General features: G+C 73.1%; 48 protein-coding genes and 3 pseudogenes (2 of these 51 cut by a window edge). 26 read left to right on the top strand and 25 right to left on the bottom strand.

Features of this window, described 5'->3' with window-relative positions:
• From narJ to ACFV5H_RS04225, 4 genes are all read right to left on the bottom strand, one after another.
• On the bottom strand, positions 1–731 hold the 5' portion of the coding sequence (gene narJ, locus ACFV5H_RS04240) for a nitrate reductase molybdenum cofactor assembly chaperone (RefSeq protein ID WP_385192722.1). It extends 76 nt beyond the left edge of the window; the window shows 731 of its 807 coding nt (coding positions 1–731); its start codon is at positions 729–731; the stop codon falls past the left edge of the window.
• Positions 728–2,296 carry a nitrate reductase subunit beta gene (narH, locus tag ACFV5H_RS04235; protein WP_385192720.1) on the bottom strand — a complete coding sequence of 523 codons (1,569 nt, stop codon included), beginning with the start codon at positions 2,294–2,296 and terminating at the stop codon, positions 728–730. Before narH ends, narJ begins: the two co-directional genes overlap by 4 nt.
• Position 2,297: 1 nt before the next feature.
• Complete coding sequence (locus ACFV5H_RS04230; protein ID WP_385192717.1) at positions 2,298–5,999, bottom strand: nitrate reductase subunit alpha; 3,702 nt, start codon at positions 5,997–5,999, stop codon at positions 2,298–2,300.
• A gap of 117 nt (positions 6,000–6,116) precedes the next feature.
• Entirely contained in the window at positions 6,117–6,443 is a 327-nt protein-coding gene (locus tag ACFV5H_RS04225; protein ID WP_385192715.1) for a pyridoxal-phosphate dependent enzyme, read from the bottom strand.
• Between the two features lie 252 nt (positions 6,444–6,695).
• On the opposite strand from ACFV5H_RS04225, the gene ACFV5H_RS04220 reads away from it, so the two are divergent.
• From ACFV5H_RS04220 to ACFV5H_RS04195, 6 genes are all read left to right on the top strand, one after another.
• A complete protein-coding gene (locus tag ACFV5H_RS04220) occupies positions 6,696–7,919 on the top strand; it encodes a TIGR04053 family radical SAM/SPASM domain-containing protein (protein ID WP_385192712.1) in 1,224 nt (407 codons plus the stop codon).
• Positions 7,909–9,249 carry a multicopper oxidase domain-containing protein gene (locus tag ACFV5H_RS04215; RefSeq protein WP_385192710.1) on the top strand — a complete coding sequence of 447 codons (1,341 nt, stop codon included), beginning with the start codon at positions 7,909–7,911 and terminating at the stop codon, positions 9,247–9,249. The genes ACFV5H_RS04220 and ACFV5H_RS04215 overlap by 11 nt, the downstream gene beginning before the upstream one ends.
• Positions 9,249–9,695 (top strand): hypothetical protein, encoded by a 447-nt coding sequence (locus tag ACFV5H_RS04210; RefSeq protein WP_385192707.1) that lies wholly within the window; start codon positions 9,249–9,251, stop codon positions 9,693–9,695. Before ACFV5H_RS04215 ends, ACFV5H_RS04210 begins: the two co-directional genes overlap by 1 nt.
• Before the next feature lie 279 nt (positions 9,696–9,974).
• The gene (locus tag ACFV5H_RS04205) at positions 9,975–11,000 is read left to right on the top strand and encodes an Acg family FMN-binding oxidoreductase (RefSeq protein ID WP_385192705.1); all 1,026 of its coding nucleotides are present in this window, start codon (positions 9,975–9,977) and stop codon (positions 10,998–11,000) included.
• A 128-nt stretch (positions 11,001–11,128) separates the two neighbouring features.
• Positions 11,129–12,376 (top strand): MFS transporter, encoded by a 1,248-nt coding sequence (locus ACFV5H_RS04200; protein ID WP_385049717.1) that lies wholly within the window; start codon positions 11,129–11,131, stop codon positions 12,374–12,376.
• Between the two features lie 29 nt (positions 12,377–12,405).
• Entirely contained in the window at positions 12,406–12,879 is a 474-nt protein-coding gene (locus tag ACFV5H_RS04195) for a hemerythrin domain-containing protein (RefSeq protein WP_385192703.1), read from the top strand.
• 66 nt (positions 12,880–12,945) lie between these two features.
• Here the strand turns inward: ACFV5H_RS04195 and ACFV5H_RS04190 are convergent, their stop codons facing one another.
• The 5 genes from ACFV5H_RS04190 to ACFV5H_RS04170 all read right to left on the bottom strand — a co-directional run bounded on the left by ACFV5H_RS04190 (position 12,946) and on the right by ACFV5H_RS04170 (position 17,770).
• Entirely contained in the window at positions 12,946–14,148 is a 1,203-nt protein-coding gene (locus ACFV5H_RS04190) for a serine hydrolase domain-containing protein (protein WP_385192701.1), read from the bottom strand.
• Positions 14,149–14,411: 263 nt separating this feature from the next.
• Positions 14,412–14,882 (bottom strand): hypothetical protein, encoded by a 471-nt coding sequence (locus ACFV5H_RS04185; RefSeq protein ID WP_385192698.1) that lies wholly within the window; start codon positions 14,880–14,882, stop codon positions 14,412–14,414.
• Positions 14,883–14,982: 100 nt separating this feature from the next.
• Positions 14,983–15,729, bottom strand: a complete 747-nt coding sequence (locus tag ACFV5H_RS04180) for an SDR family oxidoreductase (RefSeq protein WP_385192695.1) — start codon at positions 15,727–15,729, stop codon at positions 14,983–14,985.
• A gap of 147 nt (positions 15,730–15,876) precedes the next feature.
• The gene (locus ACFV5H_RS04175) at positions 15,877–17,079 is read right to left on the bottom strand and encodes a globin domain-containing protein (protein WP_385192692.1); all 1,203 of its coding nucleotides are present in this window, start codon (positions 17,077–17,079) and stop codon (positions 15,877–15,879) included.
• Between the two features lie 217 nt (positions 17,080–17,296).
• Positions 17,297–17,770 carry a carboxymuconolactone decarboxylase family protein gene (locus ACFV5H_RS04170; RefSeq protein WP_385049732.1) on the bottom strand — a complete coding sequence of 158 codons (474 nt, stop codon included), beginning with the start codon at positions 17,768–17,770 and terminating at the stop codon, positions 17,297–17,299.
• A 262-nt stretch (positions 17,771–18,032) separates the two neighbouring features.
• Between ACFV5H_RS04170 and ACFV5H_RS04165 the strand changes: the two genes are divergently transcribed.
• Entirely contained in the window at positions 18,033–19,541 is a 1,509-nt protein-coding gene (locus ACFV5H_RS04165) for a PTS transporter subunit EIIC (RefSeq protein ID WP_385192689.1), read from the top strand.
• A gap of 155 nt (positions 19,542–19,696) precedes the next feature.
• On the opposite strand, the gene ACFV5H_RS04160 is transcribed toward ACFV5H_RS04165, so the two are convergent.
• Entirely contained in the window at positions 19,697–20,593 is an 897-nt protein-coding gene (locus ACFV5H_RS04160; protein ID WP_385049737.1) for an RNA polymerase sigma-70 factor, read from the bottom strand.
• A gap of 408 nt (positions 20,594–21,001) precedes the next feature.
• Complete coding sequence (locus tag ACFV5H_RS04155) at positions 21,002–21,658, bottom strand: alpha-galactosidase (protein WP_385192687.1); 657 nt, start codon at positions 21,656–21,658, stop codon at positions 21,002–21,004.
• A 256-nt stretch (positions 21,659–21,914) separates the two neighbouring features.
• Here ACFV5H_RS04155 and ACFV5H_RS04150 point away from each other — a divergent pair, with 256 nt between their 5' ends.
• Positions 21,915–22,790, top strand: a complete 876-nt coding sequence (locus ACFV5H_RS04150) for an endonuclease/exonuclease/phosphatase family protein (RefSeq protein WP_385192684.1) — start codon at positions 21,915–21,917, stop codon at positions 22,788–22,790.
• Positions 22,791–22,811: 21 nt separating this feature from the next.
• Here the strand turns inward: ACFV5H_RS04150 and ACFV5H_RS04145 are convergent, their stop codons facing one another.
• Both ACFV5H_RS04145 and ACFV5H_RS04140 read right to left on the bottom strand, forming a co-directional pair.
• Entirely contained in the window at positions 22,812–24,350 is a 1,539-nt protein-coding gene (locus ACFV5H_RS04145) for an MFS transporter (RefSeq protein ID WP_385049745.1), read from the bottom strand.
• 273 nt (positions 24,351–24,623) lie between these two features.
• Positions 24,624–25,718: a family 43 glycosylhydrolase gene (locus tag ACFV5H_RS04140; protein ID WP_385192682.1), complete on the bottom strand. Its 1,095-nt coding sequence runs from the start codon at positions 25,716–25,718 to the stop codon at positions 24,624–24,626.
• 23 nt (positions 25,719–25,741) lie between these two features.
• Here ACFV5H_RS04140 and ACFV5H_RS04135 point away from each other — a divergent pair, with 23 nt between their 5' ends.
• Together ACFV5H_RS04135 and ACFV5H_RS04130 are read left to right on the top strand one after the other, a co-directional pair.
• Positions 25,742–25,888 carry a hypothetical protein gene (locus tag ACFV5H_RS04135; protein WP_385049751.1) on the top strand — a complete coding sequence of 49 codons (147 nt, stop codon included), beginning with the start codon at positions 25,742–25,744 and terminating at the stop codon, positions 25,886–25,888.
• Positions 25,889–25,945: 57 nt separating this feature from the next.
• Complete coding sequence (locus ACFV5H_RS04130; protein ID WP_385192679.1) at positions 25,946–27,184, top strand: FAD-dependent oxidoreductase; 1,239 nt, start codon at positions 25,946–25,948, stop codon at positions 27,182–27,184.
• Here the strand turns inward: ACFV5H_RS04130 and ACFV5H_RS04125 are convergent.
• The 6 genes from ACFV5H_RS04125 to ACFV5H_RS04100 all read right to left on the bottom strand — a co-directional run bounded on the left by ACFV5H_RS04125 (position 27,106) and on the right by ACFV5H_RS04100 (position 34,047).
• Entirely contained in the window at positions 27,106–27,723 is a 618-nt protein-coding gene (locus ACFV5H_RS04125; protein ID WP_385192676.1) for a TOPRIM nucleotidyl transferase/hydrolase domain-containing protein, read from the bottom strand. The genes ACFV5H_RS04130 and ACFV5H_RS04125 overlap by 79 nt on opposite strands.
• Before the next feature lie 105 nt (positions 27,724–27,828).
• Positions 27,829–28,914, bottom strand: a complete 1,086-nt coding sequence (locus ACFV5H_RS04120; RefSeq protein WP_385192674.1) for a lytic polysaccharide monooxygenase — start codon at positions 28,912–28,914, stop codon at positions 27,829–27,831.
• 191 nt (positions 28,915–29,105) lie between these two features.
• A complete protein-coding gene (locus tag ACFV5H_RS04115; RefSeq protein ID WP_385192671.1) occupies positions 29,106–30,233 on the bottom strand; it encodes a cellulose binding domain-containing protein in 1,128 nt (375 codons plus the stop codon).
• A gap of 259 nt (positions 30,234–30,492) precedes the next feature.
• Complete coding sequence (locus ACFV5H_RS04110) at positions 30,493–31,515, bottom strand: LacI family DNA-binding transcriptional regulator (RefSeq protein ID WP_385049765.1); 1,023 nt, start codon at positions 31,513–31,515, stop codon at positions 30,493–30,495.
• Positions 31,516–31,684: 169 nt separating this feature from the next.
• The gene (locus ACFV5H_RS04105) at positions 31,685–32,128 is read right to left on the bottom strand and encodes a glutaredoxin domain-containing protein (protein WP_385049768.1); all 444 of its coding nucleotides are present in this window, start codon (positions 32,126–32,128) and stop codon (positions 31,685–31,687) included.
• A gap of 182 nt (positions 32,129–32,310) precedes the next feature.
• On the bottom strand, positions 32,311–34,047 hold the full coding sequence (locus ACFV5H_RS04100) for an ABC-F family ATP-binding cassette domain-containing protein (RefSeq protein WP_385192668.1): 1,737 nt from the start codon (positions 34,045–34,047) through the stop codon (positions 32,311–32,313).
• 252 nt (positions 34,048–34,299) lie between these two features.
• Between ACFV5H_RS04100 and ACFV5H_RS04095 the strand changes: the two genes are divergently transcribed.
• From ACFV5H_RS04095 to ACFV5H_RS04070, 6 genes and pseudogenes are all read left to right on the top strand, one after another.
• Positions 34,300–34,716: a DUF2809 domain-containing protein gene (locus tag ACFV5H_RS04095; RefSeq protein ID WP_385049773.1), complete on the top strand. Its 417-nt coding sequence runs from the start codon at positions 34,300–34,302 to the stop codon at positions 34,714–34,716.
• Between the two features lie 76 nt (positions 34,717–34,792).
• On the top strand, positions 34,793–35,035 hold the full coding sequence (locus ACFV5H_RS04090; RefSeq protein WP_385049776.1) for an acyl carrier protein: 243 nt from the start codon (positions 34,793–34,795) through the stop codon (positions 35,033–35,035).
• Positions 35,036–35,131: 96 nt separating this feature from the next.
• Complete coding sequence (locus tag ACFV5H_RS04085) at positions 35,132–35,353, top strand: hypothetical protein (protein WP_385049779.1); 222 nt, start codon at positions 35,132–35,134, stop codon at positions 35,351–35,353.
• Positions 35,354–35,405: 52 nt separating this feature from the next.
• The gene (locus ACFV5H_RS04080; RefSeq protein ID WP_385049782.1) at positions 35,406–35,729 is read left to right on the top strand and encodes a trypco2 family protein; all 324 of its coding nucleotides are present in this window, start codon (positions 35,406–35,408) and stop codon (positions 35,727–35,729) included.
• A 21-nt stretch (positions 35,730–35,750) separates the two neighbouring features.
• Positions 35,751–39,422 carry a trypsin-like peptidase domain-containing protein gene (locus ACFV5H_RS04075; protein WP_385192665.1) on the top strand — a complete coding sequence of 1,224 codons (3,672 nt, stop codon included), beginning with the start codon at positions 35,751–35,753 and terminating at the stop codon, positions 39,420–39,422.
• A gap of 44 nt (positions 39,423–39,466) precedes the next feature.
• Positions 39,467–39,970, top strand: a pseudogene (locus ACFV5H_RS04070) (saccharopine dehydrogenase); the annotation flags it as partial.
• Positions 39,971–40,038: 68 nt separating this feature from the next.
• On the opposite strand, the gene ACFV5H_RS04065 reads toward ACFV5H_RS04070, so the two are convergent.
• Complete coding sequence (locus ACFV5H_RS04065; protein ID WP_385049786.1) at positions 40,039–40,488, bottom strand: spore-associated protein; 450 nt, start codon at positions 40,486–40,488, stop codon at positions 40,039–40,041.
• Positions 40,489–40,615: 127 nt separating this feature from the next.
• Positions 40,616–41,635 (bottom strand): aldo/keto reductase, encoded by a 1,020-nt coding sequence (locus ACFV5H_RS04060; RefSeq protein ID WP_385049788.1) that lies wholly within the window; start codon positions 41,633–41,635, stop codon positions 40,616–40,618.
• Between the two features lie 162 nt (positions 41,636–41,797).
• On the opposite strand from ACFV5H_RS04060, the gene ACFV5H_RS04055 reads away from it, so the two are divergent.
• From ACFV5H_RS04055 to ACFV5H_RS04015, 9 genes and pseudogenes are all read left to right on the top strand, one after another.
• Complete coding sequence (locus tag ACFV5H_RS04055) at positions 41,798–42,388, top strand: TetR/AcrR family transcriptional regulator (protein WP_385192663.1); 591 nt, start codon at positions 41,798–41,800, stop codon at positions 42,386–42,388.
• Positions 42,389–42,717: 329 nt separating this feature from the next.
• Positions 42,718–43,071, top strand: coding sequence for a sortase-dependent protein (locus ACFV5H_RS04050; protein ID WP_385049793.1), 354 nt, complete (start codon positions 42,718–42,720; stop codon positions 43,069–43,071).
• Positions 43,068–43,682: a class F sortase gene (locus tag ACFV5H_RS04045; RefSeq protein WP_385049795.1), complete on the top strand. Its 615-nt coding sequence runs from the start codon at positions 43,068–43,070 to the stop codon at positions 43,680–43,682. The genes ACFV5H_RS04050 and ACFV5H_RS04045 overlap by 4 nt, the downstream gene beginning before the upstream one ends.
• Before the next feature lie 101 nt (positions 43,683–43,783).
• A complete protein-coding gene (locus ACFV5H_RS04040) occupies positions 43,784–44,275 on the top strand; it encodes an RNA polymerase sigma factor (RefSeq protein ID WP_385049799.1) in 492 nt (163 codons plus the stop codon).
• Positions 44,259–44,660, top strand: coding sequence for a hypothetical protein (locus tag ACFV5H_RS04035; protein ID WP_385049802.1), 402 nt, complete (start codon positions 44,259–44,261; stop codon positions 44,658–44,660). The genes ACFV5H_RS04040 and ACFV5H_RS04035 overlap by 17 nt, the downstream gene beginning before the upstream one ends.
• Before the next feature lie 57 nt (positions 44,661–44,717).
• Positions 44,718–44,955 (top strand): annotated as a pseudogene (locus ACFV5H_RS04030) (Rid family hydrolase); the annotation flags it as partial.
• Positions 44,956–45,111: 156 nt separating this feature from the next.
• Positions 45,112–46,092 carry a hypothetical protein gene (locus ACFV5H_RS04025; protein ID WP_385192894.1) on the top strand — a complete coding sequence of 327 codons (981 nt, stop codon included), beginning with the start codon at positions 45,112–45,114 and terminating at the stop codon, positions 46,090–46,092.
• A 58-nt stretch (positions 46,093–46,150) separates the two neighbouring features.
• Positions 46,151–47,980, top strand: coding sequence for an HSP90 family protein (locus ACFV5H_RS04020; RefSeq protein WP_385192661.1), 1,830 nt, complete (start codon positions 46,151–46,153; stop codon positions 47,978–47,980).
• Between the two features lie 2 nt (positions 47,981–47,982).
• Positions 47,983–51,045 (top strand): hypothetical protein, encoded by a 3,063-nt coding sequence (locus ACFV5H_RS04015; RefSeq protein WP_385192659.1) that lies wholly within the window; start codon positions 47,983–47,985, stop codon positions 51,043–51,045.
• Positions 51,046–51,076: 31 nt separating this feature from the next.
• Here the strand turns inward: ACFV5H_RS04015 and ACFV5H_RS04010 are convergent, their stop codons facing one another.
• From ACFV5H_RS04010 to ACFV5H_RS03995, 4 genes and pseudogenes are all read right to left on the bottom strand, one after another.
• Positions 51,077–51,976, bottom strand: coding sequence for an NAD-dependent protein deacetylase (locus tag ACFV5H_RS04010; protein ID WP_385049809.1), 900 nt, complete (start codon positions 51,974–51,976; stop codon positions 51,077–51,079).
• A 37-nt stretch (positions 51,977–52,013) separates the two neighbouring features.
• A pseudogene (locus tag ACFV5H_RS04005) lies at positions 52,014–52,520 on the bottom strand (DinB family protein); the annotation flags it as partial.
• Positions 52,517–53,143 carry a class I SAM-dependent methyltransferase gene (locus ACFV5H_RS04000; RefSeq protein WP_385192657.1) on the bottom strand — a complete coding sequence of 209 codons (627 nt, stop codon included), beginning with the start codon at positions 53,141–53,143 and terminating at the stop codon, positions 52,517–52,519. The pseudogene ACFV5H_RS04005 and the gene ACFV5H_RS04000, both read right to left, overlap by 4 nt.
• A gap of 99 nt (positions 53,144–53,242) precedes the next feature.
• Entirely contained in the window at positions 53,243–53,518 is a 276-nt protein-coding gene (locus ACFV5H_RS03995) for a hypothetical protein (protein ID WP_385049813.1), read from the bottom strand.
• A gap of 557 nt (positions 53,519–54,075) precedes the next feature.
• On the opposite strand from ACFV5H_RS03995, the gene ACFV5H_RS03990 reads away from it, so the two are divergent.
• Positions 54,076–57,007, top strand: partial view of a glycosyl hydrolase gene (locus ACFV5H_RS03990; protein ID WP_385192655.1) — the 5' portion only. The gene runs 44 nt beyond the window's last position; the window shows 2,932 of its 2,976 coding nt (coding positions 1–2,932); its start codon is at positions 54,076–54,078; its stop codon lies beyond the right edge, outside the window.

The raw sequence follows: 57,007 nt of genomic DNA, 5'->3' as shown, positions 1-57,007 counted from the left end.
CCCGGCGGCGCGAACTCACCGGCTCCGTAAGCCCCGTACGGATCGATCCCGACGTCCTCGTTCGGCGGGCCCTCGGCGGCCAGTTCGGCCACCGCCCGCAGATCGGCCTCGGTGGGCGGCGGCAACAGCGCGGTCAGCGCCGCCAGGACGTGCCGGTAGGGGGAGTCCGCGTCGGTCAGGGCACGGTGGATCAGTTCGATGCCGCGCCGGTGCTGGCGCAGCGGGGCCTCGCCCCGGCCGGGGCCGGTCAGGGCGGCGAACTCGAGGACGACCGGGAGGTGGTCGGGGAGTTCGCCGCCGTCGGTGTCCCAGCCGGCCGCGCGGTACCGCTGGGCGAGGGTGAGCAGGGCCATGCCGCGGCGGCGGGTGTCGCCGTGCAGGTAGTAGGTGAGGTAGAGGCTGCTCCTGCGGCGCAGGTCGAACATCTCGACGTAGTGCCGCTCCAGGGCGTCGGTCTCCTGCCCGGTGAACCAGGCGGTGAACTCGGCCAGGTGCCCGGCCGCCGGTGAGGGCGGCAGCGCCCCGACGGTGGCGGCGAGCACCGGCCGGGCGGCGGCGAGACCGGCGTCGGGGTACTGCAGCAGCAGCGACGTCAGCCGCAGCAGCAGCGCCCGTCGCTCCGTCTCCTCGGGGGTGAGCGGCGCGGTGCGGGAGGTCCTGTCCGGGCGGCTCAGGGCGGCCCGGACGCGGGTGCGGACGATCCCGGGCACAGTGGCGGGCAGGGGGGTCACGGGTGGCCTCCGGCGGGGGTGTCGGTGGTGCGGCGGCGCAGGGTGGGGATGCCGAGCATCACGCGGCGGCCGTCGCCGGCCCCCGGCTCGTCGGCGGTCTCGACGGGGCAGCGGTTCTCCATCGCGGAGAGCGCCGCCGCGTCCTCCTTGTGCGCGGCGGGGACGACGTAGCGGTCCTCGTACTTGGCGACGGCGAGCAGCCGGTGCAGGTCCTCGGCCTCCTGTCCGGTGAGGCCGACGGCCCTGAGCACGGTCTCGTCGCCCTCCTCGCCGAGGGTGCGCTCACGCATGTACGAGCGGAGCGCGGTGAGCTTCATCAGGACCCCGCCGACCACATCGGTGTCCCCGGCGGTGAACAGCTCCGCCAGGTACTCCAGCGGGATGCGCAGCCGGGTGACGGCGGCGAACACGTGGTCGGGGTCGTCCTGGTCGCCGCCGGCCGCGTCGACGGCGTCGAGGACGGGGGAGAGCGGCGGCACGTACCAGACCATCGGCAGCGTGCGGTACTCCGGGTGCAGCGGCAGCGCCACCTTGTACTTCGACACCAGGGCGTACACCGGGGAGCGGCGGGCGGCGTCCAGCCAGTCCTCGGGAATGCCCGACTCCCTCGCGGCGGCGACGACTTCGGGGTCGAAGGGGTCCAGGAACACGTTCCGCTGGGCGTCCAGCAGGTCCTTCTCGTCGGGCGTGGCCGCCGCCTCGCCGACCCGGTCGGCGTCGTACAGCAACAGACCGAGGTAGCGCAGCCGGCCCACGCAGGTCTCGGAGCAGACGGTGGGCTGCCCGGCCTCGATGCGCGGGAAGCAGAACGTGCACTTCTCCGCCTTGCCGGTGGCGTGGTTGACGTACACCTTCTTGTACGGGCACGCCGTCACGCACATCCGCCAGCCGCGGCACTTGTCCTGGTCGACCAGGACGATGCCGTCCTCCACCCGCTTGTACATCGCGCCGGACGGACAGGCCGACACACAGGCCGGGTTGAGGCAGTGCTCGCACAGCCGGGGGAGGTGGAAGAGGAAGGTCTGCTCGAACTCGAACCTGACCTTCTCCGCCCACTCGCCCGACAGGTTGGGGTCGGCGCCGGCGTTCTCCGGGGCGCCACCGAGGCCGTCCTCCCAGTTGGCGCCCCAGGTGATGGCGGTGGGCTTGCCGGTGAGGACGGAACGGGGCCGGGCGACGGGCATGTCGGGCCCGGCGGGGGCGCTGATGAGGTTGTCGTAGTCGTAGGTGACCGGCTCGTAGTAGTCCTCCAGGGACGGCAGGTCGGGGTTGGAGAACAGCGACAGCAGCCGCCTTACCCGGCCGCCGGAGCGCAGGACCAGGCGTCCGCGCCGGTCGAGCGTCCAGCCGCCCTTCCACTGCTCCTGGTCCTCGTAGCGGCGGGGGTAGCCGACACCGGGCTTGGTCTCGACGTTGTTGAACCAGGCGTACTCGACACCGGTGCGGTTGGTCCACGTCTGCTTGCAGGTGACCGAGCAGGTGTGGCACCCGATGCACTTGTCGAGGTTCATCACCATCGCGATCTGGGCCATCACGCGTCCGACAGTGGCTTCGCCACGGGGCATCTCAGTACTCCACTTGCTGGCCGCGGCGACGGATGACGGTGACCTCGTCACGCTGGTTGCCGGTCGGGCCGTAGTAGTTGAAGGCGTAGGTGAACTGCGCGTAGCCGCCGGCGAGATGGGTCGGCTTGAGCAGCAGGCGGGTCAGCGAGTTGTGCATGCCGCCGCGCTTGCCGCTGATCTCCGTCTTCGGCACGTTCATGTTGCGGTCCTGGGCGTGGTACATGTACACGGTCCCCTCGGGCATCCGGTGGGTGACCACGGCCCGGCAGGCGACGACACCGTTGCGGTTGTACGCCTCGATCCACTCGTTGTCCTTGACGCCGATCTTCTCGGCGTCCTCCAGGGACATCCAGATGACCGGGCCGCCGCGGGACAGGTCGAGCATGTACTTGTTGTCCTGGTAGTTGGAGTGGATGGACCACTTCGAGTGCGGGGTCAGGTAGCGGACCGTGACCTCGGCCCGCCCGTCCTCGTGCAGCTGCTCGTCGCCGTACGCCCGCCGGGCGTTCAACGGCGGCCGGAACACGGGGAGTTGCTCGCCGAGCTCGGTCGTCCAGTCGTGCTGGACGAAGAAGTGCTGGCGGCCGGTGAGGGTGTGCCAGGGCTTCTTGTGCTCGGTGTTGATGACGAACGGGGAGTAGCGGCGCCCACCGGTCTCCGAGCCCGACCACTCGTAGGAGGTCATCACCGAGCGCGGCTGGGTGCGGGTGTCGGCGAAGGTGATCCGCTCGGCCTCGCGTTCGGCGGCGAGTTCCACCAGGCCCTCGCTGCCGGTCTGCCGCTCCAGCTCGCGGAAGCCCTCGGTGGCCAGCCGGCCGTTGGTGGTGCCGGACAGGGCCAGGATCGCCTCGCACATGTCGGAGGCGCCGGCCAGCGACGGCCGGCCGGCGGCCACACCGCCACGGACGGTCCCGCAACGCCTGCGCAGGTCCTCGATCTCCCGGTCGGGGTGGACGGTGACGCCCTTGGTGGTGGTGCCCAGGGTGTCGAGCAGCGGGCCGATGGCGCGCATCTTCTGCGCGACGGCCGCGTAGTCCCGCTCGACGACCACCAGCCTGGGCATGGTGCGCCCGGGGACCGGCTCGCACTCGCCGGCCCTCCAGTCCCGCACCACCCCGCCGGGCTGGGCGAGTTCGTCGGGGGTGTCGTGCGTCAGCGGCACCGCCAGGACGTCGGTGCGCGTCCCCAGGTGCTCGGCCGCCAGGTCGCTGAACCGGTCGGCGATGGTGAGGAAGGCGTCGTAGTCGGTACGGGCCTGCCAGGGCGGGGCGATGGCCGGGGTGAAGGCGTGCACGAAGGGGTGCATGTCCGTGCTGGACAGGTCGTCCTTCTCGTACCAGGTCGCGGCCGGCAGGACGACGTCGGAGAGCAGACCGGTGGAGGTCATCCGGAAGTCCATGGTGACCAGCAGGTCGAGCTTGCCCTCGGGCGCCTCGTCCCGCCAGACCACCTCCCGCGGGCGCCCTTGTGGTGGGGTCTCCCCGGAGCGGACGTCCGCGTCCGTGCCCAGCAGATGGCGCAGGAAGTACTCGTTGCCCTTGCCGGACGAACCCAGCAGGTTCGCCCGCCACACCGTCAGCACGCGCGGGAAGTTGGCCGGGTCGTCGGGGTCCTCGACGGCGAACCGCAGCCGCCCCGACTTCAGCTCGTCCACGATGTGCTCGGCGACCGGACGCCCTTGCTCCGCCGCCTCGTCCGCCAGGTCGAGGGGGTTGCGGCCGAAGCCGGGGTGGCCGGGCGTCCAGCCCAGCCGCACGGCCTGCGCCAGGCAGTCGGCGAACGTCCTGCCGGCGAGCTTCCCCTTCCCCACCGGGGAGGCCAGCTCGTCGGCCCCGAACGCCTCGTACCGCCACTGGTCGGAGTTCATGTACCAGTAGGAGGTGCCGGTCATGTGCCGGGTCGGCCGCTGCCAGTCGAAGGCGAACGCCAGGTGCTGGAAGCCGGTGAGCGGACGCACCTTCTCCTGGCCGACGTAGTGGGCCCAGCCGCCGCCGTTGACGCCCTGGCAGCCGGTCATGGTGGTCAGTGCCAGGAACGCCCGGTAGATGGTGTCGGAGTGGAACCAGTGGTTGGTGCCGGCCCCCAGAGCGATCATGGAACGGCCGTTCGTGCGCTCGGCGTTGCGGGCGAACTCCCGTGCGATCCGGGCCGCCTGCCGCGCCGGCACGGACGTGATCGTCTCCTGCCAGGCCGGGGTGTACGGCTCGGCGGCGTCGTCGTACGAGGACGGCCAGCGGCCCGGCAGACCCGGCCGCTCCACCCCGTACTGGGCCAGCATCAGGTCGAAGACGGTGGTGACCCGGCGCCCGCCGACGGTGCGGACCGGTACCCCGCGGACCATGGTCGTACCGCCCTCGGTGGCGCCCTCGTCGAAGCGGGGCAGCGTGACCTCGGCCGTCTCCCCGGTCCGCTCCAGCAGGGTCAGTTCGGGGGTCACCTCGCCGAGGTCGAGGTTCCAGCGGCCCTGCTCGCCCTTGGCCCAGCGGAAGCCGAGCGAGCCGTTCGGCACGACCGGCCCGCCCGTGGCCGCGTCGATCAGGACGGTCTTGGCGCCGGCGTTCTCCTCCTCGTGGCCGAGGTCGGCCGCGGTCAGGAACCCGTCCGGGACGAGACCGCCGTCCGCGTGCTCGCGCAGGGTGATCAGGAACGGCGCGTCGGTGAACGTGCGCAGGTAGTCCCGGAAGTAGGGCACCTCGCGGTCGACGAGGAACTCCTTCAGGACGACGTGGCCCATGGCCATCGCCAGCGCGCCGTCGGTGCCCGGGTGCGGGGACATCCACTCGTCGGCGTGCTTGACGTTGTCGGCGTAGTCGGGGCTGACCGCGACGACCTTGGTGCCGTTGTAGCGGGACTCGGTGAGGAAGTGCGCGTCGGGCGTGCGGGTGACCGGGATGTTGGAACCCCACATGATGAGGTAGCCGGCGTTCCACCAGTCCGCCGCCTCCGGCACGTCCGTCTGGTCGCCGAAGACCTGCGGGGAGGCGACCGGCAGATCGGCGTACCAGTCGTAGAACGACAGCAGGGTGCCGCCGATCAGCGACATGAACCGGGAACCGGCCGCGAAGGACGCCATCGACATCGCCGGGATCGGGGAGAAACCGGTGACGCGGTCCGGGCCGTACTCCTTGACGGTGTGCACATGGGCGGCGGCGACCAGCTCGGCCACCTCGTCCCAGTCGGCCCGCACCAGTCCGCCCTTGCCGCGCGCCCGCTTGTAGGCGCGGGCCTTCGCCGGGTCACCGGTGATCTCCGCCCACGCCGCCACCGGGTCACCGAGCCGTTTGCGGGCCTCGCGCCACAGCTTCAGCAGCGCACCGCGCACATACGGGTAGCGGACCCGGCCGGGCGAGTACGTGTACCAGGAGAACGACGCCCCGCGCGGGCAGCCGCGCGGCTCGTACTCGGGGCAGTCGGTGCCGATCGACGGATAGTCGGTGGCCTGGTGCTCCCAGGTGATGATGCCGTCCTTGACGTACACCATCCAGGAGCAGGAACCGGTGCAGTTGACGCCGTGGGTGGAGCGCACCACCTTGTCGTGGGACCAGCGGTCCCGGTAGAACCCCTCCCACTTCGGGTCGCCCGCACCGAACACCGCGCGCCCGTCGGACGAGACCTCACGGCGGTTCAGCAGTCTGCGCGCGGCCAGCGGCCAGGCCCCCGGTACGGGCTTCTGTCCCCGGCGTGCGCTCTGATCGTTCTCCATGGTCAGGAACCTAGGTTTCCGCCGGGGCGCCGGCCTTGGGCCGAACGGCCCCGGTCCCGCGTCCTACCGGCCCGGTCCCCGGCCCTCCGCCGGGACCCAGGGCCCCGGCGGACCGGGTCAGGCGTACAGGTCCGTGCTCGGATACCGCTCCCCGGTGTCGGGCAGCACGACCACGACCAGTGCGCCCCGGTGCCGCGGGTACCGGGCGACGGTGGTGGCGGCGTGCAGGGCGGCGCCGCCCGAGACACCGACGAGGACGCCCTCGTGGCGGGCCGGCCCGCGGGCCGCCTCCTGGGCCCGGGGCAGGGAGACGCGGCACACCTCGTCGTGGACTGCGGTGTCCAGGGCGTCGGGGACGAAGCCGGCGCCGAGCCCCTGGACGCGGTGCGGGCCGGACGGTCGCCGGGCCGTTCGGGCGGCGCGGTCGCCGCGGAGAGGGACCATCGGCCCACCCGGTCGGGACCGGTCGGCCGGGGTGCCGGCCCGGCCCGGTGCACGAGGCTGGTGCCGACCGATCCGGAGGTATCCCGTGCACCACCGCCACCAGCATCCGTGCGGATGTGTCCCCCGCAATTTCCCGTCGCGGGTGCTGCGTGCGGCACGGACCGGTCACAGTCCGGCCGCCCGGCCCGTCGTCTGCCACGACTCCCGGGCGGCCGGACGAACACGGACCACGACCTGGGCGCGGGGAACCCGATGAGCGGCGCCCGCGCGATCCGCCGGCAGCACCAGGACGTCACCGACCGGCCGTTCATCGTCATCTGGGAATCCACCCGCGCCTGCCCGCTGGCCTGTCTGCACTGCCGGGCCGAGGCCGTACCGGACCGCGATCCGCGCGAGCTGGACACGGCCGCGGCCAAGGACCTCCTGGCCCAGGTCGCCGCGTTCGGGCAGCCCGCCCCGCTGTTCGTGATCACCGGCGGCGACCCGTTCCAGCGCCCCGACCTCAACGAGCTGATCGCCCACGGCAAGGAGGCCGGCGTCCGCGTCGCCGTGTCGCCGTCCGGCACCCCGACGCTCACCCCCGAGCGGCTGCGGGAGGTGCACGAGGCCGGCGCCGTCGGACTCTCCCTCAGCCTGGACGGCTCCACCGCCGAACTGCACGACGGCTTCCGCGGGGTGCCCGGCGTGTACGGCTGGACGCTCGACGCGTGGGACGCCGCCCGCGCCATGGGCATGAAGGTGCAGATCAACACCACCGTCGCCCGGCACAACCTGTACGACCTGCCGGACGTCGTCCGTCTCGTCCGCGACCACGGGGCGATGCTGTGGAGCGCCTTCTTCCTGGTGCCCACCGGACGCGGCCGGCAGCTCGGCGAACTCACCCCCGCCGAGACCGAGGACGTACTCAACTTCGTGTACGACGTCGGCCTCACCGTGCCCGCCAAGACCACCGAGGCCCACCACTTCCGCCGGGTGGCGATCCAGCGCGAGATCCTCGCCCGGGCCGGCGACGACCATGCGGAGGTGCTGGGACTCGGCCCGCTCTACCGGGAGTTGCGGGAACGCTCCGCCCGGCTCGGCCTGGACGCCGGGGGACGGCGGGCCCGGCGCCCGCCGCTGGACGTCAACGCCGCCCGCGGCTTCGTCTTCGTGTCCCACACCGGCACCGTGCACCCCAGCGGATTCCTCCCCCTGGGCGCCGGCAGCGTGCGCACCCGCCCCCTGACCGAGATCTACCGCTCCTCGGAGCTGTTCACCGGCCTGCGGGACCCCGACCGGCTGGGCGGACGGTGCGGGAAGTGCGAGTTCCGCCGGGTCTGCGGAGGCTCGCGGTCCCGCGCGTACGGCGTCACCGGCGACCCGTACGCCGAGGAGCCCTGGTGCGGCTACCGGCCGGGGTCCTTCACCCGCCGGCCCGATCTGGCGGCGGCCCTTCTCGGCACACTCCCGGTCACCGAGGAGCGGCGTGAGCGGTGACCATGACGGCCCCTCCCGGCGGCCCGCCCTGCTGGGCACCGCGGCCGGAGCGGCCCTGACCGCGCTGGCCGTGCTCGCCGCCAACAGCGGCGGGGACACGGACGGGCCGGACACCGCGAGCGGCACCGCCGTCACCCGCACCGTCGAGGTCACCCTGGACGGCATGCGCGTGCGCCCCGCCCGCATCGACGTCACCGAAGGGACCGTCCTGCGCCTGAAGGTCACCAGCACCGACGAGCTGCGCCACGACCTCAAGGTCGAGAACGGCCCCGCCACCCCGCTGCTCGCCCAGGGGCAGAGCCGCACCCTCGACCTCGGGCCGGTCACCGAGGACCGCGAGGCCTGGTGCACCCTGCCGGGGCACCGCGCGGCCGGCATGACCCTGGACATCGTCGTCCGCGAGACGGCCGCCGCCGAGAGCCACGACGGCCACGGCGGACACTCCTCCGACGGCACGGGCCTCGACCTCGGCGCGGACTTCTCCCGGGACTGGCGGCCGCGCACGGCCGACCTCGCCCCCGCACCGGAGGGACGGATCCACAAGCTGGAACTGCGCGCCACCCGCACCACGGCCGAGGTCGCCCCCGGCGTCGAACAGCAGATGTGGACCTTCGGCGGCACCGCGCCCGGCCCCACCCTGCGCGGCAAGGTCGGCGACGTCTTCGAGATCACCCTGGTCAACGACGACGAAACCATGGGCCACGGCATCGACTTCCACGCCGGATCCCTCGCCCCCGACCGGCCCATGCGCACCCTTGGACCCGGCGAACGCCTCGTCCACCGCTTCCGCGCGGAGAAGGCCGGGGCCTGGCTGTACCACTGCGGCACCGCCCCCATGCTCCAGCACATCGGCAACGGCATGTACGGCGCCGTCGTCATCGACCCGCCCGGCCTGGAGGAGGTGGACCACGAGTACCTCCTGGTCTCCTCCGAGCTCTACCTCGGCACCCCCGGCAGCACCGCCCAGGTGACCAGGATGCGCGAGGGCACCCCCGACGCCTGGGTCTTCAACGGCGTCGCCGCCCAGTACGCGAAGCGGCCCCTGACCGTGAGGGCCGGGGAACGGGCCCGGTTCTGGGTGGTCGACGCCGGGCCGGCCGACCCGGTGGCCTTCCACATCGTCGGAACCGTCTTCGACACGGTGTACAAGGAAGGCGCCCACCTGCTGACACCGGACCGGCCCGGCGGGGCGCAGGTGCTGGACCTGGCCCCGGGTCAGGGCGGCTTCGTCGAGACCACGTTCCCCGGGGCCGGGCACTACTCCTTCGTCGACCACGACATGCGGCACGCCGAGGCCGGGGCGCACGGCACCGTGGAGGTGAGCCGGTAGTGGACACCGTAGGACCCTGGTCCCTGGTGCGCTTCGCGCACGTGGCGGGCGCCGCGCTGTGGGTCGGTGGACAGCTCGCCCTGTCCCTGGTCGTCCTGCCGCTCGCCAGGCGCCTGCTCGCCCCCGACGCCAAGGACCGCTTCACCGCCGAGGCGGGACGCCGGTTCGGGATGCTCACCGGTGCCCTGTTCCTGCCGGTGCAGCTCGGCACGGGCATCGCCATGGCCTGGCACAGGGGCGTCACCTGGGCCTCCCTCGCCGAACCCGGCTACGGTCGCACCCTGGCCGCCAAACTCGCCCTGTTCGTCCTGGTGACGGCCGCCGCGGCCGGCCACGGCATCGCGCACGCGAGACACCGCGCCGACCTGGCCCGCGCCCTCGCGGTCGTCTCCCTCGTCGGCTCCCTGGGCGTCGTCCTCCTCGCCACCGCCCTGCCGGCCACCTGAACGCTCCGCCGGCGGTACGGCGATGTGCCGTCGGTCGTCCGCGGCGCCGTCGTGGCCGGTCGTGCCCACGCGGCGGCAGCCGCACGCCGGTACGGTCCCGCGCCCCTTCAGGGCGCCGCCGGACCCGTCCGGGCGCCCCGCGCCGGGGACCCCGGGGCCCCTCGGCGCGGGGCGAGGGGCCGCCCGGCCCATCGCACCGCCCCCGGCAGCGGCGCAGGGTGGAGGAGTACGGGCCGTACTCCTCCACACCGGAGGTTCCCCGGACAGCGAGGAGCCACTGTGCAGACCAAGGAGATGGACGCCACCGCCCTGGAGACGCTGCTGGCCGCGGCGGTGGCGGCGCCTTCGATCCACAACACCCAGCCCTGGCGCTTCGGCTTCGACCTGGGCACCCGGGCGGTCACGGTCCACGCCGACCGCAGCCGGGCCCTGGCGCTGGCCGACCCGCACGGACGCGCCCTGCACCTGTCCGCCGGCTCGGCCGTCCTCAACCTGCGGGTCGCCGCCGCCCACCTGGGCTGGGAGCCCGTACCGCACCTACTGCCGGACCCCCGCGATCCGGAACTGCTGGCCGCCGTGCAGCTGACCGTCACCGCGGACCCCCCGCCGGCCCACCGCGCCCTGTACCCGGCCGTGGCACGGCGCCACTCCAGCCGGATGCCGTTCACCGGCCGCCCGGTACCCGAACCGGTCGTCGCCGACATGACCGCCGCCGCGCGGGCCGAGGGCGCCCACCTGTACGTCCCGGACATCCTCCAGACCCGCCGCCTGCTGCGGGTGACGTCGGCGGCCGAGCTGCGCAACGCCACGGACGAGGCCCGTACCGCCGAGAGCCGGGCCTGGGTCGCCCCGCCCGGGGCGGGCCCGTACGGCATACCGCTCACCGCCGCCCGCCCGCTGGACGCCGCGGGACGCATGCCGATGCGGGACTTCACCGGCTGGGTGCCCGTGCCGGGGCGGTCACGGATGCGTTTCGAGCGGCACGCCCAGGTCGCCCTGCTGTGGACCGTCGGCGACCGGCCGCGGGACTGGCTCGCGGCCGGTCAGGCCCTGGAACGCGCGCTGCTGGTGGCCACCGCGCACGGGGTACGGACCTCACTGCTCCACCAGGCCATGGAGTGGCCGGACCTGCGCGAGGCGATGCGGGTCCCCGGCACCCGGTGGTGCCGCCCGCAGGTGCTGATCCGCTTCGGCTACGGCCCCGAGGCGCAGGGCACCCCGCGCGCCGCGGCCCGTCCGGACGGCCGAACGGCCGGTGCCGCCCGCCTTTCGGACCCCGATCCGGGGACCGACGGGCCCCGGTGACGAGGACCGACGGCCCACCCGTTCACCGCCCTCCGCCGCCGATAGTGAGGGTGGGACACCGGGACACAGTCCGGGACCCGCGGCGCCGACTGATCCGGGCCGCACCGCGAACAGGGAGGACGGACGGCATGCTCCAGCCGTCGAGCAAGTCGAATCGGGCACCGGAACCCGGTGCCGCCGTGACCGGCCGGGCCTGGCTGATGCTGGCCCTGGCCACGGCCGGGTTCGCCCTCAACTTCTGGGCCTGGGCACTGCTCAGCCCCCTCGCCCCCCGGCTGCAGGACTCCTTGGACCTGTCGTCGTTCCAGCAGTCGCTGCTGGTGGCGGTCCCCGTCGTGGTCGGCTCCCTGGGCCGCATCCCGGTCGGCGCGCTCACCGACCGGTTCGGCGGACGGGTGATGTTCCCGCTGGTCTCGGTGGCCACCATCGTGCCCGTGCTCTACCTGGGACTGGCCGGGCACTCCTCGCTCGCCGCGCTGCTGATCGGTGGTTTCTTCCTCGGTATCGGCGGCACCTCCTTCGCCGTCGGTGTGCCGTTCGTCAGCGCCTGGTTCCCGCCCGAGCGCCGGGGCCTGGCCATCGGCGTCTTCGGCGCCGGCATGGGCGGCACCGCGATCAGCGCCCTCACCACGGTCAAGCTGGTCGACGCCCACGGGATGGCCAACCCCTTCCTGATCACCTCCGCGGCGCTCGCCGTGTACGCGGTGGTCGCCGCCCTGCTGCTGCGCGACGCCCCCGGACGCACCGTGCCGACCGAGCCGCTGGCCCGCCGGCTGACCGCGACCTTCAAGCTGGGCGTCACCTGGCAGGCGTCCGCCCTGTACGCGGTGGCCTTCGGCGGCTACGTCGCCTTCTCGGTCTACCTGCCGACCTACCTGAAGACCGGCTACGGTCTCACCCAGGCCGACGCGGCCAACCGGATGGCGGGATTCGTGCTGCTGGCCGTGGCCATGCGGCCGATCGGCGGCTGGCTGTCGGACCGCGTCGGTCCGGTACGGGTGCTCACCGGCTCACTGGCCCTGGTGGTCGCCGGCGCGCTCGCCCAGTCCTTCACCCCCTCCCTGGCCCCCGTCGGCACCATCGCCTTCCTGGCCATGGCCGCGGCGCTGGGCGCCGGAAGCGGCGCCGTCTTCGCCCTCGTGGCGCTGCTGGCCCCGGCGAACAAGGTCGGCTCGGTCACCGGCGTCGTGGGTGCGGCCGGCGGCCTCGGCGGTTTCCTGCCGCCGCTGGTCATGGGCGCCCTGCACGGCGCGTACGGCTCCTACGCCCTGGGTCTGGTGCTGCTGGCCCTGGTGTCCGCGGCGGCCCTGGCCTACACCGCGACCGGGGTACGCCGCGGGGCCACCCGACGGGGCCACGCCGTCCACTCGAACTGACCGTCACCATCCTTCGAGGAGCCCCCACCATGTGCGAGTACTGCGGCTGCCAGTCCCTGACCGCGATCGACGACCTCACCCGCGAGCACGACGCGGTGGTGGACCTGATCAGCCACGTCCGGGACGCCCACCGGGCGGGTGACATCGACCTGACGGCCCGGCTGGCCCGGCGGATCGGTGCCGTACTGGAGCCCCACACCCAGGTCGAGGAGCACGGGCTGTTCCCCGCCCTCGCCGACGACTTCCCCGGGCAGATGGCCGCGCTCGAGGCGGAACACCGCCGCATCGAGGCCGTGCTGGGGGAGGCCGCGAACGGCACACCGCGGGACGCCGCCTGGCCGGACCGGCTGATCCGGGCGCTCGACCTGCTGCGCGAGCACATCCTCAAGGAGCAGGACGGTGTCTTCCCGGCCGCCCTGGCGACCCTGTCGACCGAGCAGTGGGAGGAGATCGAGGCGGTGCGCGCCCGGGTCGGCACGCGCATGGAGCAGGCGGCGGGCTGAGACCCCTCCCGTGTCCCGGCCGGACACCCGTCCGGCCGGGGCACAGGCGTGTGGTGGCCTGCCGGATCAGTCGCGGGCGACCTGGGGAGCGATGTCCTCGGTGTAACCGCGGGCCGGTGCGGTGGGCTTGGCGGCCGTACCGGAGCCGCAGAACGAGGCGTCCAGCGTGGCGCCGAGCGTGGCGTTCACGGTCCCGTTGTTGGAGGTGTTCGCCAGGGAGGTCATGCTGCGGGTGCCGTCGCCGGTGGTGAAGGCGTAGGTGTAGTAGCCCTGGACGGTGCCGGTGTGGCCGTAGACGGTGGTGCCGCAGGAGAGGGTGCGGGCCCTGAGGCCCAGCCCGTAGGACTGCTTCCCGTCCGCGGTCACCGGGACCATGGTGGTCATCTCCTCCAGCTGCTCGGCGGGCAGGAGCCTGCCGGACAGCAGCGCGGAGAAGAAGCGGTTGAGGTCCTTGCCGTCGGAGACGACCGCGCCCGCGGACTGGGCCCAGGAGACGGTCTGTTCGGTGGAGTCGACCAGCGGCAGCGTGGTGTCGTCCGGGCGGAGGTAACCGCGGGCGTAGGAGCCGGAGAGGGTCGTGCGCGGATGGACGTACGAGGTGTTCCGCAGCCGCAGGGGAGCGAAGATGCGCTGCTTGTACTGGGTGGCGACCGGGGTGCCGGTGAGGTGTTCGATCATCTGCCCCAGCACGACGAAGTTGGTGTTGGAGTAGCTGTAGGCGGCGCCCGGCGTGTTGTTCAGGGGGCGCGCGGTCGACAGGCCGATGAGCTCCTGGTAGGTGAAGACCTTGTTCCGGACCGCCTCGAAACCCGGGACGGTGTCGTAGAACATGTCGTTGGTGTAGTCGTACAGGCCGCTGCGGTGGCTGAGCAGGTGCCGCACGGTGATGCGGTCGTCGGGCAGCGGTTCGGGCAGGTAGCGGTTGGCCGGGGCGTCGAGGTCGACGCGTCCCTCGGCGGCGAGTTGCAGCAGTACCACCGCGGTGAAGGTCTTGCTGACGCTGCCCACGCGGAACCGGCGGCCGGTGTCCATCGCCGTGTGGGCGCCGGTGTCGGCCTCCCCGGTGGCGACGCGGTAGGTGGTGAAGCCCTCGTCGATCCGGGTGAGCGCTCCGGGAGCGCCCTGGGAGAGAGCCGTGTCGTGCACCGTGCGCACGGCGGTGAGGTCGGGGGCGGGCAGGGAGGAACCGTCCGCGAGGGCCGGAGCGGCCCCCAGGGTGACGAGCAGGGTGGAGCCGGCGAGCACCAGGCTCACATCTTTGATCCGCATCCGCGTCTTTCCTGATGGTGGGGGAACCGGAGGGCGCCCACGCCCTCCGGATCGGCCCAACTTCCGTTGCTCGCAGGGAAGTCGGAGAAGTCACCGGCGGCCGGGGCGGCACCTGGGGCATCGTAGTGCACCATCGGCCGCCCGCCGGGCATCAGGAACCCGGTCACCACATCCATGACACTGAGTGCTCAGAACACTGTGATGCCGGGGATGTTGCGGGCCCACTCCCTTTCGTGCCGGGCGGACCCGCAACCGCGGGAGGATCAGGAGCGCTTGGCGCGGTACAGGCCCCGGCCGCTGCGCCGGATGCGGGAGGTGCCGACGAGGCGGTCGAGGGTGCTGCGGACCGCGTTGATGCTCCCGCTGTCGGTGTCACGGCCGAGGGCCGCCGCCACCTCGCGGGCCCGTACGTCGACGTCCCCCACCGCGGCGAGGTAGTCGAGGATCTGCTCGGTGAGCCGGCCGTACTTCTTCTGCCCGTCCGTGCCCGCGTCGGCGGGTGCGTCCGCCCGGAGCGCCGGCGCCTGCTGCGGCTCGGCCGCGCCGGCCGGGGCGGGGTCGCGCATCAGGACCCGGAGGGCGCCGAGAGCCCGCTGAACGGAGTCCAGGTGGGCCACGACGGCGGCCAGTTCCCGCTCCAGGGCCTGCTTCTGCGTCTGCAGGCGGTCCAGGTCCTCCTGGAGGCTTTCAGCGGTGACCTCGATGTTGTGCTCCGCGCGGGCTCCAGAGACCATGTGTCCCCCTCGTCCTCGGCCTTCCCACCACATCTTATCGCCGACGGCATCGGCACCGTTGCGGCACGGACGGGAGCGGCTGCGGGCACCGGGGACCATGTCAGCGTGTGTGGGCGGCCATCCAGTCGGCATAACGGGTGGGGGCGATACGGGCGTCGTCCTTGCCGGTGAGGACGTCCCCGCGGACGACACCGAACATGCCGGCGTCGTCGTCCCTGACAACCGTGTGACGGGTGTCGCCACGGGCCTCCAGGGTGACCCGGCCCAGTTCGTCGAGGGGAAGGACCTCGGGGCCCGCGATGTTGCGGATTCCCCCCAGCGGAGCGCCCGCGGCCACCGAGGCGACCGCGTCGGCCACGTCCTCGGCGGCGATGACCTGGACCGGGGTGCCGGGCAGACGAACGGTGTCCCCTTCGGTGGTCCAGGACAGGACCGCGTCCACGAACTCCATGAACTGGGTGGCACGCACGATGGAGTACGGGACCGGCCCGGCGGCCAGGAGTTCCTCCTGGAGGGCCTTCGCCCGGTAGTAGTCCAGCTCCGGCACCTGGTCCACACCGACGATGGAGAGGATGACGAAGTGACGCGCTCCGGCCTTCTCCGCGGCGGCCAGCAGCTTCTCCGTCGAGGTCCGGAAGAAAGCGGGTGAGGCCTCGTCGAAGGTGGGGGAGTTCGTCAGGTCGACGATCACGTCGGCGCCCGCGACGGCCTTCTCCAGCCCCTCACCGGTGAGCACGTCCACCCCGGTCGAGAGCGAGTGCGGCACCGCTTCGTGACCGGCGGCGTTCAGCTTCTCGACGACCTTCGACCCGATCAGTCCGGTACCGCCGAAGACTGCGATGTTCATGGCGTGCCCTTCCAGGAAGGAGCGACATGGTGTTCACGGCTTGTCCGGCAACATGTTAGTGCCACTGTTGCGGTCGGCAAGACGGAGCGCGCGCACGTGACGCCGAACGGCGGACCGTCCGGGTGACGGTCCGCCTCCTGTCCGGTCCTACTTGCTGAGCCAGAGGTCGGGGCCGAACACCTCGTAGTGGATGTCCTTCGGGCCGACCCCCTGGGTGAGGAGGTCACCGCGGACGCCCTGCATGAAGGGCAGCGGACCGCACAGGAACGCGCTGACACCCTCGGGCAGCGTCAGCCGGCTCACGTCGGCCCGGCCCTCGTGGGCGTGGGGGGCCACCGACTCGTCGGGCGTCTCGTACCACACGTGCAGCGTGGCGTTCGGGAGCCGGCCGACGAGTTCCTCCACCTCCGGACGGTGCGCGTGGTGGGCGGGGGAGCGGTCGGCGTGCAGGACGGTGACGTGACGCTCGGACGCGGTGTCGACCAGGTGGTCCAGCATCGACAGCATGGGCGTGACACCGATGCCGGCGGAGGCGAGCAGCAGCGGGCTGTCGCCCTCGGGGAGCACCAGGTCGCCGAAGGGCAGGGAGACCTTGAGGAGGTCACCCGGACGGGCGTGCGCGTGGAGCCAGGACGACACCTCTCCCTCGGGCGCCCGGCCGTCGGCGGAGCGCTCCCGCTTCACGGTGATCCGCCAGGTCTTGCGGCCCGGAGCGGAGGAGAGGCTGTACTGGCGTATCTGCTTCGCCCCGTCGGGGAGCTCGACCTGGACGCTGACGTACCGGCCGGGCGTGAACGGCTCGGTGGGACCGCCGTCGGGGCGGCGCAGTTCGAAGGAGGCCGCGTCGACCGACTCCTCGACGCGGTCGGCGATCTCCATGTCCCGCCAGACGGCCCCGTTCTCGACCCCCGCCCCGGCGTACAGCCGCGCCTCCATGGCGATCAGCGCGTTGGCCATGAGCCAGTACACCTCGTCCCAGGCGGCTCCCACCTCGGGGGTCACGGCGTCCCCGAGGACCTCACCGACGGCCCCCATCAGGTGCCGGCCCACGAGCGTGTACTGGTCGGCGGTGATGCCCAGGGAGGCGTGCTTGTGGGCGATGCGTCCGAGGACGGCGTCGGGACGCTCACCGGGCCGCTCCACCAGCGTGGTGGCGAAGGCCGCGACGGCGCCGGCGAGGGCCTCGCGCTGGGCGCCGTTGGCCTGGTTCGCACGGTTGAACAGGCTGCGCAGCAGATCCGGGCGCTCCTCGAACATCCGGCGGTAGAACAGTTCGGTGATGCTGCCGAGGGAGGCCCCGACGGCGGGCAGCGTGGCCCGGACGACGGGGATCGACTGGGTGGAGAGCATCCTCTGGCTCCTTAATCGGCACTGACGTGCTTCGTGGATCGCGCGCAGCAGCATGCTAGTTAATTGGCATCTCAGATTCCTATTTAAGAGAGTGTGATCTGTGCGACTCCCTCGCACGCGCCGCCGATGGGCAGCGGGGCGGGCAGCACGTCGAGGGCGTACGACGTGCTGCCCGTGTCGGTCCCCGGCCTCGTCCGCCGGTGCCGGGGTGGGTGCCTCAGCCGAACTGGCCGGGCTGGTAGTCGCCGGCGGGCTGCTGGTTGATGACGTTGATGCGGTTGTAGGCGTTGATGATCGCGATCAGTGAGATCAGCGCGGCGAGTTCGTCCTCGTCGAAGTACTTCGCGGCGTTCGCCCAGGCCTCGTCCGTGACACCGCCGGCGGCGTCCGCGATGCGGGTGCCCTGCTCGGCCAGCTCCAGGGCGGCGCGCTCGGCCTCGGTGAAGACCTTGGCCTCACGCCACGTGGCCACCAGGTTGAGGCGCTGCTGGGTCTCGCCCGCAGCGGTGGCGTCCTTGGTGTGCATGTCGGTGCAGAAGCCGCAGCCGTTGATCTGGCTGGCGCGGATCTTCACCAGTTCCTGGGTCGCGACCGGCAGCGTCGAGTCGTGCACCACCTTGTTCGCCGAGTTGATGTGTCTGAGCACCTTGCCGGCGAGCGCGTTGCCGAAGAGGTCGATGCGAGCGTCCATGGGGATCCATCCTCCGTAGTGCGGTTACACCCGGATGACCGGGAGGGTGTGGCTCCTCGTGACAGCAATCCGATGTGACGTGCGTCACCGCTCCGGCGTTCGCTGGTCCGGTCGACACGGTGGCGGACGGTGTCGGCCGGCCTGCCGCTTTCGGACGCTTGACGCTCCGGGGTGCTGAAAATATCTTTCAGCTTCGAGCTGATCACAAGAAGGAAAATTTCGAAGACGCGCCGCTCCCCTCACAGCAAGGCATGACCGCACCATGAGCGAAGAGAACAAGCATCACGCCACCGCTGCCGCCATCCTCCCCCTGGTCGGAGGCGCGGAGAACGTGACGTCGGTGGCCCACTGCATGACCCGTCTCAGGCTGGGACTGCACGACCGGTCCCTCGTACGGGACGAGCGGCTCAAGGCCCTTCCCGCGGTCATGGGCGTCGTCGAGGACGACACCTACCAGATCGTGCTGGGGCCGGGAGCGGTGGCGCGTGTCACCCCGGAGTTCGAGGCCCTCGTCGAGGCGGAGAAGGCCGAGGCCGCGACGGCGTCCCCCACCCCGGAGCGCGGGGGCGACCCCGTGACGGCCGAGGCGCTCGCCGAGCGGGGAGCGGCGCTCAGGGCGGAACGGAAGGCGAGGAACGCCACGCCGATCAAGCTGTTCCTGCGCCGCATCGCGAACATCTTCGTGCCGCTGATTCCCGCGCTTATCGGCTGCGGCATCATCGCCGGCCTGAACGGCCTGCTGGTCAACCTGCACTGGCTGCCGGGAATCACCCCGGCCCTGACCGCCATGGCGTCCGGGTTCATGGCCCTGATCGCCGTCTTCGTCGGCCACAACACGGCCAAGGAGTTCGGCGGTACGCCGATCCTGGGCGGTGCCGTCGCGTCGGTCATCGTCTACGCGGGAGTGGCGGACGTCGAGGCGTTCGGCCGGCACCTCTCACCGGGACAGGGCGGCGTACTCGGTGCCCTGGGTGCCGCGTGGCTCGGCGTGCACGTGGAGAAGTGGTGCCGGCGCCGGGTGCCCGAGGCTGTCGACGTCCTGGTGACGCCCACCGTCACCGTGCTCGTGGCCGGACTGGCGACCCTGTTCGGACTGATGTTCCTCGCCGGCGAGGTGTCCACCTGGATCGGCGACGCCGCCGACCGGCTGCTGTCCCACGGTGGCGCGGGCGCCGGGTTCCTCCTCGGGGGCCTCTTCCTGCCACTGGTCATGCTGGGCCTGCACCAGGCCCTGATCCCCGTCCACACGACCCTCATCGAGGGCGCCGGCTTCACCGTCCTGCTGCCGATCCTCGCGATGGCGGGCGCGGGACAGGTCGGTGCGGCGATCGCGGTCCACTGCCGGCTGCCGCACAACACCTCGATCCGGACGACCGTCAAGTCCGCGCTCTGGCCCGGCTTCCTCGGCGTCGGAGAGCCCCTCATCTACGGCGTGTCCCTCCCCCTGGGGCGTCCGTTCATCACCGCCTGCGCGGGCGGAGCCTTCGGCGGCGCGTTCGTCGGCCTCTTCAACCAGCTGGGCACGGACGTCGGTTCGACCGCGATCGGCCCCTCCGGGTGGGCACTGTTCCCCCTCCTCGACGGCAACCACGGCCTGGGGCGGACAGTCGCCGTCTACGCCGCCGGTCTGATCGTCGGTTACGCCACGGGCTTCCTCGCCACCTACTGCTTCGGCTTCACGAAGACCATGCTCACGGAACTCGACAAGCCGCCCGCCTCTCCGGCGGAGGACCGGCCCGCCCCCGCGGAACGGGCCGCCGAAAGGGTCTGACCCGGTCCCCGGTCCCCGGACGCCGTCCCGCCGGGGCCGGTACGACGGGGGATTCCGTACGACGCAGCCGGCGCGGACGCGCTTCGGACACGGAGGCCCGGCCGGTCCGGCACGGGCAGGTCCCGAAGAGCCCGGGACCCGCGTCCGGAGGCGGTTCAGCCGCTCAGGGACGCCACATAGGCAGACAGCTTGTCCGGGTTCATCACCCACATGATCCGGTCGATCCCGTCCGCCGACACGTCGACGGACAGCAGGGCCACGGCGTTCCCGCCGACGGAGACGAGCACGGCCGGCCGTCCGTTGGCCTCGACCCACCGGGTCCGCGCCGGCGGCCAGAACCGCGGCGCGAAGGCGGTGAGGTACTTGGAGACGTGGTCACGTCCCACGACCGGGATCTTCGACGCGCCCCGGATGCCCCCGCCGTCCGCGTAGCTGACGACGTCGGCGGCGAGGACCTTCTCCAGTACCGCCAGATCGCCCTTCTGCGCGGCGGCGAGGAACACCTCCAGCAGGCGCCGGTGCTCGGCGGGGCTGACGGGTTCCCTGCGCTCGGCGGCGAGGTGCTTGCGCGCACGGCTCACCAGTTGCCGTGTGTTGGCTTCACTGGTCTCCAGGATGTCCGCGACCTGCTTGTAGGGGTAGTCGAAGGCTTCCCGCAGCACATAGGCGCCCCGCTCCAGCGGGTTCAGCTTCTCGAGCAGGAGGAGAACCGCCAGTTCCAGCGCCTCGGCGCGCTCCGCGCCCAGCTGCGGGTCCTGACCGGTGCCGACCGGTTCGGGGAGCCACGGCCCGACGTAGGACTCCCGCCGCACCCGCGCGGACTGCGCGACGTTGATGGCCAGACGCGTGGTGATCGTGGTCAGGAAGGCCGCCGGCTCGTGGATGTCGCTGCGGTCGGTGTTCTGCCACCGCAGCCAGGTCTCCTGGAGGACGTCCTCGGCCTCCGCGGAACTGCCGAGCACGCGGTACGCGATCCCGAACAGCCGCGGACGTGCCGCGACGAAATCCCTCGTGGCCCGCTCGAGGGAATCGGTGTCGTCCCCGGTGCGCATGGTGGTCCCTTCCGGCTCCTGCGGAATCATGCTACAAGCCGGTTCGGCGGCGTGCGTCCGGGACGAGGGAGCCCGCACACCGTCATGGACCCGGGACGACACACCGTGTCACTCCGCGGCGTGCACGCCGACCCGGGACGGAAACGGACCCGTCACCGTGACCCGCCCCGTTCCGGAGCGGCGCCCGGCACCCCGGACCGGGCGCCCGCGACGGCGCGACCGCGCAGCGGTCCGCCTCGACAACGTCTCCACCGGAGCTGCGCCTTCGCGGCGGGTGCCGGACCCCGTTCCCGGGACACCCGGCGCGAGGCCGCGGCCGTCTGCGCGCCGCCGGCGAACTCGCGGGCCGCCCGCACCGGCTCGACCCGGCCGTCCGCCCCGACCGCACCACCGGCACGGTGCTCGCGCTCATCCGCGCGACGAGCCCGGCCGGGCCTCGCCGATCCGGTACAGGGCCGCGCCGTGGGCCGGCAGGCCGACGTGCGGGTGACGGCCGTCGTGCGGGGTGTCGGTACGGGTCCACAGTTCCCGCGCGTGGTCGTCCGGGCGGGCGCCGACGGAGCCGAGCGGGACGGCGAACCGGCGGGGAGCGTCGGCCAGGGAGAACACGGCGGCGTAGCGGGTGTGTCCGTCGGTGTCCCGGGCTGTCCACAGGACGAGGTCGTCCTCCCGCAGGGCCTCGCGGTTGTCCCGGCTGTTCCGGCTGTGGAAAAGGACCTCCGACGCCTCGTTGTTGGTGAGCAGTTCGACCGTCTCCCGCGGGCCGGTGGGCAGGTCGCCGCCCATCATCAGCGGTGACCGGGAGACCAGCCACAGCGTCAGCAGGCTGATCTGCTCCGCCCGGGTGAGCCGGCACAGCCGGTCCTCACCCCGTTCGGCGCGGATGCCGATACGGCCCAGGGACAGCATGTCGGCGTCCGCCCACCCCCGTTCGCCCTGCCGTGGTGCCCACCGGGCCACGCGGGCGAACCGGGCCTCGACGTCCTCCCAGCGGTCCCACAGGTCGTCGCAGACCCGCCACATCGTGGCGTTGTCCCGCAGGTGGTCCAGCCGGGCGAGGGACACCCGGGTCCCCGGGGGTGCCGTAGCAGTCCCAGCTGTTCCAGCCCATCGGCGGCCGCAGGTGACGTGCGGGGATCGGTCGTGCCGGTCGGGTCATGACGGGGCGTCCTCACGCAGACGTGTACGGGCGGGTGTTCCACGGCGGTGCCCGGGGAGATCCTGACAGGCCCCGACCGGGCGGTACGGTGCTGCGACGGCGGACGGAAGTCCCCACGGAACGCACTGTGCCGGTCCTGTCCCTACCTGACCTGGAGAAGGTGTGAAGCCCAGATCCCGACGTCCTGTCCGCGCCACCGCCGTACTCGCCACCGCGTTCGCCGCCGTCCTGCCGGCCATGGCCGCACCGGCCACGGCCGCCGGTGCTCCCGGAGCACACGCTCCCGCGGTGCCGCTGCGGGTGGCGACGTACAACATTCACGCCGGGGCCGGCCAGGACCAGGTCTTCGACCTGGACCGCACCGCGGCGGCCCTGCGCGACCTGCGCGCCGACGTGATCGGCCTCCAGGAGGTCGACGTCCACTGGGGTGCCCGGAGCGACTTCGCCGACGAGGCACGCGCACTGGCCGAGAAGCTGGACATGCGGGTGTTCTTCGCACCGATCTACGACCTGGACCCGGCCGACCGGGACGGAGAGCGGCGGCGGTTCGGCGTCGCAGTGCTGAGCCGCCACCCGGTGCTCGCCGCCGAGAACCACGAGATCACCCGGCTCTCCACCCAGACACCCGATCCGGTACCGGCCCCGGCGCCCGGCTTCGCCGAGGTGGTGGTCGATGTGCGGGGCACCCACGTGCACGTCTACACCACGCACCTGGACCACCGGGCCGACCCGTCGGTCCGCGAGGCCCAGGTGGCGGACATGCTCGGCGTGCTGGCCGCCGACCGCGGACCGAAGGTCCTGGTCGGCGACTTCAACGCCGAGGCGACGGCCCCCGAGTTGGCGCCGCTGTGGGAGCGACTGCGGGACGCCGCCCCCGACGCCGGCGGAACGTACCCGGCGATCGACCCGGTCAAGCGCATCGACCTGATCACCGTCTCGTCCGGCATCCGCGTGACCGGCGCCCGTACGGTGGCGACGGAGGCGTCGGACCACCGGCCCGTGGTCACGGACCTGAGGGTCCGCCGACGCGGCCACTGAACCGGTCACCGGCGGGCCCGCTCACCCGCCCTGGAGGCGTTGCAGGTCGGAGGGGCGGACCTGGATGGCCACCAGGGCGATCAGCGCGGCGAGCACGGCGAAGATCGCCGCCATGACGAAGGCCGCCGAGACACCGGAGGTGAGGACCTCGTCGGCCCAGGGCGCCGGCAGCTCCCCGGTGCGCTGGAAGCGCAGACGCTCGGCGGGGGTCGCCTGCCGCAGGAAGAGCGGAACCTGTTTCTCCGCCTCGTTGCCGCTCGCCGTACCGAACACCGTGACCAGAATGGACAGACCGAGCGAACCGCCGACCTGCTGGGTGGCGTTGAGGAGGCCGGAGGCCGCGCCGCTCTCCCGCACGGGCACGCCCGACAGCGCCATCAGCGTCAGCGACACGAACTCCATGCCCATGCCGAGGCTGAAGACCAGCATCGGCCCGAGGACGCTGCCCGCGTAGGTGGAGTGGACGTCGGTCAGCGTCAGCCAGCCCAGGCCCGCCGCCGCGAGCACACCACCCCCGACCATGAAGGGCTTGGGGCCGTACACGGGCAGGAACCGCGAGGCCAGTCCGGCGCCGATCGCGATGACCGCGCTGACCGGCAGGAAGGCGAGTCCGGCCCGCAGGGGACTGAAGCCCAGCACATCCTGCACGAAGAGCGTCAGGAAGAAGAACATGCCGAACATCGCCGCGGCCAGGCACAACATGATGCCGTACGTGCCCGCGCGGTTCCGGTCGGCGAACATGTGCAGCGGGGTGATCGGCTGCCGCGACCTTCTCTCGACCAGGACGAACCCGGCGAGGACGAGGACGGCCGCGCCGAACGAGGCCAGGGTGAGCGGGTCCCGCCAGCCGTCCTGCGCGGCCCTGATGAACCCGTAGACCAGCAGCACCATGCCGACGGTGGAGGTCAGTGCGCCGGTGACGTCGAAGTGGCCCGGGTGGCGTTCGGACTTCCTGATCCAGCGTGGTGCGGCGAGGGCGATGAGCAGCCCGATCGGGACGTTGACGAAGAGCACCCACCGCCAGTTCAGCCACTCGACGAGCATGCCCCCGGCGAGCAGCCCGATCGCGCCGCCGCCCGCCGACACCGCGGCGAAGACCCCGAAGGCCCGGTTGCGTTCCGGCCCTTCACGGAAGGTCGTACTGATCAGGGCGAGGGCCGTCGGGGAGGCGATGGCGCCTCCCACGCCCTGGAGGGCGCGCGCGGCGAGGAGTTGGCCGGAGTTCTGGGCGAGCCCGCCGAGCAGCGAGGCCAGCGCGAAGAGCAGCACGCCGACGACGAAGACGCGCCGTCTGCCGAGGATGTCGCCGGTCCGGCCGCCGAGCAGCAGCAGACCGCCGAAGGTGAGGGTGTAGGCGTTGACCACCCACGACAGGCTGGTGGTGGAGAAGCCGAGGGAACGCTGGATGTGCGGTAGCGCGATGTTCACGATGGTGATGTCCAGCACCACCATCAGCTGACACGACGCGATGACCAGCAGCGCCATCACGTTTCCACCGCCGCCGGTGTCCTGGGCGGCGTTCTGCGGTGCGGAGGCCGGTCGCGGACTGCTTCTGGTCATGCAGGGTCACCCTTTCGGGGGTCCACCGTTCGACCGTACGCGCACGTCCTCCCGCCTACATCTCGATCACCGCGGCAGTCGGTGGCGGTGGGTGAACGCCGCTTCACCGGGCTGCTCGGCGGTGAGCATTTCGCGGTCCCCGACGTCCCGGGCCGCCCGGACCGGAGCGGGGCTCCCGCGATGCGGCGGTCCGGCTTCCAGCCTGCCGCTCCGGTCTCCGCGAGCCACCGGCGGGGCAGGGCGAACCGCGCCGCTCGCCGGGTCAACTGCCTGTCATCGGCACGTATCACGGCGTTCGACGTACAGGCGGGCGTCCTTCCTGCCGGTCCACTCCAGCCGTACGACACCGGGCACGGCGGCGTCGGCGACGCGCTCCGGGTCCTTCCAGTGGCCCTGGGCCGGGTTCCGGAAGAACGTCGCCCACAGGCCGCCCCTGTGGTCCTCGAAGAAGTTGTTGTGACCGGCGCCGACACCCGCGGTCCACCGCTCGGAGTACGGGCCCTCGAAGCTGTCCGAGACGGCGACGACGGCGTCGTACTGGTACTGCACGCGGTCCGCCCCGGGCGGGTCGTAGGCGTTGCGCGTGCTTCCGTAGGCATCGACCGACGTGCGGTCCCACGCGGCGTGGACCAGGTAGTACTTGCCCTTGTACTTGAACACGTACGCGCCCTCGAGGTACGGCTCGGGGGAGTAGGGCGTCTGCTGGCACCTCGGGAGGCCCGTCGTCGTGACGATGCCCTCCATGTCGTCCCGGAACTTGGCGTAGAGGTCGTTGTGCAGCACGAGCCACGCGTCGTCGCCCTCGCTGTGGAGGCCGCCGTCGATGTGGTGGTAGGCGCCGGGCTCGATGAAGCTCGGTCCTCCGATGAACGATTCGCCGAACGGCTTCTCCAGGTTCCCCTCGACCAGCCGGTACGGACCTTCGACGCCGCCCTCGCTCACCAGCATGAACGAGCCCACCTTGCGGGAGTGGTCGCCCATGCACGCGACGATGTACCAGCGGCCCTGGAAGTGGTGCACCTCCGGGGCCCACGCGTTGCCGCGCTTGCCGAAGCGGTCGTCGTGCCAGTACTCCTGCCAGGGTGCGACGACCGTGCGGCCGGGCCGGTTCTCCCCGGCGAACTCCGGCGACCACACCTTGCCCTTCTCGGCGTCCGGCCGTACGCCGGTGGTGTCGGCCAGTCTCCACGGCCCCTCGAGCGAGTGCGCCACCCACACGAAGATGCCGTCGTTCCACGGGCCGGCCGCGTTCAGCCCGGGTACCCGGGTGGTGCCCGTGGCGACGTAGACCGGGCGGCCGTCGACGACGAAGCAGTTGACGTAGGTGAGGTGGTGCCGCAGGCGCGCTTCGGTGCGGGGACGAGGCATAGCGCGTCGTCGCGGTGGATGCCGTGGCGCTGGTGATCGGTGAACGCGTGGTCGGCCTCGACGGCCGGCCCGCCAAAGAGTTCGTCGAGCGTGGCCAGGGCCTGCGCGGTGAGTGTGACGCGAGCCCGGGCCGTATCCGCGGGCTTGCCGCATCTATCGAATCTCGATAGTTTCCCATCGTGATTCGATCGAAGCGTCCGTCTTCGACGGTCTGAAGGAGCACAGCCATGCCCACAGCAGCCCCCGACCTCCACCGTCCCGGAGACACGGTCGAAACGGATGTGCTGGTGGTCGGTGCCGGACTGGCCGGCCTTCACGTCGCCACACTGCTCGCCCGGCAGGGCCACGACGTGCTCCTGGCCGAGCGGCGGACCGGTCTCGCCGGCGCGATCCGCACCACGGGAATCTTCGTACGGAAGACACTCGACGACTTTCCGCTGCCCGACGAACACCTCGGGCCGCCGATCCGGCGGGTGGTGCTCTATCCCCCCGGCCTGCGCCGCCCCGTCAGCCTGGTCAGCGACCGTGACGAGTTCCGGGTGGGCGACATGGCGCCGCTGTACGAGACGGCGGCCGCCGCCGCGGTCGACGCCGGCGTGCGGCTGGCGCTGGGCACCCGCTACGCCGGCCGGCGGGACGGCACCTTCCGCCTGGTGGGCCGCGACGGGCCGACCGCGGTCCGGGCACGCTTCGTCGTCGGCGCCGACGGAGCGCGTTCGAGCGTCGCCCGCGACCTCGGCCTCGACCGCAACCGCCGGCTGCTGGTCGGTGCCGAGGAAGTCTTCGAGGTGCCCGCGAACGGTGAACCCCCGACCTTCCACTGCGTCCTCGACCCCTCGCTCGCCCCCGGGTACCTGGCCTGGACGGTCAACGACGGGCGGCACGCCCATGTCGGGGTCGCGGGCTACGCCGACCGTTTCCCCCAGGGCCTGCGCCGGACCATGGAGCGGTTCAGCGCCTCGGCCCCCGGGCTGGCCGGCGTGGACCGGCCCGAGTCGGTGGAGCGGCGCGGGGGCCCGATCCCCGTCGGCGGGGTGCTGCGCCGCATCGCCTGTACCGAGGGACTCCTGGTGGGCGACGCGGCGGGCGCGGTCTCACCCCTCACCGCCGGGGGCCTGGACCCGTGCCTGCGACTGTCGGAGCTGGCCGCCTCCGTCCTCGACGACGCCCTGCGGTCGGGGCGGCCGGAGGCGCTGACCCACTACAGCGGAGCCGCCCTGCGCGCGCAGTTCCGGGGCCGGCTCACCCTGCGCAAGGGCCTGGCGCACATACGGACACCGGCCGCGTCCACAGCGGCGTTCGCCCTGCTGCGCACACCGTTCGGCCGGGCCGCGGCCGGCCGTGTCCTCTTCGGCGACCGGTCCTTCCCCGACCCGTCGCCCACCGGTCAGAGGCCGGTGAGCAGGTCGTCGAGCGGGGCGGGTACGCGCTCGGGGTGGAGGGCCTCGACGAGGACGCGGCCGTAGTGGATCTTGCGGCCCTTCTTCGTGCCGAGGAAGCGCCGCAACTGCTGCTGTGCGGTGCGTTCCCGCTGGGCGGGCTGGCTCAGGAAGGTCCGCAGGGGGCGCAGATCGCCCTCCGCCCGGACCAGTTCCTCCACCCGCGTCACTCCCAGCGCGCGGATGAGTTCGTCCTCCAGGTCCGCGGCGCAGACGAAGAACTCCTGCCGTGCGACACCGGCCCGCTCCAACCCGCGGGCGTAGTAACCGCGTTCGCCCTCGTCGCACAGCCCCGTGAGGCGCAGGTCCAGGCCGGGTGGCCCGAGCAGGCGGGCGAAGCGCCCGATGTTCATCGCGCCTCCCATCGGCAGGACGCAGATTCCCTCGGCCGCCAGGTTCCGGCCGCGGCCCGCGGCCAGCGCGTCGACCGCCGCGGCGTCGCTCAGCCCTTCCAGCAGGACCGCCGCCCGGACGTCGAGCCGCGCCGCCAGTTCGCGCGCGGGGCCGCCGGGACCACCGGCTGCCCACGCGGTGACCGCGTCCCGGAACAACTCCATGTCAGCCATGGGACGAGTCTGGGCCCTTTCCGGGCGCCACCGGTAGGGGATTTCCGCCGGCGGCCCGCGGGACAGGCGGCACCGGCGGGCGCCGGTGCCGCCTGCCGAGGCGGACTACGGTGCCACGCAGCCGATCGTGCCCACCGGGAAGTCATTGCCCGACGACGTGGCGGTGAAGCCGAACGTCACGCTCCCGTCGGGGTTGACCACACGGTTGTGATCGACGTTCCGCACCGTCACCGTGCCGTCGGAGCCCTTGGTCAGGGAGCCGTTCCACGCACTGCCGATCGTGGTCCCGACGCCGGGCTTCCACTGCACGGCCCAGCCGTTGAGCGGTGACGTCCCGTGGTTCATCACCTCGACGGAGCCCTGGAAGCCGCCGCTCCAGGAGTTCACCACGTTGTAGACGGCCATGCAGGAACCGGTGTGCGTCGGGGGATCCGTCGGGTCCGGGTCCGTCGGGTCCGGGTCCGGTGTGCCGCCGGAGTCGCCGATGCCGGTCACCTCGCCGTTGCCGCCGTCGAAGACGACGTCGGAGCAGGAGAAGAAGTTCTCCTGGCTGTCCGAACGCACCCACTGCATGAAGATCAGCGCGTTGCCGGAGCGCCCGGAGGGCAGCTTCAGGTCCCAGTAGTAGTGGCCGCCGTTGGCGCCGGCCGAGCCCTGCTGGGGCGGGTTGGTGACGGTCTGGACGAGCTCCAGGTCGTTCCAGCCGAGCCGGGACGTGGGCGACCAGCCGGGCTTGGTGAGGTAGACCCGGAAGTCACCGGGGTGGGCGGCCCAGTTGCTGTACTGCACCTTGACCGTCGCTCCGGACGTCAGATGTGTCCGGGGCCAGTCGGCGCGGGCCGCGTTGTAGGCGGAGAAGTCGTACGGGGAGCGGTCACCGGCGCTGCAGAGCGTGCCGTCCGGCACATAGCCGGCGCCCCGCCCGCCCGCGTTGGAGTCGAGGACGGCGAACCAGTTGTACAGCGCCGTCGATCCGCTCCGGTCCAGCGCGTCCTGGCACGCCGGGTTGGTCGGGTCCAGTCCGCCGGTGCCGGTGAGGGCGTCCAGCTGGCAGAGGTAGGTGCGCGATCCGGGCATCATCGCCACACCGTGCGCCTGCGCGTCGTCCTGCCAGAGGAAGCTCAGGCCGAGCCCTCCGAGGAGGGTGGCCAGTACCGCTGCCAAGGAGACGAGTCTCCGTCGTAAGGCCATGGGGATCTCCTGTGCCGGTAGTGGATGGGTCGGGGAGTGGCGGGAGGTGGAAGCCCCGCCCGTCGGGGAGGGGCGTCGACCGGACGGGCGGGGGGTTCGGGGGACGGGACCCGGGGCCCGCCCTGTCGGCGCAGGAAGGAAGAGCGGGCCCCGGGCCGGGGACACGGCGGGTGCGCGGCCCGCCGGTCGGGTCAAGTGGCCGTGCAGGCGGTGCCGTTCAGGCTGAATCCGTTCGGCCGGGCGAAGGTGCCGCTGTAGGTTCCCTGGAAGCCGAAGTTCTGGCTTCCGCCGGGCGCGATCCGCGCGTTGCCGCCGAGCCCGCTCGCCGTGACCGCGCCCGAGGAGGGACTGACGGACGCGTTCCAGGCGTTGGTGACGCGCTGTCCGGAGGGCAGGGTGAAGGCGAGCTTCCACCCCTCGACGGCGGACGAACCGGCGTTCCTCACGGTGACGTCGGCGGTGAAGCCGCCCGGCCAGACGTTCGTGGCGTACGACACCGTGCACGCCGCCGGGTCACCGGGTCCCCCCGGCTCACCGCCGCCGGTGTCGACGGTGGAGGAGAAGGAGTTCACCGAGAGTCCGGCGCCGTTCTGCCAGGGCTCGAAACCGGCCTGGACGCTCGTCAGGTACCAGTCGTTCCGCGCCATTCCGCGCGCGACGGTCTCCTCGACGAAGTCCATCACGTCGAAGCTCCAGCTGCTGATCGCCGACGGCGCGACGAACGACAGCACGTCGTTGGAGCCGTTCCCGCCCGACCACACCTGCCAGGTGCGCCCGGCCACGGTGGCCGTGCCGGCCTGGGAGCCGATCGGCTGGATCGGGCCCACCTTGTTCAGCCAGATCATGATCTCGGTCCGGTTCACGCCGTCGGTCCGGGGCGTCGGGTCCAGCCAGATGTCGTACGAGGCGTTGTACACGGCGTCGCTGACATAGCCGTACGAGATGCTGCTGGGCGCACTGGAGATTCCGCTGATCCGCGCGGGGAGGGCGGTTCCCGGCGAGCAGTTGGTGTAGTGGCAGCCGTTGAAGACCGACGGGTACGACTTCGGGGCGCCGTTGGTCGGTGCCGAGCCGTCGGCCCGGGTGACGCGGAAGCCGGTGTCCGTGGCGGTGACGCACTGGGTGGCGCTGCTGCCCCAGCGGTTGTTCTGGACGACGTAGCGTCCCTGGACGACGGCCGATCCGTACGGTTCGCAGATCGTGGTGTCGGCCTGGGCCGGCGCCGTCCCGGTCACCAGCGCCGCGACCACGGCGAGAGCGGTGAGGAGCGTCGCGAACAGGCCGCGCAGGACCCGGGTTTGGTGCGGTAACCGTCGCATGCGGGGGCCTCTCCAAGAGGGTGCGGGGGCGACCGGAGGGAGCGCTCCCCTCTCCCCATTGATGGGAGCGCTCCCATTTGTGTTTCGGAACGGGACTGTAGGAGCTACCCATGTCCCTGACAAGGTTGTGCGCGGGAAACTGTCGAATTAAATTCGAAGGCGCAGGTCGGAGAGGTGATCGACAAGGGCCGTCCGCCCCGGGAGCGCTCCCGAAACATTCGATGACGCCGTGGTCCATGAGACGGTCGGGGAAGGCGGGTCAGGCGGAGCCGCGCAGCACCAGTTCCGTACGGAGGATGACGTGCCGCCAGGCCACCTCCGGCTCCTCCATCTCCTCCAGGAGCAGCCGCACCATCGTCCGGCCGATCTCCTCCAGCGGCTGGCGCACCGTCGTCAGCTTCGGATCGGTGTGCTGGGCGAGCGGGAAGTCGTCGAACCCGATCACCGCGACGTCCTCCGGCACCCGGCGTCCTGCCGCGCGCAGGGCGTCGAGCGCGCCCGCGGCCATGGTGTCCGACGCGGCGAACACACCGTCGATCTCCGGGGCACGCTCGATGAGTCCGGCCATCGCCCGGCGCCCGCTGTCCGCCGAGAAGTCCCCCTCGACGGTCCAGGCCGCCCTGCTCTCGGCGCCCGCCCGCTCCAGCGCCTCGTGGTAACCGCGCAGCCGGCACTGGGCCACGTACATGTCGAGCGGCCCGGTGATGGTCGCGATCGAGCGGCGTCCGAGACCCAGCAGGTGCGCCACCGCGCCGCGGGCGCCGCCGGCGTTGTCCGCGTCGACGTAGGTCACGCTCTCCTCGCCCGAGCGCCGCCCCAACAGGACGGTGGGCAAGCCCACTTCGGCCAGCATGTCGGGCAACGCGTCCTCGGCGTGCACGGACATCAGCATCACGCCGTCGACCCGGCCGCCGCGCGCGTACTCCACGAGGCGCTGCCGCTCCGCGTCCGTACGGACCAGGGTGAGCAGCAGCTGCACCTTGGTGTCGGTCAGCGCGTCGCCGACGGACCGGACGATCTCCGAGAAGAACGGCTCACCGAACTGCCGCCAGTCCGGCTCCGTCATGACCAGCGCGACGGCGTCGGCACGCCGGCCCGCCAGCGAACGGGCCGCCAGATTGGGGACGTACCCCAGCTCGGCGATGGCGCGCTGCACGGCACGGCGCGTCGAATCCTTCACGCCCGCCGCGTCGTTGATGACACGGGAGACGGTGCCCCGCCCCACACCGGCGAGCGCGGCCACCTCCTCCAGCGTCGGTGTACCGGGACGCTGCCTGCGCATGACCACCCCCACGAGATCACTAGATCTTACGGCCACCGGGTACCGGAACGGCCGTTCTTGGCACATGCTCCGCACCTGGACGGCGACCGGTTCCGGACAGCGGCACCTGCCTCCCGACCGGCCGGGGGAGAGGAACAGGCACCACCGGATCCGGTGCCGTTCCGGCTTCCTACGGCGCGGACGGAGGGGAGAGCTGCTCACGGACCCACGCGGGATCCGGGTTGACGTGCGGCCGGCCCCCGACGACGACCGTCGGTACGGTCTCGTCGCCGTCGTTGGCCGCCCTCACCGCTGCCGCTCCGTCCGGGTCACGCCAGATGTTCACCCAGTGCAACTGCCCGGCGGCGCGGCCCAGTCGGATGCGCAGCCGCAGGCAGTACGTGCAGCCGGGCCGCCAGAAGACGACCGGCCGGCCGTCGACCGCGCTGCGGCGTCGTGCCTCCGCAGCGCCGATCGACCTCGGGAAGACAAGGGGCGAGTTCATGCCCGCGAACGCCAGCAGCACCAGCAGAAGTGCCGCGGCCGCACCAGGACGGCCGGCGAGGACCAGCCGGGCCGCGGCGACCGAGCCGCAGAGCACCGACAACATCGGCAGAACCCAGACGCGCACCATGAGGACGCAGGCTACCGGGGCACCCGCGGCCACCACCGCCGCACCCCGCCCCCGCCCGCCGGCCACGGGACCACCGGTCGCCCGCCACGACGTCGGCACAGGTTCCGGCAGAAGCCGCCGTCCGCCGGACCGGGAGGAGACGGTCCCGGCCCGGAGCCGCCCTCGCCGGCGGAGACGGTGCGTCAGGACGGCGTACGGCGTGTCTCCGGCGCCGGTTCCTTCCGTGCGGCCGGACGCGGCACGCCGGGGCGGGCGTCCGGTGCCGGTGCTCCGCCCACCCGCAGGAGCGGCCAGTCCGCGAGGTCCCGCAGGAGCTGACGGTCGTGGGTCGCGACGACGACGCCGGCGCCGGTGTCGCGGAGCGCCCCGGTCAGCTCGTCGACCAGCGGTGCCGACAGGTGGTTGGTCGGCTCGTCGAGCAGGATCAGCGTGGGCCGCCCGGACAACGCCAGCGCCAGGTCGAGGCGCCGCTGCTGCCCCTGGGACATCCGCCCGACCGGCGTGCCCGTCGCGTCGGAGTCCAGCAGCCCGAGGGACCCCAGCGGGACGGCCCCGCCGTCCCGGAGCACCCCGCCGGCCACCAGCCGTCCGACGTGCCGGTCGTACACCTCGCGGGCGGTGAGCCGGGGGTCCTGTTCGGCGGTCTCCTGGGTGACCCGGACCACCCGCGCCCCGTTCGCCGTCCACAGGTGCCCGTCGGTGGGCCGGAGGGCGCCGGCCAGCACCGCGAGCAGCGTGGACTTCCCGGAGCCGTTGGGCCCGGTGACGAGCAGCCGTTCGCCGCCGTCGAGGGTGAGGTCGACCGGAGGGGCCAGCCGCCCGTCGACGGCGACACCGTGCGCCCGCAGCTGCGGCGTACCCGGCCGGACGTCCAGCCGGGGCCACCGCAGGACGGGCGGCGGCTCCGGCACGTCGATCCGGTGCGCGTCCAGCGCCTCCTGCTGCCGGTTCAGGGCCTGTACGACACCCGGCGCGCGGGACTGGCGCCGGTGCCTGCCGGTCCCCTTCTCCGGCCGCCAGCCGGTGGAGAGCCGGTCGCGGGCCCGCGACACCGCGTCCTGCAGCCGCCGGTGCTCGCTCTGCTGCTGCTCGTGGTCCTGCTCCCAGCGTTCACGCTCACGACGCCGGGCCCCCTCCCACGCGTCGTAGCCGCCGGCGTACAGGCGCGGCCTCCCGTCGCGGGTGGGGTCGAGGTCGAGGAACCGGTCCGCGACGTCGCGCAGCAGCGCCCGGTCATGGCTGACGACGGCGAGACCGCCGTCGTGTTCGCGGAGCCTGCGGGTCAGGAAGTCCAGGCCGCCGGAGTCGAGGTGGTTGGTCGGCTCGTCGAGCAGCAGGACGTCGTGCCGCGCGCCGAGCAGGCACGCCAGCCGGACGCGGTAGCGCTGTCCGACCGACAGGGCCGACAGCGGCCGCTCCCGGTCGGTGCAGGCACCGAGGGCCGCCAGGGCGACGTCGACGCGGCGTTCGGCGTCCCAGGCGTCGAGGCGGGTGGCGGTGTCGAGCGCGGCGGTGTAGCGGTCGTCGGCGGTGGGGTCGCCCCCGGCCATGGCGAGGCCCGCCTCGTCCAGCGAGGCGAGGGCCGCCAGGGACGGGGCCAGCGCCGCGGACGTGAGGGTGCCGACGGTCTCACCGTCGCGCGCGGACAGCTCCTGGCGGGCCAGGCCGACCGTGCCCGTCCGGTGCACGGTGCCCGCGTCGGGCGTGATCAGTCCGGCGAGGACGTGCAGCAGGGTCGTCTTGCCACGGCCGTTCTCGCCGACGACGGCGATCCGCGACCGGGCGGAGACGGTGACCGAGACATCGTTCAGGACGCGCCGGGAGCCACGGGTGACGGCGACGCCGTCGGCGCGGACATGGGCACTGCCGCCCGCCTCGACGGGCAGGGACAAGGCTTCGGGGGTCGGGGTGGGGTTCAACGGATGCTCCGCAGCTCGCAGTGGAGCCGGGCAGCACGAAACAACCGCCCGGCAGGGACCGGAACGGCGTGCGCTGATTCAGGGAGAAGGCGCCGCCGTCAGCGGGCGGATCGAACCTTCTGCGACCAGATACCTCGTGCCATGCCGAGCACCCTAACAGCGCCGGCGTCCCTGGCTCCTCCGGTTTTCGACGGGCACGGCCGGCCCCGGACACCGGCACGCGCCGGGCACCACTGCGGGATCATGACGACCATGGCACTCTTCCTCAGAACCCGCCCCGGCGGCGATCCGGCACGGACCCGTGTCGCGGCAGCCGTGGCCGCGCTGGTGACCGTCGGAGCGGGACTGGGCCTGCGGGCCGTGGCGACGGGGGACGTGGCCAAGTACGGCGGGGACGCCCTCTACACCCTCCTGGTCTTCGCCCTGACGGTCCTGGTGGCGCCGCGGATGACACCGCCGAGGGCCGCAGGGGTCGCGCTCGCCGTCAGCTGGGGGATCGAGTTCCTGCAGCTCACCGGGGTGCCGGCGGAACTCTCCCGGCACAGCACCGCGGCCCGTCTGGTCCTCGGCTCCACCTTCAACGCGCCGGACCTGTTCTGGTACACGATCGGCGCGATCGCCGGCTGGCTCCTCGCACGGGGACGTGCGGTGCCGGCCGGAGAGCCGTGACACACGGTGCCGGTTTCACCGGGCGGGGAGGTGATACCCGGCCCTGCGACCTGTTCCCCCACGCGCAGGAGGGCTCATGGCAACCGGCGAGACGGGCTTCAGCGATGTCGTGTACGACCTGATCTCCGTGCAGTACCACTCGCTGAAGGCGGGCCACGACTACGGCCAGTACGTCCGTGACGCGGAGAGCGCGGACCAGAAGGAGATCGCCGACTTCTTCAGGGAGGTCATGGCACAGGACTCGGAACGCGCGGCCCGCTGCCACCGGTACCTGGCCCGGCTGTCCGGCACCGAGAAGGCCGGCCCCGCCGTCGACTGACGGCACGGGTACGTCACAGCCCCGCCCGGCCGGCACCGGGGCGGTCGGCCGGGAACCCGGCATGCGGGCGGACGCCGCTCGTTGCACGCTGGTGCCATGGCGAGCGATCGGCCCATCGTGATCTACCCGCCCGGCGAGGACGGCGGCCGACGCGTCCGTGGCGGTGCGCGGTTCCTCGGGATGGCGTACGGGCTGCTGGACGTGGTGGAGTTCCTGCGCCTCGAAGGGCTGGAGAGCGTCGACGACGACTGGCTGCGCCGGTCCGCGACGGTCGAGTGGCGCGGCGGCGGCCCGGACGTGTGGAGCGCTCACGGCTGATCGGTACGCTGGGGACGTCGTGGCACGGCGGAGCGGGAGGGGCTGGGGCAGGATGACGGTCGACGATGCTTGGGTGGGGCTCGCCGAGGCCGTGCGCGCGGTGCGCAGGGAACTCGCCGAGGCCGTCGCCGACGGGGACGGGACCGACGTACGCTTCGATGTGGGCCCGGTCGAGCTGGAGTTCACCGTGGACGTCCGCAAGGAACAGGGCGTGGACGGCGGTGTGCGGGTCTGGGTGCTCTCCGCGGGCGGGCGGGGGACGAAGACCTCCGGTACGGCCCACCGGATGCTCGTGTCCCTCAACCCGGTCACCGGAGACGGGCAGCCCCTGCGCATCACCTCACAGGAGGCGGACGTCACTCCGCGCGGTGAGTGAGAGGTGGTCCCGGACGCGCGTGTGGTGGAGGTCTGGGCCCGCGGACCGGACGGCGGCTGGTCGTTCGGATCCGGGTACCGGGTGGGTCCCGCCCTCGTACTGACCGCGGCCCATGTGGTCCAGCCGGAAACCGGCGGGCCCGGCACGGAGTTGTTCGTCCGCCGGCTCACCGAGGACCGCCGGTGGCGGGTACGGGCCGTCTGGTGCCGGCTGGACCGGCGGATGGACGCCGCGCTGCTGGAGATCAGCGACCCGGAGTGGCAGCCCCCGCCCGGTGAGCCCGGGGTGCGCTGGGGCGTGCTCGGCGGCTCCGCACCCGGAGTGCCGTGCGCGGCGTCCGGGTTCCCGATGTCCCAGCGGCAGGACAACGGCCTGCGCGACACCGACCAGCTCTCCGGCAGCGTCAATCCGGGCACGGGCGTACTGCGGCACCGCTACGAGGTGGAGGTGCACGGTACGGTCCGGGCGCAGCACGTCGCTCCCTCACCCTGGTCGGGCATGTCGGGTGCCGTCGTCCTGTCGGGCGGGCTGGTGGTGGGCCTGATCGTCGAGGACCCACGGGCCTTCCGCAGCGCCCGCGTCGATGCCGTGAGGGCCGTCGACCTGCTGGCCGTCGACGCCTTCCGCCGGGCGGTGGAGGAGGACACCGGGCGGCCGCCCGTCCTGGAGTCCGTCGAACTCGCGGACCTGTCGGCCCCCGCGGACCGCCCCACCGAGGCACGGTCACCTTCGTTCCTGCTGCGGGCCGACTCCGAGGTCGTGCCCTTCCACGGACGCGAGAGGGAACGTGCCGAACTCGGCGCCTGGTGCCGCGAACCCGGGTTCGGGGTGCGGATCCTCACCGGTCCGGCGGGGCAGGGCAAGACCCGCCTGGCCCGCGAGATCGTGGCCGGGCTCCACCGGGAGCGGCGGCTGGCCGCATGGGTCACGTACGACGGTCCGTCCGCCACCGCACCCGACCACACCGTGCTGCACACGCTGTCCACACCGACGGTGCTCGTCGTCGACTACGCGGAGACACGCGGCGACCAGGTGCGCTCCCTGATCGAACACGCGCTGGCCAACCGTCACGGCACCGCCGTCCGCCTGCTGTTGCTGGCCCGGACGTGCGGCGACTGGTGGTCCCGGATCGCCAAGGGCACCTCGGCCCTGCTGGAGGACGCCCTGCGCGACGTACGGGCCGACGCACTCGGGCCGCTGGAGACGACTCCGCAGGGCAGGTCGGCGGCCTACCGCCGGGCGCTCGACGCCTACGCCACCGCCCTGAGCCGCATCCCTCCCCACGACGGTGTCCCCTGGCACCGTCACGCCGGCCGGCTCGTACGGACCGGGCCCGACGCCACCGGGCCGGACGGCCCGGCGGAGGCGGTGCTCGCCCTGCACACCCGGGCCCTGACCGACCTCCTCCAGGCCGGACCCGCGCCGGCTCCCCGCCGGCCGGGCGAGTCCCCGGAGGACGTGCTCCTGCACCACGAATGGCGCTACTGGTCACGCCACGCCGAGGAGTGCGGACTGCGCCTGCCCGACCGGGTGCTGGACCGGGCCGTCGCCGCGGCCGCGCTCTGCGCGGTGGACACCGAGGCGAAGGCCGAGCGGGTCCTGCGCACCGTGCTTCCGGCGGCCTTCGCCGGGCAGGCCGCCACCGTGACGGCGGCCGGCCGCTGGCTGCGCGCCCTCTATCCGCCGGTCGGCAGAACCGTCTGGGGCTCCCTGCAGCCCGACCGGATCGCCGAGCACCTCGTCGGCCGGCAGATCACCGGCGCCGACGACCCGTTGTTCGACCTGCTCCCCGAACTGGGCGAAACCTCCCTCGAGGCCGCCCTGACCGTGCTGACCCGGGCCATGGCCCACCAGCCGCGCCTCGCCACGGTGCTGCCGGCCCTGGTGCTCACCCGCGCCGGGCAGTACGCGCCCGGAGCCCTGTCCGTGGCCGGCCGGACCGACCCGCCGGAACCGCTGCGCAGGGCGCTCACCGCCGTACTCGAGAACGGCCGCATCCCGACCGCGCTCGCCCTCACCCTCTTCGACCGGCTCCCCCTGACGCCAGGGCCCTTCCGCCGGGCGTCGGACGTCCTGAGCGTCCGGCTGACCCGGTCCCTGGTACGGGTCGAACGCAAGCACGGACACGCGCCGCTCGCCGCCACCGCCCGGACCATCGACGCCGTCGCCACCCGCGCGGCACTCGCCGGTGACTACGAGAAGGCCATCAGCACCGGTGACGCGGCCCTGGAGTACTGGCGGGCCGTCGTCGCCGCGGAGGACGGCCGGCGCTACGTGCCCGAACTGGCCGGTGCCTGCGCCAACCAGGCCGTCCACCTGGGCCAGGTCCTCCTCCACCCGGACGCCCTCCGTCTCGCCGAGGAGGCCGTGGAGCTGTGGCACACGGCCGTGGACAGCGGACAGGCGACCCCACAGGAGACGACCCCCGCCCTCCTCACCCTCGCCGACGCGCAGTCCCGCACCGGCAGGCCGGCCGACGCGATCGAGACCGTCGAACGGGCCGTCCGCATCCGGCGTGACGTCGCCGGGAACGGCTCCGCCCAGGACCGTCACGCGCTCGCCGTCGCCCTGGCCGCGCTCGCCGCCACCCTGCTCGAAGCGGGCGACCCCGAGCAGGCCGTGGACATCGTCGACGAGGCGCTGCTCGTCTGGGAGGCGATGCCGGGCGCCCCCACGGACCGGTACGCCGCCGCGCTGCTGACCCGTGCCGGGGCACTCACCGACCTGGCGCGGCACGCCGAGGCGCTGCGGACGGCCGAGCGGGCGGTCGCGCTCTTCGCCGACGACGGGACGGATCCCGCCGACCGGTCCCGGCGGGAGACACTCGCCAAGGTCTGGAACGCGCTGTCCGTCTGCCTCAGCGAGGTGGGCCGCGACGACGAGGCCGTCGCGGCCGGCCGTACGAGCGTCGCGCACCTCTACGAGCTGGTGGAGCGCAACCCCCGCGCGCACCTCGTGAACACCGTGAGCGTCATGGCCAACCTCTCCCACGCGCTCAGCGAGGCGGGGGACGCCCAGGAGGCCCTGGACATGGCCGAGAAGGCGCTCCGCCTCTACGACGAACACCTCCACTCCGGGGCGGGGCACACGGCGGAGATCTCCGCCCGGCTGCTCGACACCCTCGCCCTGAGGCTCAACAGCACCGGCCGCCACGAAGAGGCGTTGGAGAGGTCCGGGCAGGCGGTCGAGCACGGCCGCGGGCTCCTGGAGGCGGACCCCGGCCGCCACCGCCCGCACCTGTCGCGGCTGCTGACGAACCAGGCCCTGATCCTCGTCGAACTGGGCCGCCTCGACGACGCGGTGCGAGCCACCCTCGAATCCGTCGCCCTCGCCCGTACGGCCGCCCTGAACCAGGACGACGACGCCACCCTGGCGGATCTGGCGCTGTCCGTCTACAACGCGGCCATCGACCTGGGCGAGTTCGGCCGCCTCGACGAAGCCGCGGCGCTGGCGGAGGAGGCCGTCGGACATCACCGGGCGCTCGCCGGACGCCATCCCGAGGCTTTCGCGGCGGACCTGGGCGACAGCCTCGTGGTGTGGGGCCGGCTGCTGTGCGATCTGGGCCGGGTGGAGGCGGGACGGGCCCGTCTGCGCGAGGCACTCGGGCTCTTCGCGTCCGGAGCCCGCCCCGAGAGCGTCGGGGAGACCCGCGCTCTCCTCGGCTCCCTCACCGGACGCGGGGAGCCCGCCTGAAAGTCACTCCCCGGGAAGACCGCGCTCCGGCGCCGTGGTGTGGCGGTGGGTCCGTGCGCGGAAGGTGCGGCGGCAGGCGGCTGGAGTACCACCGCGACGACCCGCCGACGCTGGAATGGCCCTTCCCCCGTTCAATGGGCCCCCGGACCGTCCTCGGCGAGTCCACGGTGGCGGACGCCGCCACCGTGCCCAGCCATCTGTCCGTCCCGGACCCGCACACCTACATGACGGCCGAGGCGGCCGGGGACCTGTCGGACCCGGACACCCCGGCACCGGCCGCGACCGACGAACAGGGGCGGTCCGCACAGACCTTCCTCGCCGACGTCGTCGTGCGCTCCGGCGGCGGCGAACGGCGCGCCGTGGCCCGGGGCCGGGACATCTGCGCCGTCACCGCGCCGCTCGTGGTGGAAGCGGTGGACCGCATCCTCACGGGGCGGACCAGGACGGCCGGTGTCGCCTCCGCCGGCGCGCTCTTCGACGCGCCGGACTTCCTCGGCGCCCTGCCCTCGTACCTGTCCCTGGAACTGCGTCCGCGAGACGCCGGGTGACGCGGCGGAGCCCTGACCGGGCCTTGCGGCCCGGTCAGGGCTCGAGCGGTCCTTCGAGGGGGCGCGGGTCAGCGGGTGAAGGTGACCCGGTGCTCCTTCAGCGCGCCGCAGTTGGAGCCGTACACCTGTACGTACACGTTGTCGATGCTGCCGCCCCAGTCCACGCAGTGGCCCTTGCCGTAGACGTAGGTCGGCCCCGCGTACGACGTGTACCATCCGCCGTCCTGGTCACCCTTCTCGGTGTCGGGTACGTAGACCCACGCGGACATGTCCCGGGCGGTGCCGGGGTTGGTGCGGATGGTCGTGACGCAGTTCCGGCCGTTGGCCGAGTTGTACGTCAGGTAGACGGTGCCCAGGGAGCCGACGGCTGCCGAGTTCACGGTCCTGTAGCCGCTTCCGCACACCTGCTGCGGGGTGGTGTTGGGTGCGGCCGCGGCCGGTGACGCCAGGGCGGTCGTGGCCCCCACCGCCAGGGCGGCCGACGCGGAGACGACCAGGACGGAACGACTGAATCTCATATTTCCCCCTTGCGGCTCTTGGAGCGGTTGCTCCTGTCCTGTGGGACCCGCGGACCGGGCGAAGGGTTGTGCCGTGTTCGACGCCGGACTCCGGCGCCCGGTGACCGGGTTCACGGCGGGAGATCCGTCAGCGGCGCCGCAGGGACGCGTCGAGCAGCGCGGGCGGCGTGTCGTGCTTCTCGTGTGCGGCCAGGTCGGTGCCCGGGGCGACGACGGAGTCGATCGCGTCGAGTACGTCGGCGGGGAGCACGGTGTCGGCGGCGGCGAGCTGGGAGCGCAGGTGGTCCAGGGTGCGCGGCCCGATGAGGGCACTGGTCACGGCCGGGTGCGCGGTGGCGAAACCGAGTGCGAGCCGGATCATCGTCAGACCGGCCGCGTCGGCGATCCCGGCCAGTCGCTCGACGGCGTCGAGCCGGGCCCGGTTGGCGGGGAGGGCGGTGTCGAAGCGTTCCGGCATGAACGCCGAGCGGTGGGTGGTGACGTCCTTGCCCCTGCGGACGGCGCCGGACAGCCAGCCCGAGGCCAGCGGACTCCACACCAGCACCCCCATCCCGTACTCCTCCGTCACGGGCAGGACGTCGGACTCGATCCCGCGCTGCAGTACGGAGTAGCTGGGCTGTTCGGTGACGTAGCGGCTCAGACGGTGTTCGCGGGCGGCCCACTGCGCCTGCACGACGCGGTAGGCGGGGAACGTGGAGGAGCCGAAGTAGCGGATCTTCCCCGCGCGTTGCAGATCGGTCAGGGCGGACAGGGTCTCCTCGTCGCTGGTGGCCGGGTCCCACCGGTGGACCTGGTAGAGATCGACATGGTCGACGCCGAGACGGCGCAGGCTGTCGTCCAGCGCGGTGACCAGCCGGCGGCGCGAGCTCCCCCGGTGGTTCCGCCCGTCACCCATGGGCATGCCGGCCTTGGTGGCCAGCACGATGTCGTCGCGGCGGCCGGCGACGGCCTTGCCGACCATCTCCTCCGACTCGCCGCCGCCGTACACGTCGGCGGTGTCGATGAGGTTGACACCGGCCTCCAGCGCGGCGTCGACGATGGCGGTGGCCTCCTCCTGGGTGGTGTTGCCGATCCTGCCGAAGTTCATCGCGCCGAGCGCGAGGGTGCTGACCTGGATGCCGGTGCGGCCCAGGGTGCGGTACTGCATGTTCGTGTCTCCTCGGTACGGGAAGTGTGTGACGGCATGGCGGCGCACGGCTTGGTGGCCGGGCGCCCGCTCTGGCATCATGAGCAAACGGAACCGTGTTCCGGAACAATACGGAACGCCGTTCCGTATTGGCAAGCGGTGATGAGCGGAAGGAGCGGCGCGGTGAGCGACAGTGACGAGGGCGCCGGGCGCGCGGCTCCGTCCCGGCGCAAGGACGCCCGGCGCAACAAGGAGAACCTGCTGGACGCCGCCGCCGCGGTCTTCGTCGCGTCGGGCGTGGACGCGCCGGTCCGTGACATCGCGGCCAGGGCCGGAGTCGGGCTGGGCACGATCTACCGCCACTTCCCGACGCGGGCGGACCTCATCATCGCCGTCTACCGGCACCAGGTCGACGCCTGCGCCGAGGCCGGCCCGGCCCTGCTGGCCGGCGGTGCGACCCCGCACGAGGCGCTGGGGGAGTGGATCGGCCTCTTCGTCGACTTCCTGGTCACCAAGCACGGCCTCGCCGCCGTGCTGCACTCCGACGAGGCCGGTTTCGACGCCCTGCACGCCTACTTCCTCGACCGTCTCGTGCCGGTCTGCGCCCAACTGCTCGAAGCCGCCGCGGCGTCCGGTGGGATCCGCTCCGACATCGACGCCTACGCACTCATGCGCGGCGTGGGAAACCTGTGCATCGGCGCGGAGAGCGACCCCCGCTACGACGCACGCCGACTGGCCGGGCTCCTCGTCGCGGGACTGCGGTCACCCCGGTAGCGCCTTCCCGGGTGGTGGGGGAGGCGATGCGCAACGTGTCACACCGTTGACCGGTCCCCCCTCCTGCGGGCGGGAAGGCGGCGCACGGTCAGGTCCTCCGTCTTCGCCGGGGCCGGCCCGCCGTCCCGGCGGCGGTGCTTGACGGTTCTCCGTCTCCCGCTCCACGGGGTTTCCTTCCCTCCCCCGCCGAAAGCCCGGCAACGGGCTTTCCCTCACGGGACTTTGCCTTCTCTTTACAACCCGTGCCGTCGCTGTCCCGTCTCTTCGCACGATCCATGACCCAGCCCGCCGGGTCACCCTGCGGGCGGAGCGACGAAAGAGAGCGACCCATGCGCCGAACTGTCCTCAGCGCCACGGCACTTGCCTGCACCGCCGTACTGGCGAGCACGGTGCCCGCCTTCGCCGACGGGCCGTCCCCGGTCCCCGCGGCCTCCGCGACCCCCAGCGAGTCGCCGGCCCCGGCCGACGCCACCGACCCGAGCCCCGTACCGGCCGAGAGCGAAGCGCAGGCGCCCGGCGAGGTCACCGTCGTACCGAGCGGTGCGCCCGACACCGGAGTCGCGCCCGGGTCCGCGGAGTCCGGAACCGACGGCGCGCTGATCGGCGGGAGCGCCGCCGGGGTGCTCGCCGCCGGCGGTGCGGCGGTCCTCCTCGTACGTCGCCGGCGGGCGACCACGGCATGACGTCGCTCTCCAGGCGTGCCTTCGCCACCACGGCGGCGGCCGCGCTCCTCGGCGGCTGCGGAGGCGGCCACCGGACCGGCCGGTCCCCGGCCGGACACCCCGGCGGTACGGCACCGTCCGCGCGGCCCTCCGGGAAACCGGCGCGTGTCCTCGGGCGTTCGGTCCCGGTCGGGCTGGAGATACCGGACATCGGGGTCGACACGCCGGTCATCCGGCTGGGGCTGGCCCCGGACCGCACGGTCCAGGTGCCTCCGGTCACGGCCCATGACCGGGCGGGCTGGTACCGGCACTCGCCGACGCCCGGCCAGACCGGCCCGTCGGTGATCCTCGGCCATGTCACGGTCGGCGCCTACGGGGACGGCGTCTTCCGGCACCTCGCACGCCTGCGCCCGGGGAACAGGGTCGTGGCACGCCTGGAGAACGGCACCGCGGCGGTGTTCGCCGTCGACTCGGTCCGGACGGTCGCCAAGGCGGACTTCCCGACGGACGCGGTCTACGGTGACGTCGGCCGGCCGGAACTGCGGCTCATCACGTGCGGTGGCCCACGTACCGGCGACGAGTACCGCGACAACGTGATCGTGTTCGCCGCGCTGACCTCCGCGAGCCCTTGATCCGCCACCGCCTTCCCGGGCCGCGGGCCATGCGCCCGCGGCCCGGGAACCGACCCGCGACGGGTCCCACGACATCAGTACCGCCACGACCATGGAGAGCGTTGAAACGGTCCCGCGAGCAGGCAGCGTCCGAACTCTTCGCCGCCCTCTACCCGCGCCTCGCCGGCTGGTGCCGCCGGCTGGTCGACGACGACGAGACGGCCCACGAGATCGCCTCGGAGGCGTTCACCCGGCTGTGGGCCCGCTGGACGTCCGTGGCCGAGCCACGGGGCTTCCTCTACGTCACCGCCGCCAACCTAGTCCGGGACCACTGGCGCGCACTCGAACGCGAACGCAAGGCCGTGCGCCGTGTCACCACCGAGACCGCCGCCCGCCCGCACACCGAACAGTCCGACCCGTCCGTACGTCTGCTCGTGCAGTCGCTGCCGGAACGACTGCGTGTCCCGATCATGCTGCACTACTACGCCGACATGCCGATCCGGGAGGTGTCCGCGGTGACCGGACGCAAGGAAGGAACCATCAAGGCCGACCTCCACGCGGCCAGGGAACTGCTCCGCGCCCACCTGAGGAGAAGCCTTGATCACACACTCTGACGACGGTCCGGAGTTCGAACCCGACGACCCCCTCGCCGTCATCCTGCGGCCGGCCTCCGACCGCCTCGGCCCGCCCCCCGGCCGGTACGAGGAGATCCGCCGCGGCGCGGCGCGGCGTCGGCTGGTCCGTGCCGCGGTCGGGGTCGGGGCCGGACTGACGTGTGCCGTCGCCGCCCTCGTCGTACTGCTGCCGCAGTCGTCGGCCCCCGGCGATCCGGTGTCCCCGTCGGTCCCTCTCGCCCCGCCGCCCGTGAGCAGCCCTTCCGTCACATCCACTCCGTCGGTGTCACCGGAACCCGCCGAAGTCCGTCCCTCCCCCCAGGCCCCGACCGACGGTCCCGGAACCCCGGTGACCGAGGTCGCCCCCGTTCCCGGCCCGAGGTGAGCCCGGATTCCGTCCCCGCGGCCTTCGCATCCCTCGGACTGCTCGGTCACCATGAGGTTCCTCGACATCGGCACCGCCCTGGCCGAGGCCGGCGGCTCCTTCGACGACGTGGCGAAACCGACGGTCCACGTCGTCGACCGGCCCCCCCGGCAAGGTGCCCCTGCTCCTGGAGGGGATCTCCCGCGCCCCCGGGAAGCCGGGAGTCACCCCGGTCCCGCCGGCCGCACTCCTGGGCGTGGCGGCACTCGACGTCCCCGGGCATCTCGTCGAGATCGAGGCCACCGCGGTCCTCGACCGGCGGGCCTCACGCGCCGCTCCGCCGCCGACGCACGCGCCCGCGTCGGCCGGAGCGCCCGGGTCGTGAAGTCCCGGTGAAAACCCTGTGGAAGCGGTGTCGGTGGGGTCGCTTATGCTGCACCGGATGATCACGCGGGGCCAGGGGAGGGCGCGGATGTTCGGCAAGCTGTTCGGCAAGGACGAGGCGAGACGGACGGCGGATCCGCACGCCCTCCCGGCCCCGCGCAGGAAGAACGGGGTCTACGTCCTGCGCGCCCTCGGGGACACGCGGGTGCTGGCGGTCGTCGAGGCTGCGGACGCGGGTGACTGGGAGGCGGTCAAGACGGCCCTGGCCCCCTTCGACCTGGGCCGCGACCATCGCGTCCTCGGTCAGCTGGCCGACCTGGACGGGGTGCAGGACTGGATCGGCCGCGCCGTCGAGGAGGACAAGGAGCACCGCGCCCTGGCCCTGCTGATATCCGGGGCGCGGCACATCAGCTGGGGCTGGGAGGCCCGGACCAGCGCGCGTGCCGTGGACGTGACGCGGGAGCAGTGGCGGATCTTCCACGAGCGGCTCGACATCGCCGAGGAGCAACTGTTCGAGGCCGCCGAGCTGCGGCCGGAATGGGTCACGCCGTGGCGCCGGCTCCTCACCTCCGGGCGCGGCATGTCGCTGGGCCCCGCCGTCAACGAGACCCGGTTCGACGCCGGCCTGCGCCGCGACCCGCTGGACCTGGACATCCACACCGAGCGGCTGGCGCAGTTGCAGCCCCGTTGGGGCGGCGAGCCGGGCCAGGCTTTGGCGTTCGCCCGTGAGGCGTTCGCCGGTGCGCCCGACGGCCACCGGCTCGGCTGCGTCGTCGCCATGGCGTACGTCGAGGAATGGGTGGAGTCGGACGACAGCAACTGCCTGCAGCAACCCAGGATCCGAACCGAGCTGAGGGAGGCGGCGGAGCGCAGCATCCTGCACCACGCGTACGAGCGCGGCCTGGGCTGGCAGGGCGACTACAACATGTTCGCCATGGCCCTCTCACTGGCCGGCAGCAGCACGGCCTCGAACGTCTTCCGTGAGCTGGACGGCGCGTTCACCGAGTGGCCGTGGACGTTCATGGCGGACCCGCAGAAGGCGTACGCGCGCTTCCGCAAAGCCTTCTGAGCCCTTCGGTTCTCCGTCTCCCGTCGCCGCCCCACCCCTTCACCCACCCGGACCGCCGATGATCCTGCCCGAGAACACCGCCGCCGACCGCACCTTCCAGGTCGACCTGCGCGGCCTCGTCGACCTCCTCTCCCACCACCTCTACTCCAGCCCCCGCGTCTACCTGCGCGAACTCCTGCAGAACGCGGTGGACGCGCTGACCGCCCGGCACGCCCTCGAACCGGCCGCCCCCGCCGACGCCTTCGGTGTCCGCCTGTACGCCGACGGCACGGTGGTGCGTGTCGAGGACGACGGCGTCGGCCTCACCGAGGCCGACGTGCACACCTTCCTCGCCACCATCGGCCGCAGCAGCAAGCGCGCCGAGAAGATCGCCGAGCAACGCGGCGACTTCATCGGCCAGTTCGGCATCGGACTGCTCTCCTGCTTCCTGGTCGCGGACGAGATCCACGTCCTGAGCCGCTCCGCCCGCACCCCCGACGCGCCCGCCGTGGAGTGGCGGGGACGCGGCGACGGCAGCTACACCGTCCGCGTCCTGCCCGCCACCGCCCGCCCCCGGCCCGGCACCACCGTCACGCTGACGCCCCGCACCGACGCGGGCGAGTGGACCCGACCGGAGCAAGTCCACGCGCTGGCCCGGCACTTCGGCTCCCTGCTGCGCCACCCGGTGACCTTCGACGACGGCACGGGCGCCGCGTCCGTCAACCCCGAACCCGCCCCCTGGGCACGTACGTACCCCACACCGGGAGCCCGCTCCCGCGCGCTGGCCGCGTACGGCGAGGAGGTCTTCGGCTTCAAGCCGCTCGACACCATCGAGCTGGACCTGCCCGCCGTGGGCCTGAAGGGCATCGCGTGCGTGCTGCCCGAGACGGTGCCGGCCGGCCGCAGCCACGGTCACCGCGTGCACGTCAAGGGCATGCTCCTGTCCGAGCAGGCCGAGGAGATCCTGCCCGAGTGGGCGTTCTTCGTCCGCTGCGTCATCGACGCCGAGAGCCTGCGCCCGACCGCGTCCCGCGAGTCCCTGTACGAGGACGACACCCTCGCCGCCGTCCGCGACGCCCTCGCCGAGCGGCTGCGCGCGTGGATCGCCCGGGCCGCCGCCAGCGACCCGGACCTGCTGGCCCGCTTCCTCCAGGCCCACCACCTGGCCGTGAAGTCGCTCGCGGTGCACGACGACGAGATCCTGCGGATGCTGCTGCCCTGGCTGCCGTTCGAGACCACCGACGGGCACACCACCCTCGACGAGTTCGCGCGCACCCACCGCACCGTGCTCGTGACGTCGAGCGTGGAGGAGTTCCGGCAGGTCGCGGCGATCGCCTCGGCCGCCGGGCTCGGCGTCGTCAACGGCGGCTACACCTACGACCGTGAACTGGTCCACCGGCTGCCGGAGATCAGGTCCGAGGTCACGGTCGCCGACCTCGACCCGGCGACCCTCACCGCCCACCTCGACCCCGTCGACCGGGAGACGGAACTGGCCGCCGCGGCCTATCTCGCCCAGGCCCGCGACGCCCTCGCCGTCTTCGACTGCGACGTGGCGCTGCGCACCTTCCACCCCGCCTCCGCACCCGCCCTCCTCGTCGACAGCCGCGAGGCCCGGCACGAACGCACCCGCTCCCGGCTCGCCCGCGAGCAGGAGGGCGGCCTGTGGGGCGACATCCTCGGCGCCCTGCGCCAGGAGGCGCCGCGGGCCCAGCTCATCCTCAACCAGCTCAACCCGCTGGTCCGCACCGCCGTCGCCATCGACGAGCCCGAACTGGCCCGCACCAGCGCCGAAGCCCTCTACGGACAGGCCGCGCTGCTGTCCCGGCGACCGCTCAGACCCGCGGAGTCGAGCCTCATCAACCGCTCCTTCCTCGACCTTCTCGCCCACGCCCTCCGCAAGGACAGCTGACGATGCCCACCGCACCCCACCCCCAGAGCACCGACGAGCTGTACCAGGCGCTCCAGGAGAACCGCCGGCGCGCCTACGGCCGCGCCCGCACCGTCACCGCCGAGGAACTCGTCGACGCCGCCGAGCAGTTCGAGGAGCCCGCCCCGCTCGTCCGCGCACTCCTCGAACTGCAGGAGGCGTACACCTACGGCTCCGAACCCCGGAAGTCGCCCGTCGTCTTCGCCCGCCTGCTCACCCTCTTCGACGAGCAGCCCGACGTCTTCGACGAGCGCCTGCGCCACACGCTGTTCTGGCGGTTCAAGTGGGTGGCGAACGCCCTGCGCGCGCTGCCCGAGATCCCGCTGGCCAGCCTGCGCCAGTGGCTGACGGAGATGCGCGACCGCTACGAGAAGGCCGGCCTGGGCCTCCAGCCCTACTACGGACAGGCGTACCAGCTCGCCGCACACACAGGCGAGGACACCGATCTCGCCTACGAGTTGTGGGCCGGCCGCGCCCGCACCCGGCTCAGCGACTGCGAGGCCTGCGAGATCTGCGAACGCGCCCTCCACCACCTGGCGGCGGGCGACGACGAGCGGGCGCTGCGCACCTGGGAGCCCGTCCTGGCCGGGAAGGAGTCCTGCCAGGAGGAGCCGGCCCGCTCCTTCTCGTACGCGCTGCTGCCCCTGCTGCGGACCGGCCGCACCGACGAGGCACGCGAACTGCACCTCGCCGGCTACCGCGGCTGCCGCCGCAACCCCTCGATGTCCGGGGAGGTCGGGCGGCACCTGGAGTTCTGCGCGCTGACCGGTAACGAGGCACGCGGCCTGGAACTCCTCGCCGAGAACCGGAGCCTGTTCGACGAGGTGGACTCGCCGCGGGAGCAGTTCGACTTCCTCACCGGCGTGGAGGTCCTCCTCCGGCGCGTCGAACTCCTCGGCCACGGCGAACTGCCCGCCACCGGATTCGCGGGCCGCACCTGGACGGTGACCGGCCTGCGCGCCGAGGTGCGGGAGCGCGCCGACGACCTCGCCGCCCGCTTCGACGCCCGCAACGGCACCACCGCCCACACCGACCGTCGCAGAGCCCGCCTCGACCGCGCCCCCCTCCTGGACGCGCTGGAGCTGACCCTGCGCACCCGCACCCTCGACGACGTGGCCCCGGCGGCCCCGGTCACCGCGCCCACCACCCGGACGTCCCCCGCCGTCCCCGAATCGCTGCCCGAACTCATCGTCCGCGCGCGGGAACTGGACGAACAGGGGCACCCGGACGCGCGGGCCTGCTGGGCACGGCTGCGCACGCTCGTCGCCGCCCGCGACTACACCCACCCCGACGACCCGGCCGTGGGCCCGCTCGCCCGACTGTGCGCGGACCTGCTGGACGACGAGGCGGGCCGGGCCCGCGAGAAGGACGAGTTCGCCGACGCCGCCGCCCTCCACGAGGAGGCCGCGGGCCTGTACGACGACGCCGGGCAGCCGGGCCACGCGGCAGTCGCCCGCGCCTGCGCCCTGCTCGCCACCGCGGAGCTCCCGGCACAGGGCACCGACGACAGCGCGGGGGCACAGGGCACCGACACGGCACCGGGCGGCGGTGCCGACACCGCCCGGACGGAGGGCGCGGACGCCGCCGGGGCGAAGCGCGCCGACGACGCCCGGGCGCAGAGCACCGGCGGCGCCGAGGCGAAGGCCGCCGCGCTGACCGCCGCCCACGCCTCCCTGGTCCGCCTGCACGAGGAGACGCCCGGTCTCACCCCACGCCAGGAGGCCCGCCTGCTGCGGCTGCGGGCCACCGCGCTCGGCATGCGCCTGCAGACGTCGGGAGACGAGGAGCACATCGCGCCGGTCCTCGCCGAGGTGGACCTGCTGCACACCTTCGCCACCCGGCACGACATCGACGCGCAGATCGCCGGAGCCCTGCTGCTGCGGGCCACCACGTACGCCATGTCCGGCGACCTGCCCGCCGCACTCACCGAGACCGACGGCGCCCTCGACCGGCTCAAGGCGCACGGCCCGGCCTGGCACCTGCCCCGCGCACTCGCCCTGCGCGGCCGGCTCCAGCTCGGCCTGCAGAACGCGCAGGCCGCGTACGCGGACCTGGCCGAGGGCCTGAGGCTGGCCGCCGACTGGCCGGCCGACACGGTCGACACCTCCCGCCTCCACAGCGAACTGGCCGGGGCCTGCCTGCACCTGGGCCGCCCCGACGAGGCACTGCGGCACCTGACCCGCTCCGCAGAGCTGGACCTCCGCGGCGGCAGCCGGTTCGACGCGTACTGCACCTACAGCAACGCGGCCCAGCTCAGCCTCGATCTCGGTCGTGTCGAGGACTGCATCGCGCTGCTCGACTCACTGCTCGCCGAACCGGACGTCGCCGCCGGGAAGCCGGACGACAGGCTCGTCGCCCAACTGCGGCTGACCCGCGCCCGCGCGCTGCACGCGGGGGACGACCTCAAGGCCGCCACGGCGGAGTTCGTCGCCCTCGCGGCCGAGTCGGCCGGCTGGGACGACGACCCGGGCAGCCACGCCATGATCGCGGCCGAGACAGCCGTACTCCTCGGTGAATCCGGCGAGTTCGGCCGTGCCCGCGAGGCCGCGGACCAGGCACTCGCCGCCCACGCCGAGGATCCGCGCCACGAGCAGCTCAGCAACTGCCTGCGTGAACTCGCCCGGCTCCAGGCGGAGCGGCAGGGCCCGGAGGGACTGGCCGGCGCCCGCGCCTTCCTCGCCGACGCCGGCCGGATCGCCGACGAGGCCCGCGCCGCCGGGTACGAGGTCCGCGGCCGCCCCCTGGACGCCGCCCTGGCCTATGAACACGGGCGGGTCAACGCCTACGCCGGTGAGTACGAGGACGCCCTGACCGCCCTGGAGAAGGCCCTCGCCCTGCTGGGCGAACCGGGAGCGGAGCAGGAGCACGCCGGCGAGTGGGCCGAGTGCGTCCGCCTCGCGGGTGCCGTGGAGGGCATCTACCTGGAGCGCACCGCCCCGGCCCTCGCCCGCCTCGACGCGGCGGTCTCCCGCCTCACCGCGCTGGGTCACACCGGGGAGACCGAGCCGCTGACCGCACTGGCGGCCCGGCTGCGCGACGAGGAGTGACGCGACGGGCAACGGAGCCGGAGGCAGCCGTTCAGGCTGCCGTCCGGCCGTCCACCGGGACGCCCAGCCGGTCGGCCACGGTGGTGAGGGACGATCCCAGGGGGAGCGCGACCCGGGTGACGGCGTGCCGGTCGCCCCGGGTCGGGTCCCGGTTGACGATCAGTACCGGCGTGCCGGCCTGGGCGGCCTGACGGACGAACCGGAGCCCGGACATCACCGTCAGCGACGACCCGAGGACGAGCAGCGAGCCTGCCTCACGGACCAGCGTGCGGCAGTGCTCGACCCGCCCCGGCGGCACGTTCTCGCCGAAGAACACCACGTCCGGTTTGAGGACACCGCCGCAGACCGCGCAAGGCACCACACGGAAGTCCCCGACCTGTTCGTCGGTGAGGTCGGCGTCACCGTCGGGGTTGATTCCCGCGGCCACCGGGGCGAAGCCCGCGTTGGCCTCCTCCAGCCGCCGGGCGAGTTCGCGGCGCGGGCTGAACGCACCGCAGGAAAGGCAGACGACCCGGTCCAGGCCGCCGTGGAGTTCCACGACGCCCTCGCTGCCGGCGGCCTGGTGCAGACCGTCGACGTTCTGCGTGATCACACCCGAGAGCAGGCCGTGCCGCCCGAACGCGGCCACGGCCCGGTGCCCGGCGTTGGGCAGGGCCCGGCGGAAGGTGCGCCAGCCGAGGTGGCTGCGCGCCCAGTACCGGCGCCGGGCCCGGTCGCTGCCGGTGAAGTCCTGGTAGGTCATCGGCGTGTGGCGGCTCAGGCTCCCGCCCTCGCCACGGTAGTCGGGGATGCCCGACTCGGTGGAGATGCCCGCCCCGCTGAGCACCACCACACCGCCGGCGCCCAGCGCGTCGGCGACCGGCGCGAGGTCCGTGGAGCCCGGCGGCAGGTCCTCTTCGGGGGTCCAGCTCAGAGTGGGGCGCATGCGCATGCCGCCAGGGTACGGTGCCCGTTCTCCCGAAGGGTCGGCGTCCGGTCGTCCCGTCGATCGGTTCACGGAGGACGTCCGCGTGGCCGGCGTGACGGCCGGTCTCCTCGATCATGTGGGTGAGCGCCCGGCGGACGCTCGGAGCGGGGCCGTCCGGCCGGGGGCGGGGGACCGGTGCGCCGAGGCCGGCGCACGTGTCGAGCACGTCGTTCGCCCGGGCGACCGCCTGCCGGTGACGGGTGACGACATCGGCCACGCTGTCCCCAGGGGCTGCGTGGAAGGTGGCCTGCCAGTCGGTGACCCGCTCCCCGAGGAACGTGGCCCGCTCGACGGACGTGAGGTGGTCGAGCAGCCCCAGCAGGTTCGTGCCCGAGGACACCGAGGCGGTCCGGACCTGCGGTTCGGGGGCGTCCTCGGCCTTCGCGGAGACGGAGTTCCGCAGACAGTCGAGGAAGCCGCGCAGCACCTCGGTCTCGCTGCTGCCGGTGCGGGGCGGCGGGGTGTCGCGACGCACGGTGCCTCCCTGTGTCGGCCGGAGCCGGTTCAGGCCGTGCGGCGGACGATCAGGACGTGGTCGGTGACCTCGGCGGTCCGCCCGTCCGGTCCGGTCGCGACCCGGCGGGGCGAGTCGGCCCGCTCGACCGTCCACGTCGCCGGGTCCAGGGCGATGCCCGCGGCCACCTCCCGCGGGGCCGGGTACCGGACGTCGGGGTCCTGGTTCCACGACCACGGAGCGGTCGACCCGTGGTCGACGACCAGCAGCAGCCCGCCCGGCCGCAGGGCGTACGCGGCCTTTCGCAGCACGGCCGCCCGGTCCAGGTCGAGGGGAGTCTGCAGATAGTGGGCGCAGACGAGCTCGAAGGTCCCGTCCGGGAACGACTCGCGCAGGTCGTGCCGCCGGGCGGTGATCCGGTCGTCCAGACCGTGCGACACGGCGAGTGAGGTGAGGCGTTCGACCGCCACGGACGAGACGTCGACGGCGGTGACGCGCCACCCCCGGCGGGCCAGCCACAGCGCGTCGCCGCCGGCACCGCACCCGAGGTCCAGCACGTCGCCGGGCGGCAGGTCCGCGACGGTCTCGGTGAGGCGTGCGTTCGGCCGCGGATCGGTGGCCGCCGGCCGGGCCGCGTGGACGTCGTCCCAGAACCTGACCGCGTCGGTGGCACTCATGGAGGTCTCCTTCTGTGGGGGAACGCGTCCGAGTCTCACCCGACCCCCCGCGAACCGGCACGGGATGTTGCCGTTCCGGCAAGACGCCCGGTGGGGCCTTCAGTCAAGAGCCTCGTAGGCGGACGGCGGATGGACGAGTTCGGGGTGGTCCAGCGTGTACCGGTCACCGTGGATCGCCAGCATCGCCCAGTGCCAGGCCTCGTCGTGGAAGACCAGGCCGCGGTGGGCACGGCCCTCCGGCTCGTACGGGTACCACTCCAGGGCCGCTTCCGTGGCTTGTGCCGGCGTCAGACCGCCGTAGTGCCGCATCACCCACGCGTAGGCACGCCGCTCGGCGTGCAAGTGGTCCAGGTACTCGGCCTCGCTCCATGTCATGGCCGAAACCCTAGGGGGCGTCCTCACCCGGGTGGCGGCCCGGCGCCGGGCCGACGTCGCGCCGACTGCGCGAACGCGCCCTTTCCTGCGTGGAGTCGATGGCGGAAGCGAAGGGTGCGCCATCGGAGTCGATGGCGGAGGCGAAGGGCGCGCCCTCGTTCGAGCCGATCGCCGCACAACGCCACATGGGGGCCGTCAGCGGGGCCGAACCGCTTCTGGTCACAGAGCCCGCATCGGGAGGGCGACGGCCGGGCCGGGACCGTCCACCCCCGACGCGTACGCACCGGAGCCGTCCTCGTTCCTGTGCATCCGCGAACGGGCTGTGCGGAGTCCGGCCGGCGGAAGGCACCGGCGGTCACGCCCGTGAGTCGCGGACCCCGCCGATCCCGTCCGCGTGCGTCACCGGTTCCGGAGAACACCTCGCGTCCCACACCTTGACCCCTTCGAACCGCGCGGTTTAGCGTTCCCGCGTTCGATAGCGATTGAAACGATTCAATGCATGTGAACTTCTCTGGGGTGCACTCATGTACGACGAATCCGTCCCGCAGCGTGGCGGGATGTCCAGACGCACGGTCCTGGCCGCGGCGGTGACCGCGGGGGCCGCGGCCGCCCTCGGCGCGGTCCCGTCCGGCGCCGCCGCGACTCCCGCCGCCGGAGGCGCCGGACCGACCGCCGACTGGTTCGCCGCCCCCGCCCGGTCGGTGCGTCCGAAGTTCCGGTGGTGGTGGCCGGACGGTCTCGTGGACCCGGACGAGATAGCCCGCGAGATCGACCAGATCGCGGACGCGGGCTTCGGCGGAGCCGAGATCGCCGCCGTGCACCACAGCATCAGGGACAAGTCGCTGCTCGACACCGCCCGTCACGGCTGGGGCGGCGGACCCTGGCGGGACGGCGTCGAGGCGGCCCTGCGCCGGGCGGCGAGACGCGGCCTCACCGTGGACCTCACCCTCGGCCCGAGCTGGCCCGCGGCCGTCCCCGGTGTCACCCCCGACGACGAGGCCGCGGCTCAGGAACTCGTCCACGGCCGGGTCCCGCTGACCGGCGGCGCCACCTATCGCGGGCCGGTGCCCCCGCCCGCGCACAAGGCCGCCCCGGGCGTCACCCGTGAGCACCTCGTCGCCGTCCAGGCGGCCCGGGTGGACACCGCCAACTCCACCCGCAAGGAGACCGGGCTCGCCCCCGACAGCGTCCGCGACCTGACCGACGCCGTCACCGACGGCACCCTGACGTGGACGGCGCCCGCCGAGGGCGACTGGGTGCTGATCTCGTACTGGCGGCGCGGCTCGGGACAGCAGCCCGAATCCGGACCCCACACCGCCCCCGCCGCCTACGTGGTCGACCACCTCGGCGAGGCCGGCACCACCGCCGTCACCGGCTTCTGGGACCGCCACATCCTGACCGGCTCCCTGCGGCGTCTGCTCGAAGCCGCGGGCGGTGCCTTCTTCGAGGACTCCGTGGAACTGGAGACCGACGGACTGGTCTGGACGCGGCGGCTGCCGGAGGAGTTCGAGAAGCGCACGGGGCGCCCCCTGCTGCCCCACCTGCCCGCCGTCGTCCTCGACGACAGCAACCAGGTGTTCGCCTTCGACGCCCAGCTGACCCGGCAGATCCGGCACGACTTCTGGGCGACCGTGTCCGACCTGTTCAACCGCCATCACGTGCGCGCCCTCAGGGACTGGGCGCACGGCCTCGGCATGACCCTGCGCGCCCAGCCCTACGGCCTGCAGACCGACAGCATCGCGTCCGCCGCGATCCTCGACATCGCCGAGGGCGAGTCCCTCGGCTTCAAGAACCTCGACGACTACCGCTGCCTGGCCGGCGGCCGGGACATGGCGGGGCACACCGTGCTCTCCTGCGAGTCGGGCGCCTACAACGGCTCCGCCTACAGCACCACCTGGGACCGCGTGCTGCGCACCATGGGCGGCGCCTACGCGGCCGGCGTCAACCAGACCGTCCTGCACGGCTTCTCCTACGCGAAGGCCCCGGAGTCGCAGTGGCCGGGCTTCGCCGCCTTCAGCCCCTACAACGGCACCGCCGGCTACAGCGAGTCCTGGGGTCCCCGGCAGCCCACCTGGCGGCACGCCGAGGACATCTCCGGCTACCTCGGCCGCGTCCACCAGGTCCTCCAAGCCGGCACGGTCCGCGCGGACGTCGCCGTCTTCCGGCAGACCGGCTACTCCGCCACCGGCATCGGCGCGTCCTGGTTCACCTCGACCGGCGTCCCGCTCGGATGGACCCACCAGTTCCTCAGCGGCCCGCTGCTCGACCTGCCGAACGCCAGGGTGTCCGGAGGCCGGCTGGCCCCGGACGGCCCGGCCTACAAGGCCCTGTTCGTCGAGGGCGACTTCTTCCACGGCTCCACCCCGACGCTGGCTCTGGCCGACGCCCGCAAGCTGCTCCGCTTCGCCGAGGCCGGGCTGCCCACGGTGTTCCTCGGCGCCTTCGACCAGGCGCTCACGCCGGGCGTGCCGGAGTCGGGCGAGACGGAGCGGCTGCGGGACGTGCTGGCCCGCCTGCTCGCCCTGCCCAACGTGGCCCGGGTCACCGACAAGACGGCGGTCGGCGACGCGCTCGCGTCCCTCGGCGTCACCCCCGACGCCCGCTACTCCACCGCTTCCACGCTCCTCAACGCCCACCGGGTGACGGATCAGGCGGACTTCTACTACCTGTGCAACGGCAAGCACGCCGAGACCGTCAAGCCGCCCGTCGCCGCGATCGACCACGACGTCACCCTGCGCCGCACCCGTGGCGGCGCGTTCGTGCCCTACCTGCTCGACCCCTGGACGGGCAAGGCCGAACGCGCCGCGCGGTACACGCGGCAGGGCGACGAGGTCACCCTGCGCGTCGCGCTGCGGCCCGGCCAGACCACGATCGTGGCGCTGGGACGGCCGGGGCTCTTCGGGGACCGGAACGGCAGCCGTCCGCACGCCGTCTCCTCGGACGCCGACGAGGTGCTGTTCACCCGTGGCGGGCTCACCGTGCGGGCCGGCGCCGGGGGCACGTACCGGACCCGTCTGTCGCAGGGCCGCACGGTCACCGCCACCCTCCCGTCCGTGCCCGCCGCGATCGAGCCGGACCGGTGGCACCTCGACGTGGACGACTGGTTCCCCGGCGTCGACGCGACCCGGACCGAGACCGTGCGCCGCGGCGTCGTCCTCGACACCCTGCTGCCCTGGTCGCGCATCCCCGAACTGGCGGACTCGGCCGGCGTCGGTACGTACCGCACCACCGTGGTGCTCCCGGACGACTGGACCTCCTCCCACGGCGCCGTGCTGGACCTGGGACAGGTCAGCGACACCTTCCGGGTGACGGTCAACGGGCGGGACCCGGGCCCCGCCGACCGCCTGTGCCCCGTCATCGACGTGGGCCCGCTGCTGCGGCGGGGCGAGAACACCATCGAGATCGAGGTGGCGACACCGCTCGTGAACCGCCTGAGGACGACCCGCCCGGAGGTCTTCGGCGGAGTCGCCCGCCAGGACCACGGGCTGG

This window comes from Streptomyces sp. NPDC059787 (genome assembly GCF_042732315.1).
GTDB lineage: Bacteria > Actinomycetota > Actinomycetes > Streptomycetales > Streptomycetaceae > Streptomyces > Streptomyces atrovirens.
The sequence above is the reverse complement of the archived record's forward strand: the minus strand, read 5'-3'. Positions and strand labels throughout refer to the sequence as shown.

What these genes read in the sequence shown, in the direction of transcription:
- narH (WP_385192720.1), bottom strand. Translation starts at nt 2,296, where the DNA reads ATGCCCCGTGGCGAAGCCACTGTCGGACGCGTGATGGCCCAGATCGCG.
- ACFV5H_RS04230 (WP_385192717.1), bottom strand. Translation starts at nt 5,999, where the DNA reads ATGGAGAACGATCAGAGCGCACGCCGGGGACAGAAGCCCGTACCGGGG.
- ACFV5H_RS04225 (WP_385192715.1), bottom strand. Translation starts at nt 6,443, where the DNA reads ATGGTCCCTCTCCGCGGCGACCGCGCCGCCCGAACGGCCCGGCGACCG.
- ACFV5H_RS04220 (WP_385192712.1), top strand. Translation starts at nt 6,696, where the DNA reads ATGAGCGGCGCCCGCGCGATCCGCCGGCAGCACCAGGACGTCACCGAC.
- ACFV5H_RS04200 (WP_385049717.1), top strand. Translation starts at nt 11,129, where the DNA reads ATGCTCCAGCCGTCGAGCAAGTCGAATCGGGCACCGGAACCCGGTGCC.
- ACFV5H_RS04195 (WP_385192703.1), top strand. Translation starts at nt 12,406, where the DNA reads ATGTGCGAGTACTGCGGCTGCCAGTCCCTGACCGCGATCGACGACCTC.
- ACFV5H_RS04190 (WP_385192701.1), bottom strand. Translation starts at nt 14,148, where the DNA reads ATGCGGATCAAAGATGTGAGCCTGGTGCTCGCCGGCTCCACCCTGCTC.
- ACFV5H_RS04185 (WP_385192698.1), bottom strand. Translation starts at nt 14,882, where the DNA reads ATGGTCTCTGGAGCCCGCGCGGAGCACAACATCGAGGTCACCGCTGAA.
- ACFV5H_RS04180 (WP_385192695.1), bottom strand. Translation starts at nt 15,729, where the DNA reads ATGAACATCGCAGTCTTCGGCGGTACCGGACTGATCGGGTCGAAGGTC.
- ACFV5H_RS04175 (WP_385192692.1), bottom strand. Translation starts at nt 17,079, where the DNA reads ATGCTCTCCACCCAGTCGATCCCCGTCGTCCGGGCCACGCTGCCCGCC.
- ACFV5H_RS04170 (WP_385049732.1), bottom strand. Translation starts at nt 17,770, where the DNA reads ATGGACGCTCGCATCGACCTCTTCGGCAACGCGCTCGCCGGCAAGGTG.
- ACFV5H_RS04165 (WP_385192689.1), top strand. Translation starts at nt 18,033, where the DNA reads ATGAGCGAAGAGAACAAGCATCACGCCACCGCTGCCGCCATCCTCCCC.
- ACFV5H_RS04160 (WP_385049737.1), bottom strand. Translation starts at nt 20,593, where the DNA reads ATGCGCACCGGGGACGACACCGATTCCCTCGAGCGGGCCACGAGGGAT.
- ACFV5H_RS04145 (WP_385049745.1), bottom strand. Translation starts at nt 24,350, where the DNA reads ATGACCAGAAGCAGTCCGCGACCGGCCTCCGCACCGCAGAACGCCGCC.
- ACFV5H_RS04140 (WP_385192682.1), bottom strand. Translation starts at nt 25,718, where the DNA reads ATGCCTCGTCCCCGCACCGAAGCGCGCCTGCGGCACCACCTCACCTAC.
- ACFV5H_RS04130 (WP_385192679.1), top strand. Translation starts at nt 25,946, where the DNA reads ATGCCCACAGCAGCCCCCGACCTCCACCGTCCCGGAGACACGGTCGAA.
- ACFV5H_RS04125 (WP_385192676.1), bottom strand. Translation starts at nt 27,723, where the DNA reads ATGGCTGACATGGAGTTGTTCCGGGACGCGGTCACCGCGTGGGCAGCC.
- ACFV5H_RS04120 (WP_385192674.1), bottom strand. Translation starts at nt 28,914, where the DNA reads ATGGCCTTACGACGGAGACTCGTCTCCTTGGCAGCGGTACTGGCCACC.
- ACFV5H_RS04115 (WP_385192671.1), bottom strand. Translation starts at nt 30,233, where the DNA reads ATGCGACGGTTACCGCACCAAACCCGGGTCCTGCGCGGCCTGTTCGCG.
- ACFV5H_RS04110 (WP_385049765.1), bottom strand. Translation starts at nt 31,515, where the DNA reads ATGCGCAGGCAGCGTCCCGGTACACCGACGCTGGAGGAGGTGGCCGCG.
- ACFV5H_RS04105 (WP_385049768.1), bottom strand. Translation starts at nt 32,128, where the DNA reads ATGGTGCGCGTCTGGGTTCTGCCGATGTTGTCGGTGCTCTGCGGCTCG.
- ACFV5H_RS04095 (WP_385049773.1), top strand. Translation starts at nt 34,300, where the DNA reads ATGGCACTCTTCCTCAGAACCCGCCCCGGCGGCGATCCGGCACGGACC.
- ACFV5H_RS04090 (WP_385049776.1), top strand. Translation starts at nt 34,793, where the DNA reads ATGGCAACCGGCGAGACGGGCTTCAGCGATGTCGTGTACGACCTGATC.
- ACFV5H_RS04085 (WP_385049779.1), top strand. Translation starts at nt 35,132, where the DNA reads ATGGCGAGCGATCGGCCCATCGTGATCTACCCGCCCGGCGAGGACGGC.
- ACFV5H_RS04080 (WP_385049782.1), top strand. Translation starts at nt 35,406, where the DNA reads ATGACGGTCGACGATGCTTGGGTGGGGCTCGCCGAGGCCGTGCGCGCG.
- ACFV5H_RS04065 (WP_385049786.1), bottom strand. Translation starts at nt 40,488, where the DNA reads ATGAGATTCAGTCGTTCCGTCCTGGTCGTCTCCGCGTCGGCCGCCCTG.
- ACFV5H_RS04060 (WP_385049788.1), bottom strand. Translation starts at nt 41,635, where the DNA reads ATGCAGTACCGCACCCTGGGCCGCACCGGCATCCAGGTCAGCACCCTC.
- ACFV5H_RS04050 (WP_385049793.1), top strand. Translation starts at nt 42,718, where the DNA reads ATGCGCCGAACTGTCCTCAGCGCCACGGCACTTGCCTGCACCGCCGTA.
- ACFV5H_RS04045 (WP_385049795.1), top strand. Translation starts at nt 43,068, where the DNA reads ATGACGTCGCTCTCCAGGCGTGCCTTCGCCACCACGGCGGCGGCCGCG.
- ACFV5H_RS04025 (WP_385192894.1), top strand. Translation starts at nt 45,112, where the DNA reads ATGTTCGGCAAGCTGTTCGGCAAGGACGAGGCGAGACGGACGGCGGAT.
- ACFV5H_RS04020 (WP_385192661.1), top strand. Translation starts at nt 46,151, where the DNA reads ATGATCCTGCCCGAGAACACCGCCGCCGACCGCACCTTCCAGGTCGAC.
- ACFV5H_RS04015 (WP_385192659.1), top strand. Translation starts at nt 47,983, where the DNA reads ATGCCCACCGCACCCCACCCCCAGAGCACCGACGAGCTGTACCAGGCG.
- ACFV5H_RS04010 (WP_385049809.1), bottom strand. Translation starts at nt 51,976, where the DNA reads ATGCGCATGCGCCCCACTCTGAGCTGGACCCCCGAAGAGGACCTGCCG.
- ACFV5H_RS04000 (WP_385192657.1), bottom strand. Translation starts at nt 53,143, where the DNA reads ATGAGTGCCACCGACGCGGTCAGGTTCTGGGACGACGTCCACGCGGCC.
- ACFV5H_RS03995 (WP_385049813.1), bottom strand. Translation starts at nt 53,518, where the DNA reads ATGACATGGAGCGAGGCCGAGTACCTGGACCACTTGCACGCCGAGCGG.